We start from the raw sequence: 55,631 nt of genomic DNA, 5'->3' as shown, positions 1-55,631 counted from the left end.
TGGAAGTACAGCTACGCCGTCCGACCCGCCTGGCTGCGCCCGGTCGCCGAGCCCATCGGCCAGTGGCTGCTGGGCCGCGAGATCCGGGCGCGGATCGCCGCCTTCGCGCGCGCCTGCGCCGATCCCGCGGTCCTGGCCGAGGTGCCGGACGCCGGCTAGCGAGGGTCGCCCTCGCGCGGCACCGGCCGCACGGGCAGCTGCTGCTTGACGGGCCCGAGCAGCCGCTCGAGGCCGCGCTCGAGCTCCTGGCGCAGGCTGATGGTGGTGCGCAGGTCCATCCGCATCCGTGGGTGCAGCGGGTGGGCGCGGTGGGTGGAGAAGCCGACGGCGAGCAGGAAGTCGGTCGGCACCAGGCAGCAGCGGCCCGCGACGTCGTCGTCCCGCCACGGCGCGGTGCGCCCGAACGCCTCCACCGCGCGCACGCCGGTCCCGCTGGCACTGCGCCGCACCAGGTCCTTGGCCATCCCCTGGACCAGCAGCCGGCCCAGCCCGCCCCCGCGGTGGGCCTCGTCCACGTGGAGCTCGGTCAGCACGACCGCGTCGCCGCTCACCGGCGCCGTGGCGAACCCGTCGGCCCCGGGCACGTGGGCCGGCGGGGCCCACAGCGCGTGGCCGACCACGACGCCGTCGACGGTGACCACCCGTCCGCACGAGCCCCACTCGCGGAGCACCTCGGAGACCCAGGCGGCCTTCTCCTCCGCCTCGTGGCCGCGGGCCCGGGCGCGGCGCACGGGGTCGAGCTCCCAGAACACGCACTCCTGGCACCCGCCCGGCAGCTGCGGCAGGTGGTCGAGGGTGAGGCGCTCGGTCTTGCGGCCCATGGCCCCGATCGTAGGCCGACGGTGCGACCCCTGTCAGGGCGCGACCGTCGTGCGCCTCAGCGCCGCTGCGTGGCCAGGAACTCCGCGATGCGACCGATCGCCTCGGTGAGGGTGTCCAGGTCGGGCAGCGTCACCAGCCGGAAGTGGTCGGGGGCGAACCAGTTGAATCCCGTGCCGTGGGTGACCAGGATCTTCTTGGCGCGCAGCAGGTCGATGACGAACTGCTCGTCGTCCTCGATCGGGTAGACCTCCGGGTCGAGCCGCGGGAAGCAGTAGAGCGCCCCTCGGGGCTCCACGCAGCTGACGCCCTCGATCTCGTTGAGCAGCCGCGAGGCGGTCTTGGACTGCTCGTAGAAGCGGCCGCCGGGGTGGATGTACTCGTTGATCGACTGGTAGCCGCCCAGGGCGGTCTGGATGGCGTGCTGGGCCGGCACGTTGGCGCACATCCGCATGTTGGCCAGCAGCGTCAGGCCCTCGAGGAAGCTCTCGGCCACGTGCTTGGGCCCGGAGATCATCACCCAGCCCGCGCGGTAGCCGCAGACCCGGTAGGCCTTGGAGAGACCGGAGAACGTCAGGCACAGCACGTCGTCGCCAGCGTACGCCGCGGTGTGGTGGTGGACCGCGTCGTCGAACAGGATCTTCTCGTAGATCTCGTCGCTGAACACGACCAGCTCGTGGCGCCGCGCGATGTCGACCAGGCCCTTGACGGTCTCCTCGCTGTAGACCGCGCCGGTCGGGTTGTTGGGGTTGATGATGACCAGCGCCTGGGTCTGCGGCGTGATCTTGGCCTCGATGTCGGCCAGGTCGGGGTCCCAGCCGTTGTCCTCGTCGCAGCGGTAGTGCACCGGCACTCCCCCGCACAGCGCGACCGCACCCGTCCACAGCGGGTAGTCCGGCGCCGGCACCAGCACCTCGTTGCCGTCGTCGAGGAACGCCTGGAGGACCAGCGAGATCAGCTCGGAGACGCCGTTGCCGATGAAGACGTCGTCGACGCCGGTCTCGCGCAGGCCACGCGACTGGTAGTACTGCGAGACGGCCGTCCGAGCGGAGTAGATGCCGCGGGAGTCGGAGTAGCCCTGGGCCTCCGGCAGGTTGTGCACCATGTCGGCCACGATCGCCTCGGGCGCCTCGAAGCCGAACGGCGCCGGGTTGCCGATGTTGAGCTTGAGGATCTTGTGGCCCTCGGCCTCGAGGCGCTGGGCCTCGACGAGGATCGGACCCCGGACGTCGTACCGGACGTGCTGCAGCTTGCGGCTCTGGACGATCGGGCGCATGGGAGGAGTCTCGCAGGTCGGGCGGGCGCGCAGGCGCGTGGCACGATGCCCGGCATGCGCGACCTCACCTACCCGCCGATCATCCTCACCGCCAAGACCCTCTTCCGGGTGCTGGGCCTGTCGTTCCAGATGGACGGCACCCACCACGTCCCCCGCCAGGGCGGCGCGCTGCTGGCCTTCAACCACGTGAGCTACATCGACTTCGTGCTCGGCGGGCTCGCGGCGCAGGACTCCGGCCGGCTGGTGCGCTTCATGGCGAAGAAGGAGGTCTTCGACCACCCCGTCGGCGGCCCGGTGATGCGCTCGATGCACCACATCGCGGTCGACCGCGGCGACGGCGCCGGCTCCCTGGCCGAGGCGCTGCGCTACCTCGAGGAGGGCGAGGTCGTCGGCATCTTCCCCGAGGCCACGATCTCGCGGTCGTTCGAGGTCAAGGAGCTCAAGACCGGCGCAGCCCGGATCGCCGCCGAGGCCGGTGTCCCCCTCGTCCCGGTTGCGCTCTGGGGCACCCAGCGGCTGATGACCAAGGACCACGCGCGCGACTTCTCCCGCGGCAAGACCATCGGCATCCGCGTCGGCGAGCCGATGCACCCCACCGGCGCCGACCCGGCGGCCGAGACCCTCGAGCTCCACTCCCGCCTGGCCACCCTGGTCGGCGAGGCGGTCGAGGCCTACCCGGCCGCGGAGCAGCCCCCGGGCTCGTGGTGGCTCCCGGCCTCCCGCGGCGGCTCCGCCCCGACCCCCGACGAAGCGGCCCGGCTCGACGACGAGGAGAAGGCCGCCCGCGCGGCGCGACGGGCGGCCCGGGAGGACTGACGGGCCGGCTCCCGTCTCGGCGCTCGTCGTCACGGGGTGGAGTAGGGGTCCTGGTCCGCGCGCGGCGGGGTTGTTTCACGCGAAACATCCGCGCCTTGTCGTCTGGTCAACTGATCGACGTATCGTCAGGTTGCTTTATCGACATAGGCATAGGTCGGCTTGACCTCTTGCCGAGCGGCAGTCGCCGCCGTCGGGGGCTCGACCGGCCCGACGGGGGGTCAGCGTGACGCTCGCAGGCGTCGTGCGAGGTCGTCGCGCCGGGCGCGAGGTCGGCGTCGTGGGGCGCTGTGCGAGGTGGTCGGCGTCGTGGGACGTCGTGCGAGGCGGTCGGCGTCGTGGGACGTCATGCGAGGTGGTCGTCCTCGCAGCCAGCACGCATGACGCCCCGATCGACGTCGTACGACGTGGTCGTCATGGCGGCTGGAGCGCATGACGGCGGGGCGCCTGAGCGGCCTCGTCGTCCGGGACGTCATCAGGATCGTGGTCTCGAGGCCACGATCCGCATGACGTCCCGACCATGACGGCGCTCATCGCGAGCGGACGTCATGCGAGGTGGTCGCCTCTGCAACCAGCACGCATGACGTCCCGCTCGACGTCGTACGACGTGGCCGTCACGGCGACCGGACCGCATGACGTCCCACCGGCGCCCCGGAGGCACGGCGCGCCGGAAGAACGGCGCCCCGGAAGCGGGGCGGCCCCGGAGAACGGCGCCGCGACCCCTAGATGGGTCGGTCCTCGCGGTTCCGGGGGTCGATGACCGACACGATCCGCTCCAGGTCCGCCAGCGAGGCGAACTCGATGGAGATCCGGCCCTTCGAGCGCCCGAGGGCGACCTTGACGCGGGTGTCGAGGCGGTCGCTGAGCCGGTCGCCGAGCTCGCTGAGGCCGGGGGCGGAGGGGCGGGACGTGCGGACACGGGGGCCGTCGTCGTCCGAGCCGCCGTGGTCGCCGACCGCCACGATCTCCTCGAGACCGCGGACGGAGATGCCCTCGGAGACCACGCGGCCGGCCAGCTTGTCCTGGACGCCGGGATCGCTGACGCCGAGCAGGGCGCGGGCGTGACCGGCGCTGAGCACGCCGGCACCCACGCGCCGCTGCACGGCGGGAGACAGGTTGAGCAGCCGCAGCGTGTTGCTGATCTGCGGCCGGCTGCGGCCGATGCGGGTCGCGAGCTCGTCGTGGGTGCACCCGAAGTCGTCCAGCAGCTGGCGGTACGCCGCGGCCTCCTCCAGCGGGTTGAGCTGCGAGCGGTGCAAATTCTCCAGCAGCGCGTCGCGGAGCAGGTCGTCGTCGCCGGTCTGGCGCACGATGGCGGGGATGGTGTCGTGGCCCGCCTGCTGGGTGGCGCGCCAGCGGCGCTCACCCATGATCAGCTCGTACGACGCGTCCCCGGTGCGGCGCACCACGATCGGCTGCAGCAGGCCCACCTCGGAGACCGAGTGGACCAGCTCGGCCATGGCCTCCTCCTCGAAGACCTGGCGCGGCTGCCGCGGGTTGGGCACGATCGCGCCCACCGGGAGCTCGGCGAAGTAGGCACCGGCGGGCACCGGCTCCACCGCCGCCCCGGCCACTGGCTGCGTCGACGGATCGGCCGGCGCAGCGTCCTGACCTGCGGACACGTCGTCGGCGCGCACCTCCGGCTCCGGGGGAGCGGTCGGGATGAGCGAGCCGAGACCACGGCCCAGGCCACGGCGTACGGGCTGGTGGGTCATCGGTCTCCTCCGTCGGCGGCGGGCGTCGACGAGGCGGCCGACGGGGCGGGGCTGGGGGTGCTCGCACCGGGGGCGCCGCGCAGCGCCACCTCCCGGGCGGCCTCGAGGTAGGACAGCGCCCCGGGCGATCCGGGGTCGTAGGCGATGACGCTCTGGCCGTAGCTCGGCGCCTCGGACACGCGCACCGAGCGCGGGATCGCCGTGCGCAGCACCTGGTCGCCGAAGTGGGTGCGCACCTCGGAGGAGACGCCGGCCGCCAGGTTGGTGCGGGCGTCGAACATCGTCAGCAGGATGGTGCTGACCACGAGCCGGTCGTTGAGGTGGGCCCGGACCATCTCGACCGTCTCGAGCAGCTGCCCGAGGCCCTCGAGGGCGTAGTACTCCGCCTGGATCGGGATCAGCATCTCGGCCCCGGCCACCAGCGCGTTCAGCGTGAGCAGGCCCAGCGACGGCGGGCAGTCGACCAGCACGTAGTCGTAGCGGTCGTCGGCGTCGCCCACCAGCGGGTGCTCGGCCAGCGCCGTGCGCAGCCGGGTCTCGCGCGCGTCCATCGCGACCAGCTCGATCTCCGCGCCCGCCAGGTCGATGGTGGCCGGCACGACGAACAGGCCAGGGATGTCGGGGTGGTCCTGCACGGCCTCGGCCAGGGGGACTCCGTCGACCAGCACGTCGTACGACGAGAGCACGCCGCGGTGGTGCGGGATCGCCAGCGCCGTGGAGGCGTTGCCCTGCGGGTCGAGGTCGATGACGAGGACGCGCAACCCGTGCTGGGCCAGGGCGGCGGCCATGTTGACCGCCGTCGTCGTCTTGCCGACGCCGCCCTTCTGGTTGGCCACCACCATCACGCGGGTGCTGGCCGGCCGCGGCGCCGGGTCGCCGTACCGCCGACCCTGGCGCACCATCATCTGGCGCTCGATGGCACGGGCCATCGGGGTCGACTCGTCGAAGCGGGGCCGCTCCCGAGCGAGGTCGGCTGCCGTGCGGACGGACTGGCTCATCGGATCGCTCCGAGTTTCACGTGAAACACCCTCACTCTGTGGATAACTACGGTGGATCTGTGGACGCTCAGGCTCACAGCGCCTGGTCGCACCGGTGGATAACTCTGTGCGCGTGCACCGGGCTCAGGCCTTCCGCACGCCGACGACGGTGACCGGGACGTCCAGGAGATCCTCGCCCACCCGTACGACGCGCGGGTCGCGGCCCCCCAGCCGGCGCAGCACGCCCGCGTGGGTCTCCAGCTCCTCGGGCGCCGAGGACCCCTTCATCGCCAGCATCTCGCCGCCCGGACGGACCAGGGGGAGGGACCAGCGCGCGAGGCGGTCGAGGGGGGCGACGGCCCGCGAGGTCACCACGTCGAACTCCATCTCGCCGTGCACCTCCTCGGCCCGTCCCCGTCGGACGGTCACATTGTCGAGGTCCATTGTGGACACCGCGAGGTCCAAAAACGTGGTGCGACGCAGCAGCGGCTCGATCAAAGTCACGTGCAGGTCCGGCCGACGGATCGCGATCACCAGTCCCGGCAGCCCGGCGCCCGAGCCGATGTCGGCCACCGACCGGCCCTCGGGCACCAGGTCGGTCACCAGGGCGCAGTTGAGCAGGTGGCGCTCCCACAGGCGTGGCACCTCGCGCGGCCCGATCAGGCCGCGGACGATCGCCTCGGTCGCGAGCAGGTCGGCGTACGCCGCGGCCAGCGCCAGCCGGGAACCGAACACCCCCCGCGCCGTGTCCGGCGCGGGGGGTGCGGTTTCACGTGAAACGCCGTCGTCGGGACCGGTCACCGAGGCAGCACCACGACGTAGCGACGGGGCTCGGCGCCCTCGGACTCGGAGGTGAGGCCGGCGTCGGCGACGACGTCGTGGACCACCTTGCGCTCGAACGGCGACATCGGCTCGAGCTCGGCCTTCTCGCCGCTCTCGCGGACCTGGGCCACGATCTCGGTGGCGCGCTTCTCCAGCTCGGCCCGGCGGTCGGCGCGGTGGCCGCTGACGTCGAGCATGAGCCGCGAGCGCTCACCGGTCTCGCGGTAGACGGCCAGCCGGGTGAGCTCCTGGAGGGCCTCGAGGACCTCGCCGTCCTCGCCGATCAGCTGGGGCAGGTCCGCACCCACGACCGACACGGTCGCGCGGTCGCCCTCGACGTCCATGTCGAGGTCCCCGTCGAGGTCGGCGATCTCGAGCAGCTCCTCGAGGTAGTCGGCCGCGATCTCGCCCTCCTGCTCCAGGCGTGCCTTGCGGCCACCCGTCGTGGCCGGCGCGGTCGTGTCCTCGGGAGCGCCCTGCTGGTCGCCCGCCTGTCCGTCCACCTGGCCGGCCTGGTCCTGCACGCCGGTGTCCTGCGTCTGCTCGTCCTGCGTCGTCTCACTCACGAGGTCTCTCCCTGCTCGTTCGGGGTGGTGGGGTTCGTGCGCGGCGCGCCGGGCCTGGCCGGGCCCTTCTTGCGCTGCGAGCGCGTCTGCTTCTTCGGCTGCTGGCGGGAGACGGGCTTGGTCTCCTCGGTGGCCAGCGCCGTGGGGGAGGACCCGGCGTCGGGGGCGGGCTCGGGCAGTCCCTTGCGCGCCCGCTTGGCCTTGTCGCGCTCGACCTTGGCGCGGAACGCCTCGGTGTTCGGCGCCGGGTTGTTGCGGATCACGTAGAACTGCTGGCCCATCGTCCACAGGTTGGAGGTGGTCCAGTAGAAGAGGACGCCGATGGGGAAGGCGATGCCGCCGACCGCGAACACGAGGGGCAGCACGTAGAGCAGCAGCTTCTGCTGCTGGGCGTAGGGCCCGGTCAGCGCGTCCGCCGGCATGTTCTTGCTCATCAGCTGGCGCTGGGTCAGGAACGTGGTGGCGGTCATGCAGACCACGAGCACCGCAGCCAGGATGCGCACGCCGACCAGGTCGGTGCTGGTGAAGGAGTCGGAGATCTTGGCGCCGAGGAAGACCGCGTCTCCGAACTGCTCGTTGAGCTTCACTGTCATCAGGCCGCGCTCGACGCTGGGGTCCTTCGCCGCCTGGTCGATGAGGCGGAACAGCGCGAGGAACACCGGCATCTGGATGATGAGCGGCAGGCACGAGGAGAACGGGTTGGTCTTCGTCTCCTTGAAGAGCTTCATCTGCTCCTGGGCGAAGCGCTCCCGGTCGTGGCCGTACTTGTCGCGCAGCTCCTTCACCTTGGGCTGGAGCAGCTGCATGTTGCGGCTGGACTTGATCTGCTTGACGAACAGCGGGATCAGCAGCGCCCGGATCACCACGGTGAGCCCGATGATGGACAGCACCCACGCGATGCCCGTGGTCTCCCCGAAGATCCCTCCCCACAGCTTGTGCCAGCCCAGCAGGACCGCGCTGATGGCGAGGTAGAGCGGCGTCATGATGAAGCCGCCGATGGATTTGAAGAATTCCACTCAGACTCCTCGAGTCATCGAGTTCGGGGGAGGAACCGGGTCGTAGCCGCCCAGCGCCCACGGGTGGCAGCGCAGCACCCGGCGCACGGCGAGCCAGGACCCACGCAGGCTGCCGTGGGTGGTCACCGCCTCCAGGGCGTACGCCGAGCAGGTGGGGTGGTAGCGGCAGACCTGACCGTAGAGAGGGCTCACCGCGAACCGGTAGGCCTTCAGCAGGGCGATCAGGACGTGCTTCACGCGGGGGCCACCACCGGCACCGACGCGGCAGGGCCGGTGGAGGCACCCTGGGCGGGCGCCACCTTGGCCAGGCAGCGATCGAGGTCGTGGGCGAGGTCGGCGTACGCCGCCGTCGCCGAGGCCGGCAGGGCCCGCACGACGAGCAGCGCCTGTGGCGGCAGCTGCTCGAGGCGGTCGGCCACCAGGTGGCGCAGCCGTCGCTTGACGAGGTTGCGCGTGACGGCGTTGCCCACGGCCTTGGACACGACGAATCCTGCGCGGGGACGGTGGGGCAGTCCCCCGCCGGCGGGCACCAGCAGGTGCACGACGACGGTGGGGCCGCCGCTGCGACGACCCCGACGCACGGCCTCGCGGAAGTGCTCCGGTGAGGTCAGGCGGTGGACGGTGGGTAGCACGCCTGGAAGCTCAAGGCCTCAGGCGGCGAGGCGGTCGCGGCCCTTGCGACGGCGAGCCGACAGGATCGCGCGGCCGGCGCGGGTGCGCATGCGCAGGCGGAAGCCGTGGGTCTTGTGCCGGCGGCGGTTGTTGGGCTGGAACGTGCGCTTGCTCAACGTTGGTCACTCCACTCGAGGGTGCTACTGGACAGCAGGTCAGGTGTCACGGGGGTCGTACGACGCGACGGTCGCCAGTTGGATCTGGTGCTGGTCAACTGGCACCGCACGTCCACGTCCCCCGTGCTGGGCTGCCATGGACATGCGGCACCGGTCGACACCCGTTCGACCGCACTACGGTACGCGGGTGGTGTCGGCAGGGTCAATTCAGTCCCCGACGGGGCCCCACCAGGTGGTCCACAGGCCTGTGGACAAGTGTTGCTGGTGCTGCGAGACGGTTGTTAGCGTCCACCCTTCACGACGTCGCGCGGCGGGCCTCATGACCTGCACGAGCGCGATCCGGATCGACATCGCACAACCTGTGGACAACTCTGTGGACACAGGTACCGACGGGAGCAGCACCAGGCGTGGACGGCTACGACTCCAACTCCAGCAACCACACCGGCCAGCTGCAGGTCCTGTGGCCGGGCATCGTGGAGAACCTCCCTCCCAACCAGCGGATGTGGCTCACCACGAGCCAGCCGCTGATGCTGGCGGAGAACACCGCCGTGGTGGCGGTGCCCAACGAGTTCACCCGCACCCAGCTCGAGGGCCGGCTGCGCACCCGCATCGAGGACGCCCTGAGCGAGCGGCTGGGCAAGCCGGTGCGGCTCGTGGTGAGCGTCGACACCTCGCTCGAGCGCTCGGTGCCCGACGGCGACGAGTCCGTGGCCGGGGGCGGTGCCACGACGCCCTCGCTGGGGGCCTCGCCCGAGACCCCGCAGCGCGAGCGGCCCGACGCGACCGTCACCCCGCTCTCGCAGCGGCGTGACCTCGACGACCAGGAACACATCGACAGGCCGACACATCGTCAAAGAGATTTGTCGACACGGCCCAGCACCTCGCTGACCACCGGCATCCCGGACAGCCCGCTCAACCCGCGCTACTCCTTCGAGACCTTCGTCATCGGCTCGTCCAACCGGTTCGCCCACGCGGCGGCGGTCGCCGTGGCGGAGGCGCCGGGCAAGGCGTACAACCCGCTGATGGTCTACGGCGACTCCGGGCTGGGGAAGACCCACCTGCTGCACGCCATCGGGCACTACGTGCGCAACCTGTGGACCGGCGCGAAGATCCGCTACGTCTCGTCGGAGGCCTTCACCAACGACGTCATCAACGCCATCAAGGACGCCAACACCGCCGCGCTGCAGCGCCGCTACCGCGACGTCGACGTGCTCCTGGTGGACGACATCCAGTTCCTCGAGGGCAAGCAGCAGACCCAGGAGGAGTTCTTCCACACCTTCAACACGCTCCACAACGCCAACAAGCAGATCGTCATCTCCTCGGACCGCTCGCCCAAGCGGCTCACCCAGCTCGAGGACCGGCTGCGCAACCGCTTCGAGTGGGGCCTGCTCACCGACGTGCAGCCCCCCGACCTGGAGACCCGCATCGCGATCCTGCGCAAGAAGGCCGCCGCAGACCGCCTCTCCGCTCCGGCCGACGTACTGGAGTTCATCGCCTCGCGGATCCAGTCCAACATCCGCGAGCTGGAGGGCGCCCTGATCCGGGTGACCGCCTTCGCCAGCATCAACCAGCAGGACGTCGACATGACGCTGGCCGAGATCGTGCTGCGCGACCTGATCCCCGAGGGCGGCGAGCCGGAGGTGACGGCCGGGCTCATCATCGCCCAGACGGCGTCCTACTTCGGGTTCTCGATTGAGGACCTGACCGGTCCCAGCCGCACCCGGGCGCTGGTGACGGCCCGCCAGATCGCGATGTACCTGTGCCGCGAGCTGACCGAGCTCTCGCTGCCCAAGATCGGCCAGCAGTTCGGCGGCCGCGACCACACCACGGTGATGAACGCCGACCGCCGCATCCGCAAGGACCTCGCCGAGCGACGCAACGTCTTCCACCAGGTGACCGAGCTGACCACCCGCATCAAGCAGCAGGCCAAGTCGTCCTGAACTACAACGCTGGAAGATGTGGTTCGTCCTCGGCGAGTCCGTGGACGACCTGGGGACGCAGCTGTGGACAACCGCTCGCCGCCGCTCACACGGCCCTGCGCGAACCACACGAACCTGTGGTTCGTCCCCACGCCGTCCACAGCCCGTGCACCGCTGCACCACCCGCCTGACCAGCACCAAGGGCAGTTGTCCACAGAATCCACCGCACCTACTACGACGACTGAATTCGTAATTCATCCTTCGCCGCCCGAACTTTGAACGACACCGAGACTGTGGACCGAGCCCGGCGTGGCAGGATGCTCACCCCGCCCTGACGGACCTGATGGAGAGGCACCGCCGTGAAGTTCCGCGTCGAACGAGACGTCCTGGCCGACGCTGTCGCCTGGACAGCTCGAGCGCTGCCCGTGCGCCCCAGCGCACCGGTGCTCGCCGGCCTGCTGATCGAGGCCGGCTCCTTCGAGGACGGGGGTGAGGGCGGCTCGGCCGACGGGCTGCGCCTGTCGACCTTCGACTACGAGACCTCGGCCCGCGCCACGCTCAACGCCGACGTGAGCGAGGAGGGCCGGGCGCTGGTCTCGGGCCGGCTGCTCGCCGACATCTGCCGCAGCCTGCCCAACAAGCCCGTCGACATGAGCATCGAGGGCGCCAAGGTCACCCTGGTGTGCGGCTCGGCGCGCTTCAGCCTGCAGACCATGCCCGTCGAGGACTACCCGACGCTGCCGACCATGCCCGAGGCCCGCGGCACCGTGCCGAGCGGCGTCTTCGCCGCCGCGGTCTCGCAGGCGGTCACCGCCGCCGGTCGCGACGACATGCTGCCCGTGCTCACCGGCGTGCGCATCGAGCTCGACGGCGACGCGATCGCCATGCTCGCCACGGACCGCTTCCGGCTCTCCCAGCGCGAGCTCGGCTGGTCGCCCTCGGCCCCCGACATCGACGCGGCCGCCCTGGTCCCGGCCAAGGTGCTCGCCGACACGGCCAAGGCGCTCACCGGCGGCAGCGACATCTCGATCGCGCTGTCCTCGGGCGGTGCAGGCGGCGCGGGCGAGGGCATCATCGGCTTCGAGGGCTCCGCCGGGGGCGGCGTACGACGCACCACCACGCGCCTGCTCGACGGCGAGTTCCCCAAGGTCAGGTCGCTCTTCCCCTCCGAGCACCTCACCGTGGCGCGGGTCGACCGGGCGTCGCTGGTCGACTCGGTCAAGCGGGTCTCGCTGGTGGCCGAGCGCAACACCGCCGTCCAGCTGGCCTTCACCGAGGGCATGCTCACCCTCGACGCCGGCTCGGGCGAGGAGGCGATGGCCTCGGAGTCCATCGAGGCCGCCGTCACCGGCGAGGACATCACCACCGGCTTCAACCCGGCCTACCTGCTCGACGGGCTCACCGCCCTCGAGGCCCCGGTCGTCGAGCTGGCGTTCACGCAGGCCAGCAAGCCCGTCGTACTCTCGGGTGTCGACTCGCTCGACGGCGAGGCGGAGGCCGCGTTCCGCTACCTGCTGATGCCGCGCCGACTGCTCTCCTGAGCCCGGCCGGCGCCCCCACCACCCCCGTCTGGACAGGAGCAACGCATGGACATCGGACTCATCGGCCTGGGCAAGATGGGTGGCAACATGCGCACCCGGCTGCGCAACGGCGGCCACACCGTCGTGGGCTACGACCGCAACCCCGACGTCAGCGACGTCGCCAGCCTGGCCGAGCTCGTCGAGGCGCTGCCCTCGCCCAAGGTGGTGTGGGTGATGGTGCCCGCCGGCGACCCGACCCGGGAGACCGTCAAGGAGCTCGGCGAGCTGCTGTCCGAGGGCGACCTGGTCGTCGACGGCGGCAACTCGCGCTGGACCGACGACCAGGCCAACGCCGCGATGCTCGGCGAGCTCGGCATCGGCTTCGTCGACTGCGGCGTCTCGGGCGGTGTCTGGGGCCTGGAGAACGGCTACGCGCTGATGTACGGCGGCTCCGACGACGACGTCGCCAAGGTGCTGCCCGCCTTCGAGACCCTCAAGCCCGAGGGCGAGTCCGGCATGGTCCACGCGGGGCGCAAGCCCGGCGCCGGCCACTTCGCCAAGATGGTCCACAACGGCATCGAGTACGCCATGATGCAGGCCTACGCCGAGGGCTGGGAGCTGCTCGAGAAGGTCGACGTCGTCGACAACGTCACCGAGGTCTTCGACTCGTGGCGCGAGGGCACCGTGATCCGCTCCTGGCTGCTCGACCTGCTGGTCGTCGCGCTCAAGGACGACGCCCACCTCGACGAGATCCGCGGCTACGCCGAGGACTCCGGCGAGGGCCGCTGGACCGTCGAGGCCGGCATCGACAACGCCGTCCCGATGCACGTCATCGCGGCCTCGCTGTTCGCGCGCTTTACCTCGCGCCAGGAGGACAGCCCGGCGATGAAGGCCGTCGCGGCGATGCGCAACCAGTTCGGTGGCCACGCCACCCAGGCCGGGAGCCCGCCCAAGAAGGGCGACCTGCCGGACGCCCCGCAGCAGTAGCCGGTCCGGCCCACCTCGCGTGTACGTCGCCCACCTCTCGCTGCACGACTTCCGGTCCTACGCCGCTCTCGAGCTGGACCTGGAGCCCGGTGCGACGTCGTTCGTGGGTCGCAACGGGCAGGGCAAGACCAACGTCGTCGAGGCGATCGACTACCTCTCGCGGCTGAGCTCGCACCGCGTGGCCTCCGACCTGCCGCTCGTGCGTCGCGGCGCCGACCAGGCGGTGGTCCGCGCGGCGGTGGTGCGCGACGAGCGCCGGGCGGTGCTCGAGGTGGAGATCAACCCGGGTCGCTCCAACCGGGCGCGGGTCAACCGCGGGCCGCTGCCCAAGGCCCGCGACCTGCTCGGGCTGGTGCGCACCGTGGTGTTCGCCCCCGACGACCTCGCGCTCGTCAAGGGCGACCCCACCGAGCGGCGGCGCTTCGCCGACGACCTGCTGGTCCTCCAGCAGCCGCGGTACGCCGGCACCCGGGCCGACTACGACCGGGTGCTCAAGCAGCGCAACTCGCTGCTCAAGACGGCGCGGGCCCGCGGCGGCAGCGCCGCGGAGTCGATGCTCTCGACGCTCGAGGTCTGGGACGAGCGGCTGGCCCGGCTCGGGGCCGAGATCATGCGGTCCCGTGCCCGGCTGGTCGACGAGCTGGTGCCCGAGCTCGGGAAGGCCTACGAGGCGGTGGCCCGCGGTGCGCACCGCGACGACGCCGCGCTGTCCTACCGCCCCAGCTTCGGCGGCGAGGAGGACGCGCCGCCCCTCACCGACGCGGACCTCGACCTCGAGGCGATGTTCCACGTGGAACTGTCGCGTCGCCGCCGTGACGAGCTCGACCGCGGCGTCACGCTGGTCGGACCGCACCGCGACGACCTGCTGTGCGAGCTCGGCGAGCTGCCGGTCAAGGGGTACGCCAGCCACGGCGAGGGCTGGTCCTACGCGCTCGCGATGCGGTTGGCGTCGTACGACCTGCTGCGGAGCACGGGCGACGACCCGATCCTGGTGCTCGACGACGTCTTCGCCGAGCTCGACACCGGACGTCGGGCCCAGCTGGCCGAGCTGGTCGCCGGCGCCGAGCAGGTGCTGGTGACCGCGGCGGTGCCCGACGACGTGCCGGCCGGGCTGCGGGGCCGGCGCTTCGACGTCGCCGACGGCCAGGTGGTGGCCCGTGGCTGAGACCCCGGAGGAGCCGGTCGGGCCCGCCGACCCGGCCGTCCCCGTCGACCCGGTCGAGGACCACGACGACAGCGGCCTCGAGCTGGCACGGGCGATCGCGCGCGGGCTCGCGGGACGCACGCCGGCCCAGGGAGCCCGCGGCCTCGGGCGGTCGCCCGGTCGCGGTCGGCGGCGACCCGTGGTCGAGCCGCGGGTCAGCGGGGCCCGCCCCGACGACCGCGACCCCCAGACCGTCGACGCCTCCCTCGGCCGCTTCGTCGCCGAGCAGGGCTGGGCCTCCGAGCTGCGGGTGCACGGGGTCTTCGCCCGCTGGGAGGCGATCGTGGGCCGCGAGGTCGGCCAGCACGTGCGGCCCGAGACGCTCAGCGACGGACGCCTCTCGGTGCGCACCGACTCCACGGCGTGGGCCACGCAGATGCGGCTGCTCGCGCCGGACGTGGTGCGCCGCCTCAACGAGGTGCTCGGCGACGGCACCGTGACCGTCATCGACGTCGCCGGGCCACGCGGTCCGAGCTGGACCCGGGGCCGGTTGCGGGTCAAGGGCCGGGGGCCGCGCGACACCTACGGCTGAGGCCCTCAGCAGCCCGGGGGACGTACGGGTGCTCAGCCGCACCCCTGGCGGAGGGTCTCGGAGGCCCCCAGAGGCCTCTACGGGCACGTTTCGGTGACGGATGCCCCCAGCTGGGGAGACGGATCCGCCGTTCGGGCCCCTGGGCGGGTAGGCTGGGGGCTGGTCGCCCGACCCTGTCGCGCGGCCGTTTGGCTGTCCTGTGCTGTCCCCCCGTTTCCCCAAGGACGTGTTCGTGGCTGACGAGAGCTCCTCCTCGATCCCCCCGTCGATCCCCGACTCCCACCCCGACGTCCCCGACGTCGTCTCCAGCAGCATCGTGGAGGGCCACGCCGTCGAGGCCGGCAACTACGACGCCAGCGCGATCCAGGTGCTCGAGGGCCTCGAGGCCGTGCGCAAGCGCCCGGGCATGTACATCGGCTCGACCGGTGAGCGTGGCCTGCACCACCTGATCTGGGAGATCGTGGACAACGCGGTCGACGAGTCGCTGGCCGGCCACTGCGACCGGATCGTGCTGACCCTGCTCGCCGACGGCGGCGTCCGCGTCGAGGACAACGGTCGCGGCATCCCGACCGACACCGCCGCGGGCCAGGAGCTGCCGGCGCTGACGCTGGCGCTGACGGTCCTCCACGCCGGCGGCAAGTTCGGTGGCGGCGGCTACAAGGTGTCCGGCGGCCTGCACGGCGTCGGCGTCTCGGTCGTCAACGCGCTCTCCAGCCGGGTGGTCGCCGAGGTCAAGAACCGCGGCCACCTGTGGCGCCAGTCCTTCGCGGTCGGCGTGCCCGAGGGCCCGCTGGAGGAGGTGCGCGCGATGGAGCCCGGTGAGCGCACCGGCACCACCATCACCTACTACCCCTCGCCCGACATCTTCGAGACGGTCGTCCACTCGCTGGAGACCATCACCGCGCGGGTCCGCGAGTACGCCTTCCTCAACAAGGGCCTCGAGATCGTGGTGCGCGACGAGCGGCCCACGGCCGACGACGTCGTCGAGGCGGTCGAGGACGACACGGTCGACAACGCCGAGGACCAGGACCGCCCCGACGCGATCAAGCGCGCCGACGGCGGCGGGCTCGAGCAGGTGTTCCGCTACGACCGCGGCCTGGTCGACTACGTCGAGTACCTCAACCGCCGCAAGACGGTGGCCAACCCCTCGGTCATCTCCTTCGAGGCCCAGACCCCCGGCGGCTCGGGCACCGACATGAGCCTCGAGCTCGCGATGCAGTGGAACACCTCCTACACCGAGTCGGTCCACACCTTCGCCAACACCATCAACACCCACGAGGGCGGCACCCACGAGGAGGGCTTCCGCGCGTCGCTCACCTCCCTGGTCAACAACTGGGGCGAGGAGTGGGGCCTGATGAAGAAGCCCGAGGACCGCGTCAAGGGTGACGACATCCGCGAGGGCCTCACCGCGATCATCTCGATCAAGCTGGCCGAGCCGCAGTTCGAGGGCCAGACCAAGACCAAGCTGGGCAACACCGAGGCCAAGGGCTTCGTGCAGCGCATCGTCAACGACCAGCTCGGCGACTGGATGCAGAAGAACCCCGCCGAGGGCCGCGACATCGTGCGCAAGGCCCAGGCCGCGGCACAGGCCCGCGTGGCCGCGCGCAAGGCGCGCGACCTCGCCCGCAACCGCAAGGACCTCTTCGGCGGCGGAGGCCTGCCCGGCAAGCTGTCGGACTGCCAGTCGAGCGTGCCCGAGGAGTGCGAGGTCTTCATCGTCGAGGGCGACTCGGCCGGCGGCTCCGCCCGCCAGGGCCGCGACCCGCGGATCCAGGCGATCCTCCCGATCCGCGGCAAGATCCTCAACGTCGAGAAGGCCCGCCTCGACAAGGTGCTGGCCAACACCGAGGTGCAGGCGATCATCTCCGCGCTCGGCACGGGCGTGCACGAGGAGTTCGACATCGCCAAGCTGCGCTACCACAAGGTGGTGCTGATGGCCGACGCCGACGTCGACGGGCACCACATCAACACCCTGCTGCTGACGCTGCTGTTCCGCTTCATGCGCCCGCTCATCGAGGGCGGCTACGTCTACATGGCGCAGCCGCCGCTCTACCGGCTGCGGTGGAACAAGCCCGCCGAGCACGAGTTCGTCTACTCCGACACCGAGCGCGACCTGCTGATGCGCGACGGCCTGGCCCAGGGCAAGAAGCTGCCCCGCGAGAACCCCGTGCAGCGCTACAAGGGCCTGGGCGAGATGAACGCCGAGGAGCTGTGGGACACCACGATGGACCCGGAGGCGCGCCTGATGCTCCAGGTGACCCTCGACGACGCCGCCCAGGCCGACGAGGTGTTCTCGGTCCTCATGGGCGAGGACGTCGAGCAGCGCCGCAGCTTCATCCAGCGCAACGCCAAGGACGTCCGGTTCCTGGACATCTAGGTCCCGACCGACGGCTGGCTGTGCTTCGACCACGAACGAGAGTGACGACTGATGACTGAGACCCAGAGCAACCTCGGGGGCGGCGACGGGGGCAACGGCGGCGGCGGCCGGATCGAGCCGATCGAGCTGCAGACCTCGATGCAGCGCGCCTACATCGACTACGCGATGGCGGTCATCGTCGGGCGCGCGCTGCCCGACGTCCGCGACGGCCTCAAGCCCGTCCACCGCCGCGTCCTGTACGCCATGTTCGACGGCGGCTACCGACCCGACCGCGGCTTCTCCAAGTGCTCGCGCGTGGTCGGCGACGTCATGGGCCAGTACCACCCCCACGGCGACACCGCGATCTACGACACCCTGGTGCGCCTCGCGCAGCCCTGGGTGATGCGCGCGCCGCTGATCCACGGCCAGGGCAACTTCGGCTCGCCGGGCAACGACGCCGCCGCCGCGATGCGCTACACCGAGTGCCGCATGGCGCCGCTCGCGCTCGAGATGGTGCGCGACATCGAGCAGGACACGGTCGACTTCCAGCCCAACTACGACGGCCGCTCGCAGGAGCCCGTCGTGCTGCCCTCGCGCTACCCCAACCTGCTGGTCAACGGCTCGGCCGGCATCGCGGTCGGCATGGCCACCAGCATCCCGCCACACAACCTGCGCGAGGTCGCCGAGGGGGCGCAGTGGGCGCTGGAGCACCCCGACGCCACCCGCGAGGAGCTCCAGGACGCCCTGGTCGAGCGGATCAAGGGCCCCGACTTCCCCAACGGCGCGCTCATCGTGGGCCGCGAGGGGATCGAGCAGGCCTACCGCACCGGGCGGGGCTCGATCACCCAGCGCGCGGTCATCGAGGTCGACGAGGACAGCCGCGGCCGCACTTGCCTGGCCATCACCGAGCTGCCCTACATGGTCAACCCGGACAACCTCGCCGAGAAGATCGCCGACCTGGTCCGCAGCGGCAAGATCCAGGGCATCGCCGACGTCCGCGACGACTCCTCGGGCCGGACCGGCCAGCGCCTGGTCGTGGTGCTGCGACGCGACGCCGTGGCCCGCGTCGTGCTCAACAACCTGCTCAAGCACACCGAGCTGCAGACCAACTTCAGCGCCAACATGCTGGCCCTGGTCGACGGCGTGCCGCGCACCCTCACCATCGACCAGTTCGTGAGCAACTGGGTCGCCCACCAGATCGAGGTCATCCAGCGCCGGACCCGCTTCCGCCTCGCCGAGGCCGAGAAGCGCGCCCACATCCTGCGCGGCCTGGTCAAGGCGCTCGACATGCTCGACGAGGTGATCGCGCTGATCCGGCGCTCGCCCGAGGTCGACGACGCCCGCGACGGCCTGATCGAGCTGCTCGACATCGACGAGGTCCAGGCGACCGCGATCCTCGACCTGCAGCTGCGCCGCCTCGCCGCGCTGCAGCGCCAGAAGATCATCGACGACCTGGCCGAGATCGAGCTGGTCATCACCGACCTCGAGGACATCCTGGCCAACGAGTCGCGCCAGCGGAGCATCGTCGGCGAGGAGCTGGGCGCGATCGTCGAGCGCTACGGCGACGACCGCCGCACCCAGATCATCGCGGCCGACGGCGACCTGTCCATGGAGGACCTGATCCCCGACGAGGACCTCGTCGTGACGATCACCCGGGGCGGCTACGCCAAGCGCACCCTGGCCAGCAACTACCGGACCCAGCGCCGCGGCGGCAAGGGTGTCCGCGGGGCCGCCCTGCGTGGCGACGACGTGGTCGAGCACTTCATGGCCACCTCCAACCACCACTGGCTGCTGTTCTTCACCACCGCGGGCCGGGTCTACCGCACCAAGGCCTACAACCTGCCGGAGGCGTCGCGCGACGCCAAGGGCGGTCACGTCGCCGGGCTGCTGTCGTTCCAGCCCGACGAGCAGATCGCGCAGGTGCTGGCGATCCGCGACTACGAGCAGGCGCCGTACCTCGTGCTGGCGACCAGGGCGGGCCTGGTCAAGAAGACCCGCCTGGGCGACTACAACAGCCCGCGGCAGGCGGGCGTCATCGCCATCAACTTCCGCGAGGAGGACGACGAGCTGATCGGGGCCGAGCTGGTCGACGCCGGCGACGACATCCTGCTCGTCTCCCGCAAGGGCCAGGCGATCCGCTTCCCCGCCGACGACAGCCAGCTGCGCCCGATGGGCCGCGCCACCTCGGGCGTGCAGGGCATGAAGTTCCGCGGCAGCGACTCGATGCTGTCGATGTCGGTCATCCGGGCCGAGCAGGTCCAGCTCGAGGAGGCCGGCGAGGCGAGCAAGCCGCAGTACGTCTTCACCATCACCGACGGCGGGTTCGCCAAGCGCACCCCGATCGGCGACTACCGCACCCAGTCGCGCGGCGGCCTGGGCATCAAGGCGATGTCCCTGGCCAACGAGGACCGCGGCGGCCTCGTCGGAGCCTTCATCGTGGTCGAGGGCGACGAGATCCTCTCGATCACCGCCGGCGGCCAGGTGGTGCGCAGCCCCATCGACGACCAGTTCCGGCCCACCGGACGCTCGACCATGGGTGTGCGGTTCGTGACGCCCAAGTCCGGCGACGAGGTCGCGGTCGTGGCCCGCAGCGTCGAGCGCGATGCGGAGGTCGAGGAAGCCGTCGAGGAGGCGGAGCACGACGCCGAGGTCCAGGCCGGCGAGCAGGCCGAGCGGATGGGCGTCGACGACGAGGTCGAGGACGTTCGCGAGGACGGTCCCGAGGCCGAGGGTGCAACAATCACCGACGACGGTGACGTCGATCCTGGGGAGAACTGATGTCCGAGCGTCCTGACGACGGCAAGCTCGCGCCCCGGCGTACGCTCGACGGCCCGGTGCTGCCACCGCCCCCCGCCGACCTCGAGGCCGACAAGCGTCGCGCCGAGGAGGCCCGGGCGGCCAAGCAGGCCGAGCGCGAGCAGGCCCGCCGCGAGCGGGAGGTGCGCGCCGGCGAGCGCAAGGCCGCCAAGCAGGAGCGGTCGGTGCAGAAGGCGCGCGAGGCCGAGGAGAAGGCCCGCGCGACCGAGCGCGCGGCTCGCGAGAAGTCGGGCGCGGCTGCGGGCGCCGGCCCGAGCCACGCGGCGGCGCAGGCCTCGGGCGGCCGCTCCGGCGCCAAGGCCCGTCCCCGCAACCGGCGGGCGCAGCTGCGGCTGGTGCAGGTGGACGCCTGGTCGGTCATGAAGACGGCGTTCCTGCTCTCGATCGCGATCGGCATCGTGCTGGTGGTGGCCGTGGCCATCATCTGGTCGGTGCTCGGCGCCGCGGGCGTGTGGGACTCCATCAACTCGGTGGTGCAGCAGTCGGTGGGCAGCCAGAGCGGCCCGCAGTTCGACGTGACGGACTACGTCGGCACCTCGCGCGTCATGGGGATCACGCTCGTGATCGCGGCCGTCGACGTGGTGCTGATCACGGCGATCGCCACCCTCGGGGCGTTCCTCTACAACCTGTCCGCGGCCCTGCTCGGGGGCATCGAGGTCACTCTCGCCGAGGACAGCTGACCCGTTTTGTGGGCGCCCCGGGTGGTGGGGTAGCCTTCCTCGCGGTTCACGGGCCTATAGCTCAGACGGTTAGAGCGCTTCCCTGATAAGGAAGAGGTCAGAGGTTCAAGTCCTCTTAGGCCCACCGTGCAGCCCCCAGACCCGCGGTCTGGGGGCTTTCGCGTGCCGCGGCACACGACTCCGGCTAGCGACGGGAGTCGAGGTCCTGGTAGTCCGGGTGGCGGTCGAGGAAGGCCTGGACGAACGGGCAGATGGGCAGCGCCCGGAGGCCCTCGGCCCGGACGTCGTCGAGGGCGGCCCGCACGAGCCGGCCACCGAGGCCCTCGCCCTCGTGGCCCTCGTCGATCTCGGTGTGGGTGAAGACGATCTCGTCCGGCGTGCGCTGGTACGCCGCGAAGCCCACCAGCTGGTCGTCGACCCGGATCTCCCAGCGGGAGGCCGCCTCGTCGCGGGTCACGGTGGTCGTGGCGGCCATCAGAGGACCTGCTCGCCGTACATCTCGCCCAGCGGGTCCGCGATCAGCTCGATGCGGGCCCCGTCGGGGTCGGTGAAGTAGACCGAGACACCGCTGTGGACCTCGTGGGGCACGCCGGCGGCGGTCAGCCGCTCGACCAGGGAGTCCCAGGTGTCGGGGTCGACCGAGATGGCGCAGTGGTGCAGCCCGCCCAGCACCTCGGCGTACGGCCCGAGGTCGAGGCCGGGGAAGTCGAAGAACGCCAGCAGGTTGTCGTGGCCGATGTCGAAGAAGAAGTGGGACGAACCGGGGTAGTCGCGGTTCTCGATCAGCTCGGTCAGCGGGAACCCCAGCACGTCCTGGTAGAAGGCGATGGTGCGCTCGACGTCGGAGCTGACCAGGGCGGTGTGGTGCAGGCCCCGCGCGGTGGAGGCGGGTCGTGAGCCGGCCGGTCGCAGGTGCGCGGCCCGGAGCTCGGCCCGCCGCTGCTCGTGGCGCTCCTGCTCGGCGGACTGCTGCTCGTCGGTCTGACCTGCGGCCACGGTGCTCATGGAGCGGCTCCCCCAGTAGTTGATGTGTCATCTAGGCTAGCACGCAGCTAGGTGATGCGTCACCCATCCGGGTACGATCGCCCCGTGACGACCACCGACGAGACCCCCTGGCTGGGGGAGGACCAGCAGCGGGTGTGGCGCCAGTGGCTCGCCGTCACCGCCGCCCTGCCGGCGGCCCTCAACCGCCAGCTGCAGGCCGACTCGGGCCTCTCGCTGCCCGACTTCGACGTGCTGGTGCAGCTGAGCGACCACCCGCAGGGCCGGGTGCGGGTCTCCGCGCTGGCCGACGCCCTGCAGTGGGAGCGCTCCCGGCTGTCGCACCACGTGAAGCGGATGCAGGCCCGCGGGCTGGTCGAGCGGGAGGAGTGCGACGACGACGGCCGGGGCTGGTTCGTGGTGCTGACGCCGCGCGGCCGCGCGGTCATCGCCGCCGCAGCGCCGGACCACGCGCGGGAGGTGCGCGAGCTGGTCTTCGACGACCTCACCCCCGACGAGCTGGCCACCCTGGCGGGCGTCACGACCAAGGTGATGCGCCGGCTCACGGGTCGTCTAGGCTGACCCGGTCGTCGATCCGGAGGTCCACCCATGAAGAAGTTCGTGCTCCTCGCCCTCACCGCCGGGGGTGCCCTGCTCGCCAAGCGCAAGATCGACGAGGGCAAGCAGGAGCAGGCGCTGTGGCGCGAGGCCACCGACCCGGTCCGCAAGGCCTGAGGGTCCGCACGACGCACCACGGGGCCTTGGCGCAATTGGTAGCGCACCTGCTTTGCAAGCAGGGGGTTAGGGGTTCGAGTCCCCTAGGCTCCACCAGATGAACGCCCCGCCGCCGCTGACCCCACCCACCTGGCGCGAGGTCCCGGCCGGGGAGCTGGACGTCCGCACGCTGCACGACGTGCTGAAGCTGCGCTCGGCCGTGTTCGTGGTCGAGCAGGACTGCGCCTACCAGGACGTCGACGGGCAGGACCTGCTCGAGGGCACGGTCCACCTGCTGGCCGAGACCGAGATCGGGTCGGGGGCCGGGCTGGCGGCGTACGCCCGCGTGCTGGGGCCCGACGCCGAGCACGACGCCCCGCGCATCGGGCGGGTTATCGTGACCGGTGCCGCGCGGGGCCAGCAGCTCGGCCGGCGCCTCGTGGAGCGGGCGCTGGAGGTGTGCGCCCGCGAGCACCCCGGTCGTGCGGTCGAGCTGGGCGGTCAGGCCCACCTGGTGCCCTTCTACGCCAGCCTGGGCTTCGAGCCCGTCGGCGAGGTGTACGACGAGGACGGCATCGCCCACCAGTGGATGCGCCGCCCCGTCGGCTGAGCATCAGCGGGGGCGGTCGACACCGGTCGTCCACAGCACCGCGACGCACGCCAGCCACAGGCCGAGCAGGACCACGGGCGCGACTGCCGCTCCGCCGACCCCCAGGGCCGAGACGAGCAGCAGCGCCAGGCCCGGGCCGACCCACCAGCCGACCTCGCGCCGCACGGTCGTCACCGGCCACAGGTGCGGCAGCGCCCGCCAGGCCCACGCGCCCAGCCCGAGGGCGAGCAGCACGAGGGTGAGTGGTCGGCCCAGCAGGTCGACCACCTCCTCGCCCACCAGCGGCGCCGCGGCCGCACCGGCCAGCAGCACGCCCCAGAAGGCCAGGGTCACGTAGTGGTCGAGGCCCAGCTCCAGGGCGAGGGCGGCGAGCACCACCACCCCCAGCAGGTACGCCGCGGCGCCGCGGCCGTAGCCCAGGTCACCGGCCACCCAGTGCGCCACGACCGAGCCCAGCAGCCAGGTGAGCAGCAGCGTCGGGGCCGCCCACGGCGTCGGTCGGGCGACCTTCGGCGCACTCACCCTCGGAGGCAGCCACCGGGACACGGTCGTGGGCACGGGCCCACCCTGTGACGACCGACCTGCCGCCGACCTGACCGGCGCCCTCAGCGGGGCAGCCGCACCTCGAACGCCGTCGGGGCGTGCAGCGAGGCGACCCGGACCGAGCCGCCCAGGGAGGCCGCGACACGGCGCGCCAGGGGGAGGCCGAGCCCGGCGCCGGGAGAGCCGGGGTCGCGGTGGCCGGCCTCGAAGACCCGCTCCTCGCTGCCGGGGGTGACGCCGGGACCGTCGTCCTCGACCCGCAGCACGACCTCGCGGCCGTCCTGCCGTCCGGACACGCCCACCAGGTGGGTGGCGTGGCGTCGCGCGTTGTCGACGAGCGGGGCCAGCACGCGGGCCAGCAGCTCGGGCGGGGCGCTGACCAGCAGCGCGTCGTCGAGCGAGACGACCACGTCGGCGTCGCCGTCGGACCCCGGCGCGCCGGCGACCAGGGAGTCGACCACCGGGGCGACCCGGGTGCCACCGGCGCCACCGCCGTCGTCGGTGGTCCCGCGGGCCAGGTCGAGCAGGGCCGTGATGGTGGCGCTGAGCCGGTCGACCTGCGCCACGACCCGCTGCAGCCGCTCGCGCGAGGCGTCGTCGCGGGCGCCCACGAGTCCCAGCTCGGCCTCGGCGCGGATGCTGGTCAGCGGCGTGCGCAGCTCGTGCGCGAGCTCGGAGGTCAGCCGCTGCTCGGCGCGGATCGCCTGCGCCACGCGGCCGAGCAGCTCGTCGAGGGTGTCGCCCAGCCGGGTCAGCTCGTCGGAGCCGGGGGCGAGGTCGAAGCGTGCCTCGAGGTCGTGCTCGCTCCACTCCCGCGCGAGGTCGGTCATCTGCTGCACGGGTCGCAGGGTGCGGCCCACGGTCCAGGCGGTGACCGCCGCGGTGCCGGCGCCGACCACGACCACCAGCGCCGCGAGCCCGCCCGCGAGCACGGCGTTGGCCTGCTCGTAGGCCTGCTCGCTCACCGAGGCCACCACCACGCCGTCGCGCTCGCTCCCGCCGGCCAGGTCGACGGGCTCGGCGAGGTAGTGCCGTTCCCCGCGCTGGTACGTCGTCTCGACCGCCACCCGCGAGAGGCCCTCGACGACCCGCACCACCGCGTCGCCGCTCGGCGGGCCGGAGAGCAGGGCGCCGTCGGCGTCGTAGACCCACACCCCTGTGGTGACGTCGTCGCTGTCGCCGCGCGTCAGCCGCAGCCGGCCGTCGTCGGCCAGGGTGAGCCGGGACTGGGTGGTGGCCAGCCGGTTCTCGAGGGTGGCCTGGATCCGGCCCTGGTTGAGCCGCAGCGCGATCACCAGGACCACGCCCCCCATGAGCGCGAGCGCGACCATGCTCAGCAGCGCGCTGGACCACACCAGGCGCCGCCGCAGGCCCCACTGGGAGGGCCGGAAGGTGGCGTTCACCGCAGGGAGTACCCCACCCCGCGCACGGTCACCAGCTCCGCCGGCGAAGCGACCGCCTCGAGCTTGACGCGGATCCGCCGGATGTAGGAGTCGATGGTGTTCTCGCTGACCATGGCGCCGTCGGGCCAGGCGGCGGCGACCACGGCGCGACGGCGCACGACGGCACCCGGGCTCGCGGCCAGGGCCGCCAGCAGTCGGAACTCCGTCGGGGTCAGCGACGCCTCGCCGGTCGGGGAGCGCACCGAGAACCGCTCCGGGTCGAGCACCAGGCCGGTGATCTCCTGCGGGGCCGGGCGGGTGCGCTTGAGCAGGGCGTCGATGCGCACCAGGATCTCGGTGACGCTGAACGGCTTGCCGACGTAGTCGTCACCGCCCGCGTGGAAGCCCGAGATCCGGTCGTGGACGGCGTCGAGGGCGGTGAGGAACAGCACGGGGGCGTGCTGGCCCCCGGCCCGCAGCGCCTGGCAGACGTCGCGGCCGTCGGCGTCGGGCAGGCCGATGTCGATCACCATGGCGTCGACGCTCCCGGACGCCCCGAAGCGCGCGAGCGCCTCGTGACCGTTGCGCACCGCGACGACGTCGTGGTCGGCGAGGCGCAGCGCCTCGGCGAGCACGCGGCGCACGGCGGCGTCGTCCTCGCAGATCCCGATGGTGGCCATGACCCGATCTTCTCGTGCCCGTGGTCCAGATGTCGCCCGATGGCCATCGTCGGTCAGGTGCCCGGCAGGTTCTCGCGGGCACAGTCGAGGTCATGGCGACCCTGGTCCGTGATCCCGCGGTCCCCACCCGCGCCGGCACGACGGGAGGCACGGACCGGTCCACCCCTGATCGGGACACCGCCCGGACGTGGCCGGCACGGGCCGGGGTCGCCTCCGCCGCGCTCGCGGTGGTGCTGCTCCGCCTGCCCTTCCTCGACCGCCCGCTGACGCCCGACGAGTCGGGCTTCATGACCGTCGGCGGCCAGTGGCTGGGGCACGGACCCGCCGCGGACTCCTCGCTCTACGGCCGCTACTGGGTCGACCGGCCCCCGCTGCTGGTGACGGTCTTCGGCCTGGCCGACCGCCTGGGCGGGGCGGTCCCGCTCCGCCTGGTCGGCGTGCTCGCCGCGGTGGTCGTGGTGCTGGCGGTGGCGCGCACCTCCCGCGTCGTCACCGGCCGACCCGCGGCCGGGGTCTGGTCGGCGGTCGTCGCGGCGCTGCTGCTCGGCAACCCGCTGGCCGGCAGCCTGCCCACCAACGGCGAGCTGGTGGCCGCGCCCTTCGTCGCGGTCGGCGTCGCCGCCGTCGTGGAGTCGGTGCGCGGGGGCGGCCGCACCCACCGGCTGGTGGCCGGCCTGGTCGCGGGCGCCGCGGCCGTCTGCGCCGTGATGGTCAAGCAGAACATGGCCGACGTCGGCGTCCTGGCGCTCGTGGTCCTGGTGCTGACGGTGCGGCACCGGGGACCGGCGTTCGTGACCCGCACGCTCGCCGCGATGGCGGCCGGTGCCCTCGCGACGGGCCTGCTGCTGGCCGGGTGGACCGTGGCCCACGGCACCAGCCTGGGCGGCGTGTGGTTCGCGATGTACCCCTTCCGGGTCGAGGCCGGCGCCGTCCTGGCCGGCAACGCGAGCCTGCACGCCCTGGCCCGCTCGGAGCTGCTCCTCCAGGCGGCGACGGCGACCGGCATGGTGGCGCTGGCCCTGCTCGCGGCCTGGGGCGGCGCCCGCCACGTCCACCGTCGCGGGCGCCGCGGCCCCGGTCGCGTCGTCCCGTCGTCGCAGCCGGCGTCGGTCGGCACGGTGCTGGTGGGCCTGGCCCTGGTCGGGGCGTACGACGTCGCGTCGATCGCGCTGGGCGGCAGCTACTGGCTGCACTACCTGGTGCAGCTGGTCGTCCCGCTGAGCGTGGCCACCGGCCTGGTCGCCGTCCGCCACCGGGCGCTGGCCGGCGTGGCCGTGGCCTGGGTCGCGGTCTCCGCTCTGGTGGTGACGGCGAGCGTCGCCTCGGGCGCCTCGATGCCGACCACCGACAGCGGCGTGCCGCTCGGGCGGGCCGTGGGAGCGGCCGCCCGCCCCGGTGACACCGTGGTGACCCTGTGGGGGCACGCCGACGTGACCCGCGCGACCGGCCTGGTCTCGCCGTACCCCTACCTGTGGGCGCTGCCCACGCGCACCCTCGACCCGCAGCTGCACCGGCTGGTGCGCACCCTGCGCGGCCCGGACGGGCCGACGTGGGTGGTGGCCTGGAGCCGCCGCTCGCTCCCCGGCGTCGACCCCGGCCCGCTGCGGGAGGCGCTGCGCGACGACTACCACCCGGTGCTCACCACCCGGGCCGGCCACACCGTCTTCCTGCACGACGGCGTCGTGCGCCCGGACCCGCGGCTCGCGGCCCGGTTCGACCCCCCACCCGCCCAGGAGGCCCGATGAGCACCCTCGTGGTGGTCCCGACGTACGACGAGCGCGACACGATCGGGACGCTCCTGCACCGCCTCGCCGAGGTGGTGCCCGACGCCGACGTGCTGGTCGTCGACGACTCCAGTCCCGACGGCACCGCCGGCGTGGTGCGCGACGACGCGCGCTTCGCCCGGCAGGTGTTCCTGCTCGAGCGCCGGGTCAAGGACGGCCTGGGCGGGGCCTACCGCGCGGGCTTCGCCTGGGCGCTGGACCACGGCTACGACCACGTCGTCCAGATGGACGCCGACGGCTCCCACCCCGTGGAGCGGGTCCCGGCGCTGCTCGAGATGCTGCTCGAGGCCGACGTCGCGGTGGGCTCTCGCTACGTGCCGCGCGGCGGCGTGCGCGACTGGTCGTGGCACCGCCGGCTGCTGTCGTGGGCGGGCAACCTCTACGTCCGGATCGTGCTCGGCCTGCACACCCACGACACCACGGCCGGCTTCAAGGCCTTCCGGGCGGCCGCGCTGCAGGCGATCGGGGTGCTGGGGTCGAGGTCCAACGGCTACTGCTTCCAGGTGGAGAACACCTGGAGGGCCGAGCGGCGCGGCCTGCGGGTGCGCGAGGTCCCCATCACCTTCACCGACCGCACGGCCGGCACCTCGAAGATGTCGGGTGCCGTCGTGGTGGAGGCGCTCGCGCGGGTGCTGGTCTGGCGCTGGCGCGAGGTGACCGCCCCGGGCGCGCGGCACCGGGAGGTCGCGACCTTCCTGGCCGTCGGAGGGGCGGGGTACGTCGTGGACGTCGCCGTCTTCAACCTGCTGTGGGGCCTGGCGCCGTTCGACACCTGGGGCCCGACGGCGGTCAAGGCGATCGCCGTGGCCGCGGCGATGGTGGTGACCTACCTGGGCAACGCCCTGGTGACGTGGCGGGGACAGACCCGGGCCACGCTCGGCCAGGTGGCGACCTTCGTGGTGCTCAACGCGATCGGGCTCGGGTTCTCCGTGGCCTGCCTGTGGGTCAGCCACGACGTGCTCGGCCTGACCAGCCGGGTGGCCGACAACGTCTCGGCCAACGTCGTGGGCCTCGCCCTCGGCACGGCGTTCCGCTACTGGACCTACCGGTGGCTGGTCTTCCGCGGCCCCGGCTCCCGGGAGGCCGGGAGCCGGGACGTGCACGGGTCGGCTAGAACCAGCCGAGTCCCTGCGCGATGAGCACGAGGCCGAAGACGAGGAAGGCGACGGCCGCGGCCCACTTGACGAACTTCTCCGGCAGGTGCTTGCCCAGGACCGCGCCGACGCCGATGGCGAGCGCGTCGGCGGCGACCATCCCGACGGTGCTGCCGATCCAGGTGCCGAACCAGCCCTCGCGGGTGGCCAGCGTGATGGTGGCGAGCATGGTCTTGTCGCCCAGCTCGGCGAGGAAGAACGCCACGCCGACGGCGAGGATGGCCGCGCCCGTGGCGGTCGTGGCCTTGTTGGCCTCGTCCTCGCTGAGCTCGTCGCCGCGCAGGGTCCAGGCCGCGAAGACGAGGAAGGCGATGCCGGCGATGATCGCGATGGTGTCCTGGCTCTCGGCGAAGGCGTCGCCGATCCAGTAGCCGATCCCCACCGAGGCCAGGTGGACGATCGCCGTGGCCGCGGCGATGCCGATGAGGACGTCGCGGGCGCGGTAGCGGGTGGCGAACGTCATCGCCATGAGCTGGGACTTGTCCCCGAGCTCGGCCACGAAGATGACCGCGGTGGACAGCAGGAAGGCGTACATGGAGGGGCTCCTTCTCGCGCACCAGGGCGAGAAGAGCGACGCTGTGCGGACGCACCCCCGACCAGGTGCGCACGTGTGGTCGACAGGTGCGAACTGGTCGAAAGTCTCGTCCGCCACCTTCCGGTGGCCTGCCGTGCCGGGGCCCGGGGCCCAGTGTGTCGACACGGCCGTTGGGGACTACTCCCTCTCGGCGACGCCCACCCTAGCCGGACCGGCCAACACCACCCGACCCAGCCCGACCGGTCGGGTCGGGCGAGTCGGGTGGGCGCGCAGCGGGTCCGTAGCCTGGGACCGTGTCCGCCCTGCTGCACCCCCGCTACTGGGGTGCCCACCTGCTGATGCTGGTGGCGCTGGCGGCGACGATCCTGCTGGGCCTGTGGCAGCTCTCGGCCTGGGAGTCCGCCCGCGCCGCCGAGGCGCGCGACCTGACCCAGCGGCCCGCGATCGCGCTCACCTCCGCCCTGGGCGGCGACGACCCCTTCCCCGGGCAGTACGTCGGCCAGCCGGTCAGCCTGAGCGGTCGCTGGGTCCCCGGCAGCACCCTGTTCGTCTCCGACCGGCCCCACGACGGCCGGGACGGCTACTGGGTGATGACCCCCGTGGCGGTCGACGGCGGCGGGGGCAGCGTCGTGCCGGTGGTCCGCGGCTGGTCGCCGCGCCCCGAGGCGGCTCCGGTGTCGGGGTCCGTCGAGCTGACCGGCTGGCTGCAGCCCTCCGAGGGCTCCAACCAGCCCGATCCCGACCCGGGTGACGACGTCATCCCCGAGATGCGCATCGCCAGCGTCACGCAGTTCGTCGACGCGGACCTCTACAGCGCGTTCGTGGTCGCCCGCGACGCCTCGTCGGGCACGACCGGCCTGGACGGCGTGCGCCCCGAGCAGATCCCGGAGGTCTCCTCGCTGACCTCGCTGCGCAACCTGCTCTACGCCTTCCAGTGGTGGATCTTCGGCGTCTTCGTGGTCTACGTCTGGCAGCGCTGGTGCCGTGACAGCCTCGAGCGGCGCACGACCGAGCAGCAGGTAGCGTCGGCGGCGTGAAGGACCTCTCGAAGGCGCTGGCGCGCTACCAGGTGATGGCCACGATCGTCGGCGTGCTGCTGATCGTGCTGATCCTCGTCGGGGTGCCGCTGGCCAACTTCGACGGCACCGGCATGTGGGGCGTGTTCCCCAGCACGCCCGTGTGGTTCACCGTGGGCAGCACCCCCCACGCGGTGGGTGAGTTCATCACCTCGGTGCTGGGCGTGGCGCACGGCTGGCTCTACATGATCTTCCTGGTGATGGCCTTCCTGCTCTCGCGGCAGGCACGCTGGCCCATCGGCTTCACCCTGGTCACGCTCCTGTGCGGCACCGTGCCGATCCTCAGCTTCTGGGCCGAGCGCCGCGCGACCGCGCGGGTGCGGGCCCAGCTCGACCGTGGCGACGCCGGGGCGCAGACGGCGACGGCCGGCCCGTCCCACCGCTAGCAGCGGGGAGCGGACCGGCCGGGGCTGGTCGTCGGGGGACGCTCAGACCTTGGGGTCCTCGCGGTCCGACACGTCCACGGTCTCGGCCGGGTCGGTGGGCGTGGTGACCGGGTGCGTGGCGGTGCCGGCAGCCGGGGTCGACGCGGGCGCCGAGGAGGGCGTCGGCGCGGACGTCGGGGCCGGGGTCGGGGTGTAGGACGACTGCCAGTTGTTCTCGGTGCCACCGCCGGCCAGCTTCTTCGCCACGAGGGCACCGGCGCCGGCGAGCACCACGACGAGCAGCAGCTTGCGGCCCTTGCTGCTCTTCTTGACGTCCTCGCCGCGCAGGGCGGCGGCGGCGAGCTCGCGACGGCGGTCGGCCTCGCCGGCAGCGGAGGCCGCCTGCTCGCGGGCGTCGCTGACGACCTGGTGGACGTTGGAGACGACCCGGTCGCGCAGGTCCTCCACGCGGGGGCTCACGGTGTCGCGAGCGTCGGCGAGACGGCTGATGCCGGCGTCGCGGGCGTCGGCGACCTTGGGGGCGAGGGCGTCGCGCGCGTCGGCCAGGCGGCTGGCGCCGGCCGCACCCGCACCGGCGAGCAGCGGGGCGATCTCGTCCCGGGCCTTCTCGACTCGGGGGGCGATGGCGTCGGTGAGGTCGTGAGCCAGGTCCTGTGCCTGCTCGACGAACTTCTCCTTGCGGCTCTTCGTGGTGAACATGGGTCGGACAGCTCCCTCTCTCGTCACTGCTCGTCGCCTGCTGTGCACAGGCGTGGTGGTGCGTCGATCATGCCTGGTGTACCCCGAGCCCGCTCGTCCACGCCTGCTCGGCGCCGCTGCCGGGGCCACTGCGGGGCCCCGGCTGGGGCCACGTGGGAGGATCGGTGGCGACGTACGCCCGGCGTACGGTCCCTGTCCGACCCGTGAAAGGCACCCATGTCCGACCTCAAGGCCACGCTCAAGACCAACCGTGGCGACATCGTCATCAACCTGTTCCCTGACCACGCGCCCGCGACCGTGGAGAACTTCACCGGCCTCGCCGAGGGGACCAAGGACTACAAGGACGACGCCGGCCGCTCGGGTGTCCCGTTCTACGACGGCCTCGGCTTCCACCGCGTCATCGACGGCTTCATGATCCAGGGCGGTTGCCCGCTGGGCACCGGCACCGGTGGCCCGGGCTACAAGTTCAAGGACGAGTTCCACCCCGAGCTGCAGTTCGACCGCCCCTACCTGCTCGCGATGGCCAACGCCGGCCCGGGCACCAACGGCTCGCAGTTCTTCGTCACCGTCACCCCGACGCCGCACCTCAACCGTCGCCACACGATCTTCGGCGAGGTGGCCGACCAGGCCAGCCGCGACGTCGTGGACGCCATCGCCACCACCCGCACGGGTGCCGGCGACCGTCCCGTCGACGCCGTGGTCATCGAGTCGGTGGAGATCGAGCGGCCGTGACCTCGGGCGTCCCGGAGGCGCCGCCGACCTGCTTCCGGCACCAGGGCCGGGAGACCTACATCCGCTGCCAGCGCTGCGACCGGCCGATCTGCCCGGACTGCATGCGCTCGGCGTCGGTGGGCTTCCAGTGTCCCGAGTGCGTGGCCGAGGGGGCGCGGACCACGCGCCAGCTCGTCACGCCGTACGGCGGGCAGCGGTCCGGCGACCCGCGCCTGACCAGCTTCGTGCTGATCGGGATCAACGCGCTGGTCTGGCTGGCCATCGCCGCGACCGGCGGTGGGTCCAGCCGGCTGCTCGACGTGCTGGCGCTGCTGCCGCGCTCGGCCACCCGGATGGGCACCGACGGGTCGCTGACGCTGATCCGCGGCGTCTCCGACGGCGCCTACTGGCAGCTGCTGACCTCGGCGTTCACCCACGTGAGCCTGCTCCACATCGGGTTCAACATGCTGGCGCTGTACTTCCTCGGCCCCACCCTGGAGAACGTCCTGGGGCGGGTCCGCTTCCTGGCGCTCTACCTGGTCTCGGCGCTCGCCGGGTCGGCCGCGGTGATGCTGTTCTCCTCGCCCAACGGCCAGACCCTCGGCGCCTCCGGGGCGATCTTCGGGCTCATGGGTGCGCTGGCGGTGATCGCGCTCAAGGTGCAGGGCCAGGCGCAGCAGGTGTTCGTGTGGATCGGCCTCAACCTGGTCATCACGTTCACGCTGCCCGGCATCTCCTGGCAGGGCCACCTCGGCGGCCTCGTCGGGGGCGCCGTGATCGGGGCGGCGATGGTCTACGCCCCGCGCTCGCACCGCTCGCTGGTCCAGTGGAGCGTCACCGGCCTGGTCCTGGCGGCCGCGCTGGTGCTGATCGTGGCCCGCTCGCTCGCCCTCGGGGGCTGAGCGCAGCTGCTCGTCCGGGCGGGCGTCCTGCGGGGCGCCCGCCCGTCGCGCTGACCCGACGTACGAAATCGGGCGGACCGGACGGGTGAAACTGCCCGGCGATGACCGTTGTGCCCCTTTCCGCGGGCAGTTTCCCCGGTCGACCGGGGAAACTGCCCCGATCGGGAGCCCCCGCCACCCCAGAAAGTTGTCCACACCTGGGGACAACCCTGTGGAGAACTACAGCGGTGTAAGTCGGGGCGGGGGAACTACTCCCACTTGGTGGCGTAGGTGAACCCCACGGCCATGAAGCCGATGCCGACGAGCAGGTTGTACTGGTCGAGGTCCTTCATCACAGGGACCGGGCCGCCCTGGCCGATGAAGTAGAAGACGACGATCCAGACCAGGCCAACGAGGAAGCAGCCGAGCATGCCGACCACGACGCCGCGGCCGCGGCCGAGGGGGGTCAGGCGGTGGGCCGCGACGACCAGGCCGAGGAAGATCGCACCGAAGCCGATGGCGAAGTTCCAGCGGCCCAGGTCCGACATCCACGGCAGCGGGTCGGAGGGCTTCTTGGCGCCGGGGAACGACACGAAGTCGGCCGCGTCCTTGGCGACGTTGACGTAGACGGCCATCCAGACGATGCCCGCGACGACCAGCAGCACCGCGAGCGCGGTCCGCACGACAGAGGTCTGGTAGCCACTGACCGTGAGCTTCGTCTGGCGGGCGGTGGGCTTGGACACGGGTGAGCTCCTCGTCAGCGGCGTACGACCTGGTCGGCTAGCGTAGTCACGACGTCCCCGTCCCGGAGAGCCGACCTGTGCCCGATGCCCCCTCGCGTCCTCGAGGCCGCGCACCGCTCGGGCTGCCGCCCGCCTGGCGGATCGCCGCGGTCGGGGTGTTCGTGGTGGCCGGCACCCTGTTCGTGACCAGCTCGCTGGACGCCGACGGCCTCGACCTGCGGGCCTCCAGCGTCAGCGACCTCGACACCGTCGTGCGGCAGGAGAGCGACCGCACCGACGACCTGCGGGCGCGGGTCGCCGACCTCACCGCCGAGGTCGACTCCCTCGGACGCGACGTCGGCGACGCGCAGGTCCGCAGGCTGCAGCGCCAGGTGGCCCAGCTGCGCGAGCCCGCCGGGTTCGCCGCGGTCCGCGGGCCCGCCGTCACCGTCACGCTCGAGGACGCGCCCAAGGACGTCATCGCCCGCGCGGTCGAGAAGGGCGAGGTCGACACCGAGGAGCTGCTCGTCCACCAGCAGGACATCCAGGCCGTCGTCAACGCCCTGTGGGGCGGGGGAGCCGAGGCGATGACGCTGCAGGACCAGCGGGTCATCAGCACGACCGGCATCAAGTGCGTCGGCAACACCGTCGTGCTGCACGGCGTGCCCTACGCCCCGCCGTACGTCATCACCGCCGTCGGCGACACCTCCGACCTGCTCGAGGCGCTCGACCGCAGCGACTACATCGACGGCTACCGGACCTACACCGAGGCCTACGACCTCGGCTACGACGTGAGGACCGAGGCGTCGGCCACGCTCCCGGCGTACGACGGCGGCACCGAGCTGCGCTACGCCCGCGCCGTCGCTCCGGAGCAGGACGCCCCCCGCTCCTAGGGCGTCCCGCCGGCTGGTCCGCTAGGGCGAGGGGCTCGCGCTCGGGCTGGCGCTGGGCTCCTCGGTGGGCGACGCGCTGGGCTCCTCGGTGGGCGAGGGCTCCTCGCTCGGGGGCTCGTACGTCGAGACCACGATCGTCACGGTGCTGCCGGCGTCGTTGGTCTGGCCGGCCTCGGGGCTCTGCTGCAGCACGGTGCCCGGCTCCTGGTCGGTCGGGTTGGAGTCGGTGACGCGACTGACCCGGAAGCCGGCGGCCTCGATGAGCCGACGCGCCTCGGCCTCGGTGCGGCCCACCACGTCGGGCACCTGCTCGGGCCCGTCGGACCAGAACAGCGTCACCCGCGAGCCCGGCGCGACGTCGGTGCCGGCCGGCGGCTGCATCTCGACCACCTGGTCGGTGGGGTCGTCGGCGTTGCGCTCGCTGAGCACGACGCGGACCCCCTCCTGGCGCAGGGTGGCGGCCGCGGAGTCCTTGTCGTCGCCGACCACGTCGGGCAGCGTCAGGTCGGGCGGGCCGAGGGAGACCTCGTAGTCGACGGCGGACCCGGCGTCGGCGGGGTCGCCGGCCTGCGGGCTCTGGGAGATGACCCGGTTGCGCGCCACCTGGTCGTTCTCCGACTCGGTGACCTCGCCGACCTCCAGGCCCTGGGCCTGGATGGTCCGCTCGGCCTGCGCCCGGGTCATGCCGGTCACGCTCGGCACCTGCACCTGCTGGGCCCCGGTGTCGAGCAGCCGGGGCAGGAAGACCAGGGCGGCCGCGACCAGGGCGAGCACGAGCAGCGCGAGGAGGACCAGCAGGCCACGGCGCTTGCGGGGCGGGTCGTCGTCCTCGGCGGCGTGCTGGGCCACCGGGGTGACGCGGGTGGGGTCGCTGGGCGGCAGGAACGTGGTCGCGGGGGCCGGCACCACGGCGGGCGCCTGGACCGGGCGGCCGGCGAGGTAGTTGTCGATGTCCTGCTTCATCGCCGCCGCGCTGGCGTAGCGCTCGTCGACGTCCTTGGCCAGCGCCTTCATCACGATGGCGTCGATCTCGGGGGTGAGGTCCTCGTCGAGGCTCGACGGCGGCTGGGCCGGCTCGCGGACGTGCTGGTAGGCCACCGACACCGGGCTGTCGCCGACGAAGGGGGGACGGCCGGTGAGGAGCTCGTAGAGCAGGCAGCCGGTCGAGTAGACGTCGGAGCGCGAGTCCACCGTCTCGCCCCGGGCCTGCTCGGGGGAGAGGTACTGCGCCGTGCCGACCACGGCGGCGGTCTGGGTCATCGTGCTGGACGCGTCGGAGACCGCCCGGGCGATGCCGAAGTCCATGACCTTGACGTTGCCGGCGGGCGTCAGCATCACGTTGCCGGGCTTGATGTCGCGGTGGATGATCCCGGCCCGGTGGCTGTAGTCCAGCGCCCGCAGCACGCCCGAGGTGATCTCGAGGGCCCGCTCGGGCAGGATCTTGCGGCCGTCGCGGATGACGTCGCGCAGGGTGCGGCCGGCGACGTACTCCATGACGATGTAGGGCTGGGCGACGTTGCTGCCGTCGGTGGCCATCTCCTCGCCGGTGTCGTAGACCGACACGATCGAGGGGTCGTTGAGCGAGGCGGCCGACTGCGCCTCGCGGCGGAACCGCGCCTGGAAGGTGGAGTCGCTGGCCAGGTCGGTGCGCAGCCGCTTGACCGCCACGGTGCGCCCGAGCCGGATGTCGGTGCCCTTGCGGACCTCGGCCATGCCGCCGCGGCCGAGGAGCTCCCCGATCTCGTAGCGGCCGCCGATGCGGTGCGGTTGCGTCATCGCTTCAGTCTCCCTTCGGTCCCGAGTCGCGGGCGCCGGGGTCATCGGTCTTGTCGGCCTTCTTCTGCTGGCCGGGCGGGAGCGCGTCGGTCGGCACCGCGTCGCTGGGCACGACGTCGGAGGGCGCGGCCTCGCTGGGGGTGTCGGTGGGGGTGCTCTCCGGGGAGCTGTCGGGGCTGGGCTCCGGGGTCTGCGAGGGGGTGTCGGCCGGGCTGGCCGCCTCGGTCGGGGTCGGGTCGGAGGTCGCGCTGGTCCGGGAGGTCGGGCCCGGCGACCGCTCGGCGGGGGTCCCAGCAGTGTCGGCGTCCTCCCAGGGGCGCGCGACGAGCAGGCCGACCACGACCGCGGCGCCGAGCAGGAGGCCGACGAGCAGGGCGGCCGACGGGCGCGCGCCGCGGGCGCCGGAGCCGGACAGTCCGGCTGCCGCGGCGGGGGCGACGCGGGTGGCCGCCGGCACGGCGGGGGCGACCCGGGTGGCCGCGGGCAGCACCCGGGTGGCGTCGGCGGGCGGGACGGGAGCGGCCACGGTCGCGTCGTCGCGGCCGTCGAGGGCCTCGGCCAGCGCGTCGCCGTCGGGGTAGCGCTCGGCGGGGTCCTTGGCCAGGGCGCGCCGGGTGATCCGCACCAGGTCCTCGGGCAGGCCGTCGGGCAGCGGGGGCACCTCGTCGCGCAGGTGGGCCAGGGCCGTGGCGACGGCGGTCTCCGCACCGAAGGGGCGCCGGCCGCTGAGGCACTCGAAGAGCACCACGCCCAGGGCGTAGACGTCGCTGGCCGGGGTCGAGGCCTCGCCCCGGGCCTGCTCGGGGGAGAGGTAGTGGGGCGAGCCGACGATCTGCCCGGTCTGCGTCAGCGAGGCGTCCCCGGCGGCGCGGGCGATGCCGAAGTCGGTGATCTTGACCTGGCCGGTGGGCATCACGAGCAGGTTGGCCGGCTTGACGTCGCGGTGCACCACGCCCGCCCGGTGGGCGACGCCGAGGGCCCGGGCGACCTGGAGCGCCAGGCGCCGGGTCTGCTCCGGGTCGAGGGCGCGGTCGCCGGCGAGCAGGTCCGACAGCGGTCGGCCGTCGACCAGCTCCATCACGAGGTACGGCGGCTGCCCGTCGGTCGGCACGCCGACGTCGTACACCGCCGCGATGCCGGGGTGCTGCAGCCCGGCCGCGTGCCGGGCCTCGGCGCTGAAGCGCGCCCGGAAGCCGGCGTCGTCGGCCAGCTCGCGGCGCAGCACCTTGACCGCCACGTCGCGGCCCAGGAGGGTGTCGCGGGCCTCCCAGACCTCGCCCATCCCGCCGGAGGCGATCAGGCGCCGGCGGGTGTACCGCTCGGGGGCGGCAGCGGTCACCGCCCGATCACCGCCTCCATGACCGACTTGGCGATGGGGGCGGCCAGCCCGCTCCCGGAGATCTGGTCGCGCTCGACGCCGGCGTCCTGCACCAGCACCGCCACGGCCACCGAGGGGGTCTCGGCGGGGGCGAACGACACGAACCAGGCGTACGGCGGCCGCTCGGGCGAGCTCTGGGCCGTGCCGGTCTTGCCGCCGACCTGGACGCCGGGGATCTGGGCGGTGGTGCCGGTGCCCTGGTCGACGACCGAGACCATCATCTGGCGCAGGTCGCGGGCGGCCGAGGAGCTCATCGCCGGCTGGTCGGGCATCGACTCGGGCTCGGTCTTCTCCAGCGTCTCCAGCTTGGGCGAGAGCGTCTCGTCGACCAGGTAGGGCTTCATCACGGTGCCGTCGTTGGCGATGCCGGCGGTGACCATCGCCATCTGCAGCGGGGTCGCGGCGACGTCGAACTGGCCGATGGCCGAGAGCGCCGTCTGCGGCTTGTCGGGGTCCTCGGGGAACCGGCTGACCGCCTGGCGGGTGAGCGCGTCGTCGAGGTCCTCGAAGGTGCGGGTGCCGAAGCCGAACTTCTCGGCCTGGGTGCGCAGCGCGTCGGCGCCGAGGTCGAGCCCCACCGCGCCGAAGGAGACGTTGCAGGACACCTCGAGGGCCCGGGTCAGGGTGATGGTGTCGCCACCGCAGGAGCCGCCGCTCTCGTTGACGAGGTCGGTGCTGGTCTGCGGCAGGTCGAGGCGGGCCCCGCCGGGCACCTGGGTGTCGGGGTCGTAGTCGCCGGACTCCAGCGCCGCGGCCGCGGTGACGAGCTTGAAGGTGGAGCCCGGGGGCAGCACCTCCTCGATCGCCTTGTTGTTCAGCGGCGAGGCGCCCCCCGAGGAGAGCAGCTGGTCCTTGTAGCGCCCGGCTGCCTGGAAGTCGTGGCTGGCCAGGCGGTTGGGGTTGAAGGTCGGGTTGGAGACCATCGCGAGGATCTTGCCGGTCCGCGGCTCGATGGCCACGACCGCGCCCTGGACGGAGTCGCCGAGCGCCCGGAGCCCGTCGTACGCCGCCTGCTGCGCCTGCGGGTCGATCGTCAGGGTGACGCTGCCGCCCTTGGGGGTCTCGTTGTCGGCGAGGTCGACGACCCGGTTGACGAAGAGCTTCGAGTCGCTGCCCGAGAGGATGGAGTTCTGGGTCGCCTCGACGCCGCCGAGGCCGAAGTCGCGCGTGAAGTAGCCGGTCAGGTGGGCGTAGCGCGCGGCCTGGGGGTACTCCCGCTGGAACTGGTAGCTGTCGTCGGAGGGGTTGCTCTGCGCGACCGCCCGGCCCCGGACCAGGATCGAGCCGCGCTCGCGGGAGAACTCCGCGTCGCGGACCCGGATGTTGTCGGGGTGCTGGGACAGCGAGGTGAGGTCGTCGGCCTGCCAGTACTGCACGTAGGTGGCGTTGGCGAGCAGCGCCAGGAAGAGCAGCAGGCAGCCGACCGCGCAGTTGCGGATGGGGCGGTTCATCGCAGGTTCACCACCTGGGTCGCGTCGCTGTCGCTGTCGTCGGAGACGAGCAGCTCGGGCGGGGGGCGGCGGGCCTGGTCGGAGATCCGGAGCAGCAGCGCCACGATCGCCCAGTTGGCGACCAGGCTGGAGCCGCCCTGGGACAGGAACGGCGTGGTGAGGCCGGTCAGCGGGATCAGCTTGGTGACGCCGCCGATGACGACGAACACCTGGAGCGAGAAGACCACGGCCAGGCCGGTCGCCATCAGCTTGCCGAAGTTGTCGCGGCAGATCAGCGCGGTGCGCAGCGCGCGCTCGACGAGGATGCCGTAGAGCAGGATGATCGCCATCACGCCGGTCAGCCCGAGCTCCTCGCCCATCGAGGCGATGATGAAGTCGGAGAAGCCCAGCGGCGTGATCTGCGGCTGGCCCTGGCCCAGCCCGCGGCCGACCAAGCCGCCCCAGCCCATGCCGTAGAGGCCCTGGACCAGCTGGTAGGCGTTGACGTCGGGGTCGAAGGGGTGCAGCCAGGCCTCGACGCGGGTCTGCACGTGGCCCAGCGCGAGGTAGCCGAGGTAGGCGCCGACGACGAACATCGCACCGCCCACGACCAGCCAGCCCGGCCGCTCGGTCGCGACGTAGAGCATCACCAGGAACAGGCCGAAGAACAGCAGCGAGGACCCGAGGTCGCGCTGGAAGACCAGGATGCCCAGGGAGAGCAGCCACATCGCCAGCACCGGGCCCAGGTCGCGGCCGCGCGGCAGGTCGACGAACAGCAGCCGGCGACCGGCCAGCGCCAGGGCGTCGCGGTGCAGCACGAGGTAGCCGGCGAAGGCGACCACGAGCAGCAGCTTGGCGACCTCGCCCGGCTGGAAGCTGAGCGGGCCGATGCCGATCCAGATCCGGGAGCCGTTGATGGTGCGGCCCAGGCCCGGCACGAGCGGCAGGAGCAGCAGCACGATCGCGCCCAGGCCCGAGGTGTAGGTGAAGGCCTGCAGCCGGCGGTGGTCGCGCAGCACGACCAGCACGGTGGCGAACAGCAGCACACCGAGCGTCATCCAGATCAGCTGGGTGCCGGCGAAGGCCTGCGCCTCGGGGTTGCGGACCTGTCGGCCGAGGTCGATGCGGTGGATCATCGCCAGGCCGAGCCCGTTGAGCGCCCCGACGATGGGCAGCAGCACCGGGTCGGCGTACGCCGCGAACCGGCGCAGCACGACGTGGCAGCCGAGCAGCAGCGCCGTGAGCCACAGCCCGTGGGTCAGCAGGTCGACCGGGACCTCGCCGTCGACGCCGAGGCCGACCGCGGCGTACGCCCCGACGCCGACCACGAGGCTGAGCAGCAGCAGCACCAGCTCGGCCCCGCGCCGCCGCCGGTGGACGAAGCCGCCCTGGGTCCGGGGGCCGGGGAGCGGGCTGCTCACGGGGCCTCCGTGCAGGGGGCGCCCGTGGTGCCGGTGCTCGCGCTGGACGACGGGCTGGCCGACGGGCTGGCGGTGCGGCTGCCGGTGGAGCCGGGGGTCCGGGTCGAGGTGCTGCCGGGGGTGCGCGACGGGCTGGCGGACGGGCTGGCCGTCCCACTGGCCGTCCCACTGGGCGACGCGCTGGGCGAGGCCGAGGAGGTCGGGTCCGGGCACAGGGCGCGGCGCTCGAGGCGGGCCACGATGGTGCGGGCGTCGGCCAGGCTGCTGGCGCTGATGCCGTTGGTGACCTCGCGGGCGTAGGCGTCGGGCAGGTCGTCGAGCCGCAGCGAGCTCGGCTCCTCGACCCGGTGGGTCGTCAGGCCGGGGATGTCGGCCTCGATGCCGCGGAAGACCGCGACCGTCTCGCCGTCGTCGCCGACGTAGTACTGGTCCTGGCTCCAGCGGTACGCCGCGACCGCGATCACCGCGACCGCCACCAGGAGCACGAGCAGCACCAGGCTGCGGCGCAGCAGCCCGAAGCGGCGCGGCGGCTGCGGGGCGTAGCGGGCCTCCTCGGGGTCGAGGTCGGCGCCGTCCCCGGCGCCGCGCCCGCCGCCCGCGGAGGCCGACCCGTCGTGGCCGTCCCCGACCGGGGCGAGCTCACCGGTGTCGCGGACGCGTCCGCCGGCGGCCGACCCGCGGGGCGACCGGGCGCGGGCGCCCTCGGCGGCGGCCCCCACGAGCATCGGTCCGGTGAGCGCGGCCGCGCTCGTCTCCTCGTCGTCGACCTCGTCGTCGCCGACGAGGTCGGCCACCACGACGGTGACGTTGTCGCTGCTGCCGGCCTCCAGGGCCGAGGTCACCAGCGTGACGGCGGCGTGGTCGGGGCTGCCCTCGGCCAGGATCCGGGCGAGCTGGGCGTCGGTGAGCGAGCCGGAGGCGCCGTCGGAGCACAGCAGGATGCGGTCGCCCAGCGCCACCTCGAGGGTGAAGACGTCGGGCTCCGGCTCGTGGACGCCGTCGACGGCGCGCAGGATCAGGTTGCGGTGGGGGTGGACGCGCGCCTCGTCCTCGGTGATCCGGCCCTCGTCGACCAGGCTCTGCACGAAGGTGTGGTCGGTCGTCAGCTGCGACAGGGTGCCGTCGCGCAGCAGGTAGCCGCGGCTGTCGCCCACGTGGCCCACGCCGATGCGCTGGCCGTCGAAGACCAGGGCGGTCACCGTCGTGCTGGTGCCCTCGAGCTCGGAGTCCTCGGCCACGAGCTGGGCGATCCGGTCGTGGCTGAGGTGGATGGCGCCGGCGAGGGCGCCGAGGACGTCGTTGCCGGGCGGCTCGTCGAGGCGGCGCAGCACCTCGACGGTCTCGGCGCTGGCGACGTCGCCGCGCGCGGACCCGCCCACCCCGTCGGCGATGACGAGCAGGTGGGGTCCGGCGTACCCGGAGTCCTGGTTGTCGCGCCGGACCCGGCCGACGTCGGACAGCGCTGCGTAGCGCAGTCTCATGCGCCGCTCGTCTCGCCGCTCACTTGCGCAGCTCCAGGGTCGTCTTGCCGATGCGCACCTGGGTGCCGAGCTGGATCGCGGTCGGCTGGGTGATGCGGCTGCTGCCGAGGTAGGTGCCGTTGGTCGAGCCGAGGTCCTCGACGTACCACTGGTCGCCGGAGCTGGCGATGCGTGCGTGGCGGGTCGAGACGTAGTCGTCGTCGAGGCGGATCGCGGCGTCGGTGCCGCGGCCGATGAGCAGCGGCGCCTGGGACAGCGGGATCACGTCGCCCTGGTTGCTGCCGTCGAGGATGACCACCTGGGTGGGCTCGCCACGGCGCGGCTTGGCGGGCTTGGCCGGCTTGGACCGGCGCTCCTGGCGGGGGCGGGACCCGCCGCCGCGCACCGACTCCTTGGCGGCGCGGGCGCCGAACATGTCGGAGCGGATCACCGAGATGCACGAGAGCACCAGGATCCACAGGATCGCGAGGTAGGCGAACCTGATCAGGACGAGGGTCAGCTCGGACACGCGGCGCTCATCCTTGTCGCAGACGCAGGGTCAGGGTGGTGGTGCCGATCTTGATGGTGGCACCGTCGACGAGCCTGGCCTGCTCGACGCGCTTGCCGTCGACCGACACACCGTTGGTGGAGCCGAGGTCGATGAGCGTGACCCGGGGCTCGTCGCCGGGCACCTGGGGGTGCTCGACCCGGATCTCGGCGTGGCGGCGCGAGACGCCGGGGTCGTCGATGCGCAGGTCGGCGTCGTTGCCGCGGCCGATGAGGATGCCGGGCGGGGCCAGCGGGAGCACCTCGCCGTGGTGGAGCAGGGCGGCGGTGGCGCGGCGGACGGCCGTGTCGGTGGGATCGCCGCCGCTGACCCGGGTCCGCGCGACGGCCGCGCTGCGGACGCGGAAGCGGCCGGTGGTGAGGTCGTCGCTGGACTCCAGCGCGATCGTGACGGGGCCGGTGAAGACGTAGGACTGCTCGGAGGCGTGGTCGCGCAGCATCTCGGTCAGCTCGGTGGTCAGCTGGGGGCCGAGCCCGGTGAGCCGCTCGTGGTCCGGCTGGGAGAGCTCGACGTGGAAGTCGTTGGGCACCAGGCGGCGGTCGCGGCTGAGGATCTGGGCGGAGTTGTCGACCTCGCGGGCGAGCGCCGAGGCGATCTCGACCGGCTGCACGGCGCTGCGGAAGGTGCGGGCGAAGACCCCGGAGACCATCTGCTCGAGGCGGTTCTCGAACTGGGCGAAGCGGCCCACGGCGGTCTCCTCTCGGGGTGCGGTGTCGTGCGCGGTCGTCCGGGCGTGCCGGTCCGGCGAGGCTGAGTGGCGATGGTAGCGGGCGGCAGGTGCGCCCGCGGGCGGTCCTGGGGCCCGGGCGCGGGGTGCCCGGTTTGGGGCGCCGGACCGGGGTGGGATAACCTCCTCTTGCTCAACACGCGCGAGTGGCGGAATAGGCAGACGCGCACGGTTCAGGTCCGTGTGCCCGAAAGGGCGTGGGGGTTCAACTCCCCCCTCGCGCACTTGAAACTGGGGTTCTCCCCAGTGGCTACATCAGGTAGGTATGAGGCGGCATGACTCCCACTGTGGGGGCCATGCCGTTTCGTGCAAGTAGGTGCCCGTCGGCACGGAGGACTGACTTCTCGGGGGTGCGTGTGGCCGCACCGGAACCGCGTGCGTCGGCGACCCGAGTGGGCGCAGCGTCCGACCCAGCCGACCTTGGCGGGCACGAGACGACCACCGTGACTGGTCGCGATCGACCTCCGCGGCTTACACGAGCGGCCGGTTGGGTGAAGGGTCGGGTCGCCGCAGTCGACAAGCCATGGGTGTGGCCCGTCGGCACGGCCGGCGGTGGTGCGGTCGTCGGCTTCACTGCCTTGCCGTACGGGTGGGCATGGGGCAACGTCGCGTTACCCGTCCTGGGTGTCGGCATCATCGCATTCACAGCTTGGGCCGGCAGCCGGCGAGACGCTCGCGTGAAGACGCTCCGCCTCGAACGGGACGCCGCTCGAGCCGACGTCTTCGGCAAGCGCGCAGAGATAGAGGTCCTGCGCGCCGGCCAATTGCAGTCTCGTGAGTCGTTTCAGCGACTTGTGGAACGATTTATTCAGCGCCAGTACGACCAGTGCGAGCTCACCGAGGACGAACGCGTCACGTGGTTGCTGTGCGGCGAGCGTCTACGCGTTGTCGGTCGGCACTGCCATGATCGAACGCGCAAAGAGGTGAACACGCGCTACTACGCCGCCGACTTCGGACTGATGGGTCGAGCTGTCGCCAGCCGCAAGGTCGTCAGCCAGTCCTACGACGCGGATGTTGAGCCCAGCTACGACAAGTGGCAGAAGAAGGAGGGGCGCATCAACATCGGCCAGGCTTCCGACCTCAGCATGCGCAGCACTGAGTATCGGGTCATCCCGCTCCTGGATTCCTCCGACGTCGACGTGCTCGGTGTCATCGTGTTGGAGAGCGTGGAGGCCGGCACCACCCGACTCGACGCCTTGGCTGATCTATTGCATCGCGATGACGAGCGACGCACCGTCCGAGACATCCTTGAAGTACTCGCCCAAGCGCCCGAGGCTGAGCAGGAGGAGGGCCCATGAACGCAACTGCAGATGCACTGAGTGCGGCCATGGCCTATCTGTGCGTCAATTACCCACACCCAGAAGAGTTGTCGAACGCACGCCTCACCAAGCTGGTCTACCTGGCCGACTGGGAGGCTGCCCGCGTGCTCGACCGCCAGCTCACCCCCGTGCGTTGGATCTTCAACCACTACGGACCCTGGGTCCCCGACATCGTCGAGACAGCTCAACGAGACCCCCACTTCAAGGTGGTCTCGGAAACCAACGCGTTCGGATCTCCGAAGACCAGGATCACGACCACACAACCGGAGCCACTGCTCGCGTCACTGGCTGCAGACGAGCGGGCAGTACTCGACCGAGTCATGGACCAGACGAGACGGCTCTACTTCGGGCAGTTCATCGACTATGTCTACGCGACATACCCGATTAAGTCGCAACAGCGGTACGCAACCCTCGACCTAGTGGCGCTCGCTCGAGAGGCGAACGCCACCAGCCCCGCTCAGCCGCTCCACAAGGTCGGCGTACGCACCGCGGTGGACCTGACCGACGCTCGCCTTGCCGCCCTGCGCGGGAGTGTCGAGGCCGCGATCGTTGCGCTGCTCGGGTATGAACCACCCGGGCAGGCGGGGGAGGCCGTGCAGTCAAGGATCGAAGACCCGAGCATCGAATCGGTCGACTCCGACTACGACCTCGACGTCTCCATCGGCCCCGATGGGACGCTCCTGGTGCGGACCCAAGTCAGCGTTTCGGTGGAGGGGTTCGTCTCTCACGCGGACGTCGACACGATCGCAGATGAGCTGGTCGGCCTCGTCTCACGTGATCCCGAATGGAACGACCAGGTTCAGTGGGTGAGCGTGCCGTTCGAGATGCTGTTCGAGCTCACCGCTCGATCTGAGGGTGACCGCTTCGTTGTCGAGGTGAGAGACGCAACCGTGGGTTAGTTCACGACCGGCCTGGGCATCATGGGGCGCACACCTCACCTCCGAGGACACGACCAGCGCGCCATGCAACCCGGCTCGGCGGCGGAGCGGCCAGCCGCACCCGACACTCCGTAGCCGCGGCCCCGCAACTTCACCGCGTCTCGGTGCACCGCGCGCCGCTGGGTCACTGCCGACCTCACGTGTGCCGCTGGTTCAGGGGAGACGGACTGCGGCCCCGGCACGGCAGTCTGGCAAGGTCGGCCGCCACTAAGCCTGCCGACGCTAGGTCACGTCAACGATGGCACCGACCAGTGCGCCTACGGCTGCGTCGCGAGCCAGCGTCTCCGGAGTCAGGACGCCGCTGTCGTCGATGGCATCCTCGACGATGAACACGAGGACTTCCCGCCGCACGTAGATGAGCGCGGAACAGCGGGCGCATGTCAGGTGGGGCTCGGGTACGGCTGCTGGAGCTGCGGAGGTCGTCTGCCCCGCCTGCAACCCGTGTAGGGGGAGTGGGACGGGCGGCTACCGGACTCGTGCCGCAGCGGTCTTGGCGACCGGCGTCGCCGAGTTGCTGCCGCTGTAAGTGACCTTGAAGTTCGCTTGCCCGCGCGGGACTCGGTAGGTCACGGTCCGGGCCAGCGGGGTGGCGGCGACGGTGACATGACCCAGAACCTTGGTACCTCTGTAGACGCTCACGGTGCCGCCCGGGCGTGCGGCACCGGGCGTCTGCAGCTTGAACGTCACCCGAATCTGTCGGGTCAGCGGCTTCAGGGTCGTACTCAAGGACGAGGCGGCTCGGATAGTGGCGGTGGCGGCGGTCAGCGCGGTGGCCTCTGTCCACGACTCTTCGTCGTTCGCGGTCACGCGGGTGCTGATGCGGCGGCCGACGTCGGCGGTGGTCAGACGGTACGCGGCGCCGGTGGCCGAGGCGATGGGGGTGCCGTTGCGCAACCACTGGTATGAGATCGATTGCGGGGTCGCGTTCCACGTGCCGGCGGTGGAGGTGAGAACGGAGCCTGCGACCGCACTGCCCGTGATGGCCGGCTTCACCGTGCTGCGGAATCGGTCAACGCGGACGGCCGCGGAGGTAACTGCCGCCGACTCCCAGCCGCTCTTGGAGGCCTCCTCACGCACTGTCAGGTCGCAACCGTCGAGGCGCTCGTCGAGGGCCATCGCCTCGCCGAACCCGATGAGCTCGGTGCCGCAGAACCAGCGGTAGTCGCGAGAGTCAGGAACGCTGTTCCAGGACGCTGCGACGACGCTCACGTACTGCCCCACCCGTGGGATGCCGGCGAAGGCAACCGGGCTTGTGCTCTTTAGCTGGTGGGCTTCGTCGAAGCCGACGATCGGAGAGATGCCGCCGATGTCGCGGCCGTCGTAGGACTGGGTGAACGGGACGAGGCGGGTTGCTTCGGCCTGGTTCGCGGCGTCCTTCCACCACTCGGTGGTGAGGTGGGTGCCTTCAACGCGCACCGTCATGTTGGTCGAGTTCCGGTCCAGTCCACTGAGGCGGTACCACCCGGTCTCATCGGTGGTGGCTTGGGACCACTGAACGGTGTTGTTCCAGGCGGTGACGGTCGCTCCCGGCACGGCCCGTCCGACGGAGTCGCGCACGAACCCGACGATCCCAACGCCGCCGGGCAGGGCGACGTTCTGGTTCAGCCGGGTCTCGCCGCTGCTGACGGTGAGCGTGTTCGTGGGCCCGGCCGTCAGCGGCACGGGCGCGGTCGCGGTGCCGACGTTTGGTGCAGCGGGGGTGCCATCGAGCCAGGTGGGCTCGAAGCCGCCGCGTGCCGGGGCCGCGCCAACTCCTGCTCGGACGCTGACGTCGTACCCGGCCGGCACCATGACCTTGTAGCCATTGGTGGAGCTTGAGGTGGTGTAGCGGCTCAGGGGCACCCAGTGGTCGTGGGAGCGGACGTGGGCAAGGACCTGCTGGGAGGGCAGGGCCGTCCCGTGGCTGTTGGTCACCTTGCCTGCGACGTAGCCGATCTTGGGGACCGTGATGTTGACGTCGGACACGATGCTGCCGGCGTCGACCTGCACGGTGTCGGCGTCGGTCGACGTGAAGGCATCGCCGTACCAGTAGCCCTCCGTAAGGCTGTCGCCCCAGGCGACGCGAAGCTTCACCGGTTGCGCGGTGGGGACCTGGACGTTGAACGCACCCGTGCTGGAGGAGGCGTACGCCGCCGAGCCCGTGTCCTCGGTCCAACTGCCGTCGAGGTAACGGAAGACAGAGACCCTGCGGGTAGAGCTCGAGCTGTCGAATGCGACGGTTCCTCGGATGAAGCCGCCGGGGGTCAGGGTCTCCGAGACAGTCACGATGGCGGCGCCGTCGATGTGCACGGGGACCGCGGTCGACTTGTCCTCACCGCCGCCGAACCACTTCGGCACGTGCCGTGGTGCGGTGAACCGGACTAGGTAGGTGCCGTCGGCGAGCCCCGAAAGCGTGTAGCTGCCGTCGCTTCCAGTGCTGCCCAGGGCCTGGAGGGTTCCGTCAGCAGCTCCGAACACCTCGACGTTGGCGCCGGCTAGCGCCCCGCCCGCAGCTCGGGTCACAACGCCGGCCACAGTGCCGGCACTTGTGTCTGCGGCTGCGGCTGCCGGGAACCCCGTGCTGAGCCCGGCCGCCATGACGGCCAGCGCGGCGAGGACTGCACACACGGTGCGGGCCAAGCCTTGACCGCGTGATGGCCACGCAGGCAGCGCTGGTCGTGCGGTGAGCAACGTTCGTACTACCCGAGAATGCGATGCCACGTGCCTGTCCCCCGTTGCGATCTGTGGTGGCGAATGGGGACAACTGGAGCACAAAGTGCGCTCCAGGAGGGGACCGGTGGGCGTCAGGGCCGTAGGTGGTCTGGTCCAGACAAGACGCCGTCTTTCGGGATAGCCACCTCACGCTGCGCCAGTTCCTCACAGATGGAGGCCAACTGCTCAGCCGTCGGGTCAGACAATGACCGAAAACGTTCTGAGAGAGTCGACCAAACGCAGTTCTCGACTGAGACACCATCACGGGATCTCGCTCCATCATCATCGCCTCGTCACGCGCTCCCACCGGAACCGCCCGTCGGGTCGGATCCCGCCCACTGGGACTCCTTGACCAAGCACCGGAGGCCGTACGAACCGCTCGGCAAGCAGGGCCCTCAGTTGCTCCGGTCGCAAGAACGTTCATGTCGCCACGGTCTTGATCCGACGGGCCGCTGCAACCGTTCGCCCTGGGGCCGCGCGGACGCCCCACCGACGTCAACGCACCAATCCGTTGCTCGGTCCTCTCGGTAGCGTCACGGCACCAGGCGTCATCTTGTGGCGCAGCGGCGCATCGGACCCGAGCAGTTCCGCTGGCCGCCGTCCCGTGGGACGCCGCGCGGTTGCGAGCCTGCAACGTTCGCGCCTGGCTAGTGTGACCCGTTCCCGGGTGAGCGCCAACGTGCGCAACAAGAGAATGGAAAGCCCATGCAGAAATCACTGATCTCGCTTGTCTGCGCCTCGAGCGTGCTCACATTCGCGCTGACCGCGTGTGGCACTGCCAGCAACGACGCGGAGAACGACAGTTCCTCGCAGACGTTCTCGCCGCAGGAAGGCGACGGCGCCGACGATTCAGCCGGCAAGGACGCCCCGACCTTCAAGGATGGTGTGCTCACGACCCCGGACTTGAAGATCCAGGTCACGCGCCACAAGGTGATCAAGGCGGGGCAGAGGGGCAACGAGTACGGCACCAAGCCGGTGATCGCGTTCTACTACAAGACCACGAACGTCTCTGGTCAGAAAACTGACCCGTTGAGTTTCATCGCGAACTTCATCGCCTATCAGGACAACAACCCGGATGCGGAGAACCAGCTGGAGGTGGGCTCGCTTCCGGATGACCGGTTCCTGGAAAGCCAGATGGAGACCATCAAGAAGGGCGGAACCGTTGAGAGCGCGATCGCTTATGAGCTTGACGACCTGAAGACTCCGGTGGACCTGGTTGCGACAGATGGCCTGACTGACCCCATCGGCAAGGCCTCCTACGAGCTCGAGTAGTGACGTGGCAGGTTGCCGGGTTCAGCTGCTCAGGCAGGTTCCCCAATGGCCTGGCCCAGGATGGCCCCGTCCCCCTGCAACAGACCTCGGGGACCGAACCGGAGAGTCGGCCGTCAGGTGGGCCCCGCAAGACGGGCAGCGGGCGCGGCGGCGGACCGGTACGACTGGCGGCGGCCTTCGGCAGAATCCACGGACGTCGGCGGACCCGCCGGGTGCGCGCAACGTCAGCGTGCCCACGCCGCAGGGCAACGCAGTGACAGAAGGGCTAGATAACCCACCATCCACCCTCATTCGCTGCCGGATAGGCCGCTGCCGAGAGGCGGAGTGCGTTGGTAGACATCGCCGTCGGCAAACACGGCGGTGTTGATCCAGGCCCCGGTGGGCAGCCCGTTCGTTCTCGTGCGCCGGCCGGGCTGCAGGCGAGGGGCGTAGCCGCTGCCGCTCACCAACCGCCGCAGGCGAGTGGGTGGACCCATCCGGTCATGATGGACATCGCCTGACACACCTCCTCGCCGGAGGCCTTCGAGTACTTCAACGTCACGCCGCTCGCCGAGTGGCGCGCGAACCGGGCTGCGACGGCGTCGCCGGCGATGCGCTGTACCTGGGTGACCGCGTGGTGACGGAACCAGTGGAGGGTGACACCGAGGTCGTCTGCCCACGGAACGTGCTTCTGCAGCCGACTGTTCACGCTGTCGATGCACCGACTGGTGACGCGCACTGGCTGCGTCTGACCGGCCTTCGGCTTCTGGCAGAACACGGGGTCGCTGAAGCGGCTGGCTCCGCGTGAGTGCGCGAAGTCGGTCAACCGTTGCAGTAGCTCGCCGGTGATGGGCTGCTCGCAGCCCTTGTCGCCCTTCTCGTGCAGGAACACCGTGCACCGAGCCGGGTTTAGCCGCCCCAGGTTGAGGTTGAGGAGGCCCTCGCGGCGGGCGCCGGTCACGAGCACGGTGTCTACGAGCAGCCTGGCGAGCTCCGGGTCGTTGCCGCTGGTCGCCGCGACGCGGTGCAGTTCGACGAGCTCGGGTTCGGTGAACGCGCGGCGTGAGCCGTCGCTGCGGGCAGGGCGCGTCAGATGGTCGGTGGGGTCCGCGGACGCGGGCAACAGGTTGTTCTTCACGGCCTGGGCGAAGAAGAACCGCACGGCGTTGTGGAACGAGGTCCGCGCACCGCTCTGGCCGTGCTCGCGGGGCCGACGCCCCTGGTCCTCTCGTCGCCAGTTCTTCCATTCGTGGTCCAGCCGGGCTCGCCGGAACGCCCACTTCGCCGCCTCGTCTACGTCGCTGAAACGCACGTCAGCGAGTTGCATGTGGCCGCAGCCGGCGAACAACTTCTCCTCCACCGGCACCTGTGCCGGGGTCGAGGTCTGGCCGGTCGGTTGGCCGCTACTTCGGGTCTGCCTGCGGTTGGCGTAGGGGTAGCCCTCGACGAACAGGCGGAAGTACGGCTCGTAGGTACGGAATGTGCCACCGCCGCGTTCTTCGTCTGCGTTCGCATGTAGCGCTGCTCGCCTGACGGTGTCGTAGAACTGCGCGACGGTGAGCCCATCACCTTGGTTGCCAGGTGCGTCCTCCAGGCCGGCCCGCTCGGCGGCCTGACGCAGGTCATCCATCGTGAACTCGCCCACGCGCAGCATCCCGGCGAGCGCGGACGCCTTGTCGCTGCTCACTCCGGGCCCTCCATAAGCAGCTTCAGCGCACGGGCTAGCGAGACAAACATGACATTGCCACGCAGAGGGTCGGCGATGACTTGAACCTGCGCCCCAGGCGCGACACCGAGCGCGAACTTCGCCCCGGGCGTCAGCGTTAGGCGTCGCTGCGAGTCCAGGCGGGCACAGATGCTGGTTGCAGGCCGGCCGCCACCCGATGCGTCGCCCGGTTCGTCGCTGCGGCTCAGCAGCACCCGAGACCCCTCTATGCGCACGGACAGCGCGGCGCCTGCGTCCCACCCCATCGCAGCTGCGGCCTTTCCGAGGCTGATGCGCGAGGTGGCGTCGAGCACAGGCTGAGTTCCCACCAGGTCGGACGTGCGTCCTTCAGCTGCTTGAGCGAAGAGGTCGACCAGCGGTGGGACTGTCGGCTGGCGCATGCCGGTAGAGGCAGAAAAGACCTTCGTGGGCAGAACGAGGTCGGGAACAGGGCGTCCGGACAGTTCCGCGAACCGCTCCGCCAACGCGTGGTTTGTACTCATGTCCAGGACCGGTCCGGAACGCCCTAGATCCGACAACCAATCACCAACCGAACCGACGGCTCCTCGCCGGACGCGGAGCTGCGCCCCCAGCCTCAGCGTCACGAGAGGTGTGACGGGATGCTGCTTCGCGTGTGTCGGACTGCCACAGCTTGGGCAAACCTGCAATTCAGGCCCTTGCGCACGAACCTCCAGGTCGGCCGGACTCACGCAATCAACTCAGCTGAACTCTGACGATGTGGTCGCGTCGCGGACGGCACGTGCCGTGTCCAGCATGTCGGCGCCGCCTTCAGTCAGCGCTCGCCAGGCGTCGAACGCAAGAGGGCTAAGCCCCTCGAGGGCTTCCAGCAGGGTGAGCTGACCGATGGTTGAGACCCACAGCTCCGGCCGGGTGGTCCCGTCACGCAACAGCCTCTCGCGCTCGCGCTGCACTTGGTCGATCAGATCGGCAACGGGCACGTCGCGGCCGACGAGGTCGAACTTGGCGCGGGCTTCGTCCTCTGTTCGCCCGCCGATGCCCAGCCGTCTGTCCAGCCACTGGTCGACCCTCGACCCCAGATCGGCCCAGTCGTCGCGCGGACGCAGGGTACGGAAGGTCGTCATGCCGAAGGACGCCAACCACTGGACCTACCCCAATGCTGGCGATGACCAGAAGGTGCGAGCTGCAAGGAGCAACCCTGCCGTCAGCGCGGCCCCTGGTGTCGAGAGCCCCGGATGGGGACTGCGACCGTCGCGAACGGGCGACAGCCCTGGATGGACCGCCGCCCGCCAGACACGTCACGACCCGTGGAGGGGCAGCACCTAGGCGCACTTCGCGGAAGCTGCGCTCGCGGCGCCGGGCCCGGTATTTGCCGAGAACTCGGTACCCGACCGTCGGGCACCATGCGGCCGTGTAGGAGGTCGGCGAGAACCCGCCGACCGCGCAGGAGAACGCGCCAACCCGGGGCGGGCACCGCACCCCCCAATCGCCCGCTTCCCGTTCCGCTGCGGCACCAGGTTGCGACGGCCGGATGACACGGGCACGCGCGCATCCGGAGCCCCAACCCAACCTGGGCCCGGGGGCAGCCTTGGCCCGAGTCAAGTCCCGACCTACCGCCACCTAACAGTTCCAGCACACCAGCTGCCCCATGGCTCCGCTCAACCTGAGCCCTTCGGTCACGGTTCGCCCTCCGCCTGCTGATCGAGGAGCTCGAGCCAGAGTCGCGCCAGGGCGACGGCAGCGTCGGCAACGGCTCGAGGATGCGCGGTCCCAAAGGGCCCCGTAGTCAGCCGCCCGTGACCGGTTCCAGCGGCGTTCCGGAGTTCATTGACTGAGTTGGCCATGGTCCAGAGTCCGTTGATGAAGCGTTCCATCGCCTTGCCCGCTCGTGACGCCGGTTCGAGGTCAGTAGGCATGAGGGGGAGGACTTCTCGTGCCTTCCGGAGCAGTTGCGGGTAGTCGAGTCGGTCATCGACGGCGCCGCCCGTCTCGTGGATGACGGTCTTGGCAACAGTCTCAAGGAGGTCCTTAGTGTGACCCAGTAGCGCTGCGGGGTCTTCGTGACTGCGCTGCAGACGCGAGATCTCGGCGCGTACGTGGCTTCTGCTTGCCGGCAGCGAGCCGGCGGCCAACGGCGTTATCTCGCGCAGTTCCCCGTCGTCGCCAACCTGCAGGCCCTGCTTGGCGAGCTGGGCGGTGAGGTTCCTTGCCATCGAGTTGCCGACGTAGACCTCGTCCTGACCTGGATCAAGGTGTCCACCGCGGTGGAGGTCGTAGACCATCCAGTTCACAGTTTCACTGATCCGGTCCGGGCAGTTGTTGCCGACCCAGGCCAGCAGGGCCTCGACGCGCTCCTCCTTGTTCGACGCACCTTCCGCGACATCCCACGGGGCCTGCAGACGCTTGAAGTAGCGATCAATGGCGGCACCGGTCGGGCGGCCGTAACCGTAGAAACACTGCGCGAGGCTAGAGGCGAGTGGGTGAGTGAGCTTCACCGTAGCCATGGTTCAACTCTCACGGTGCCGTCCAGCCGGCCGGGATCAGCGGTCGAGGTCTCAACGCCTTATGCCCAGGAGTCGCCGAACAACCGAGCTAACCAGCACATGAACGAGACCCTCAGGTTCGCTGCGGCCGCGAGCCCGGGCCCTGTTCGTCGACGCTCGTCCCCTCGCGAACCGGTCCGCTTGTTCACGCTCGCGTTCGCGGTACTCATGGTTTCCGTCGTGCAAGGACCGCCCGCAGCACATGTGGTCGTCGAAGAGAAGGTCAGGTGAGCGGCCCCAGTTGTCGACGTTGCGGGCCTTGCGACCGCACCCCTGGTGCGAACAGCCGTAGTACCCCGCCTGGCCGCCGCCGCTGACCCAGATGACCCTGTCATTGTCCACTCGTCGCCTCCGTCCGCAGAAGGAAAGTGTGCATGCTGCACCCAGACCTGCGCCCCTGTCTGGGACGCGTGTTCGGAGCTGATGACCCCCCGGCCCACCCCACCTCTGTCGCCCAGCCGTCGTGGCAGTCCACCTCACGCCGCCGACCGAGGCCGCGCCTCCTAGGACTCCTCGGCCGGGCGCACCAATGCCGTCGGCACCCATGACTGCGACACGAGCACCTCGGATCCCGTCCCCGTGGGGTACGACTCGACGCGGACGACCCACGCCTCCCAACCGCGCCGACCCTTGTGACGCCACGCCAGCAGCATCCCCGGCGCAGGAAGCGACCACTTCCCTGTCGTGTCCACCAAGACGTGGAACGAGGGCTGGCGTGACACCTGTCGCAGGTTAGAACATGTGTTCGACTGACACCCAGTTGACCTTGCCCACGCCTGCCGCGACGGCGGGCAGGACGGCTTGTCCCGCGACGTGCGCTCATGAGTCGTCGCACACCCCCACGTGACCAGGCCGGCCGCGAACAACTCCTGCAGTGCATGGGCGGCGGCCCCGTAGCACGCGGGTAACCCCCCGGCCCCACCCTGAGACAGGAATGCCCGAGGGACGGAAACCCGGTCTAGCGGTCGGCGCCGCGCCCTGGGCGACCCCCGACGTGCGTTCGCGTGCTGCGACTACTTCCCGGGGGGTTGCCGTCATCCCCCAACGCCCTCGTCGGGGCGTCGGGACCTCACCACAGGAGCCCGCATGAGCGCACGACCCCTGACCCGCATCGGTACCGCCCTCGGCGCCGCCGCGACCGCCGCCCTCGCCCTGGCCGGACCCGCGCAGGCCGCCTCAAGCACCATCTCGGTACCGGGCGACTTCAACCCCGCCTACTCCGATACCCGCCTCAGCGGGCACTACGAGGTCCAGGGCACCGGGCTGCGGGTCTGGACCCGGAGCAACACCCGCGAGGACAAGGTCGCCGAGTACGTCAACACCATTACCCCGCTCGCCTCCACTCTTGGAGGCTCGTTGTCTCCCGCGAGAGTTCACAACGTGACCCCGGCCTCAGTGACTACTGGCCGCTTGGCGAGACCGAGTGGGAGGAGCGAAGGAGCGACTGGCCAGTGAAGTCCGGCAAGCGAGGGAGGCACGCGGGTGGGCGGCGGAGATGAAGAACCCCAACGACGTCAAGCTGTCGAAGGACCCGTTCGTCATGGGCGCGACCCCGTCGACAGACGGCACCCGCGGCATCGTCAACGGCTCCGGCGGCTGCGTGAAGTAGCCAGGGCAACAGGTAGTGCGGTGGCGAACGGGCCCAGGCGAAGTCGGGCACATCGCGTGCTCAGTGATCCCTAGATCGACGACCGTCACCATCTCCGTAGTGCCGGGCCGATCAGCCGTCAGCCGCAAAACGGGCGGCCTGTGCTCTTCCCTCATCCGTGTAGGTCCAGATAGCCGGCCGGGTGTCGCTCCGTCGCAGCCAACCAAACTGCTCCAACTTGCCCAGGAGCGTGCTCTGGCTGGTCCCCTTCCCTCCCAGGGCCGTGGCAATACGGAGGT

54 protein-coding genes, 3 tRNA genes and 1 pseudogene (2 of these 58 only partly in view) are annotated in these 55,631 nt (G+C 71.5%); 27 read left to right on the top strand and 31 right to left on the bottom strand.

All coding sequences use genetic code 11. The annotated features are described in order from the left end of the window. Window positions 1-159: the end of an SRPBCC family protein gene (locus tag BLU55_RS14550; protein ID WP_091731080.1), read on the top strand. It extends 327 nt beyond the left edge of the window; the window shows 159 of its 486 coding nt (coding positions 328-486); the start codon falls outside the window, past its left edge; it ends in the stop codon at window positions 157-159. Here BLU55_RS14550 and BLU55_RS14545 read toward each other — a convergent pair. Together BLU55_RS14545 and BLU55_RS14540 are read right to left on the bottom strand one after the other, a co-directional pair. Continuing rightward, window positions 156-821 (bottom strand): GNAT family N-acetyltransferase, encoded by a 666-nt coding sequence (locus tag BLU55_RS14545; protein WP_091731077.1) that lies wholly within the window; start codon window positions 819-821, stop codon window positions 156-158. The genes BLU55_RS14550 and BLU55_RS14545 overlap by 4 nt on opposite strands. A gap of 56 nt (window positions 822-877) precedes the next feature. After that, window positions 878-2,095 (bottom strand): pyridoxal phosphate-dependent aminotransferase, encoded by a 1,218-nt coding sequence (locus BLU55_RS14540; protein ID WP_091731075.1) that lies wholly within the window; start codon window positions 2,093-2,095, stop codon window positions 878-880. A 54-nt stretch (window positions 2,096-2,149) separates the two neighbouring features. Between BLU55_RS14540 and BLU55_RS14535 the strand changes: the two genes are divergently transcribed. After that, window positions 2,150-2,911 (top strand): lysophospholipid acyltransferase family protein, encoded by a 762-nt coding sequence (locus tag BLU55_RS14535; protein ID WP_091731072.1) that lies wholly within the window; start codon window positions 2,150-2,152, stop codon window positions 2,909-2,911. A 719-nt stretch (window positions 2,912-3,630) separates the two neighbouring features. On the opposite strand, the gene BLU55_RS14530 is transcribed toward BLU55_RS14535, so the two are convergent. The 8 genes from BLU55_RS14530 to rpmH form a co-directional block, all read right to left on the bottom strand. Next, a complete protein-coding gene (locus BLU55_RS14530; RefSeq protein ID WP_091731070.1) occupies window positions 3,631-4,623 on the bottom strand; it encodes a ParB/RepB/Spo0J family partition protein in 993 nt (330 codons plus the stop codon). Next, on the bottom strand, window positions 4,620-5,621 hold the full coding sequence (locus BLU55_RS14525) for a ParA family protein (RefSeq protein WP_091731067.1): 1,002 nt from the start codon (window positions 5,619-5,621) through the stop codon (window positions 4,620-4,622). The genes BLU55_RS14530 and BLU55_RS14525 overlap by 4 nt, the downstream gene beginning before the upstream one ends. A 123-nt stretch (window positions 5,622-5,744) precedes the next feature. Continuing rightward, entirely contained in the window at window positions 5,745-6,335 is a 591-nt protein-coding gene (rsmG, locus tag BLU55_RS14520; protein WP_197681002.1) for a 16S rRNA (guanine(527)-N(7))-methyltransferase RsmG, read from the bottom strand. Between the two features lie 62 nt (window positions 6,336-6,397). Beyond that, entirely contained in the window at window positions 6,398-6,844 is a 447-nt protein-coding gene (locus tag BLU55_RS14515; protein ID WP_231917186.1) for a Jag family protein, read from the bottom strand. Between the two features lie 140 nt (window positions 6,845-6,984). After that, window positions 6,985-8,004, bottom strand: coding sequence for a membrane protein insertase YidC (gene yidC / locus BLU55_RS14510; protein ID WP_269457920.1), 1,020 nt, complete (start codon window positions 8,002-8,004; stop codon window positions 6,985-6,987). Next, complete coding sequence (gene yidD, locus BLU55_RS14505; protein WP_091731061.1) at window positions 8,005-8,241, bottom strand: membrane protein insertion efficiency factor YidD; 237 nt, start codon at window positions 8,239-8,241, stop codon at window positions 8,005-8,007. It lies immediately after the preceding gene. Continuing rightward, window positions 8,238-8,636 (bottom strand): ribonuclease P protein component, encoded by a 399-nt coding sequence (gene rnpA / locus BLU55_RS14500; RefSeq protein WP_091731058.1) that lies wholly within the window; start codon window positions 8,634-8,636, stop codon window positions 8,238-8,240. The genes yidD and rnpA overlap by 4 nt, the downstream gene beginning before the upstream one ends. A gap of 18 nt (window positions 8,637-8,654) precedes the next feature. Further along, complete coding sequence (gene rpmH, locus BLU55_RS14495; RefSeq protein ID WP_091731055.1) at window positions 8,655-8,792, bottom strand: 50S ribosomal protein L34; 138 nt, start codon at window positions 8,790-8,792, stop codon at window positions 8,655-8,657. A gap of 407 nt (window positions 8,793-9,199) precedes the next feature. Here rpmH and dnaA point away from each other — a divergent pair, with 407 nt between their 5' ends. From dnaA to BLU55_RS14450, 9 genes are all read left to right on the top strand, one after another. Then, on the top strand, window positions 9,200-10,732 hold the full coding sequence (dnaA, locus tag BLU55_RS14490; protein ID WP_091731052.1) for a chromosomal replication initiator protein DnaA: 1,533 nt from the start codon (window positions 9,200-9,202) through the stop codon (window positions 10,730-10,732). A gap of 338 nt (window positions 10,733-11,070) precedes the next feature. Beyond that, window positions 11,071-12,252 carry a DNA polymerase III subunit beta gene (gene dnaN / locus BLU55_RS14485; protein WP_091731050.1) on the top strand — a complete coding sequence of 394 codons (1,182 nt, stop codon included), beginning with the start codon at window positions 11,071-11,073 and terminating at the stop codon, window positions 12,250-12,252. A 45-nt stretch (window positions 12,253-12,297) separates the two neighbouring features. Further along, entirely contained in the window at window positions 12,298-13,218 is a 921-nt protein-coding gene (gene gnd / locus BLU55_RS14480) for a phosphogluconate dehydrogenase (NAD(+)-dependent, decarboxylating) (protein WP_091731047.1), read from the top strand. Window positions 13,219-13,237: 19 nt separating this feature from the next. Continuing rightward, the gene (recF, locus tag BLU55_RS14475; protein ID WP_091731045.1) at window positions 13,238-14,383 is read left to right on the top strand and encodes a DNA replication/repair protein RecF; all 1,146 of its coding nucleotides are present in this window, start codon (window positions 13,238-13,240) and stop codon (window positions 14,381-14,383) included. Further along, on the top strand, window positions 14,376-14,954 hold the full coding sequence (locus BLU55_RS14470; RefSeq protein WP_091731042.1) for a DUF721 domain-containing protein: 579 nt from the start codon (window positions 14,376-14,378) through the stop codon (window positions 14,952-14,954). Before recF ends, BLU55_RS14470 begins: the two co-directional genes overlap by 8 nt. A 232-nt stretch (window positions 14,955-15,186) precedes the next feature. Beyond that, a complete protein-coding gene (locus tag BLU55_RS14465) occupies window positions 15,187-17,331 on the top strand; it encodes a DNA topoisomerase subunit B (protein ID WP_091731038.1) in 2,145 nt (714 codons plus the stop codon). Between the two features lie 51 nt (window positions 17,332-17,382). After that, entirely contained in the window at window positions 17,383-20,088 is a 2,706-nt protein-coding gene (gene gyrA / locus BLU55_RS14460; RefSeq protein WP_091731035.1) for a DNA gyrase subunit A, read from the top strand. Beyond that, a complete protein-coding gene (locus BLU55_RS14455; RefSeq protein WP_172833919.1) occupies window positions 20,088-20,807 on the top strand; it encodes a DUF3566 domain-containing protein in 720 nt (239 codons plus the stop codon). The genes gyrA and BLU55_RS14455 overlap by 1 nt, the downstream gene beginning before the upstream one ends. 50 nt (window positions 20,808-20,857) lie before the next feature. Next, window positions 20,858-20,931 (top strand) — tRNA-Ile (locus BLU55_RS14450). Window positions 20,932-20,991: 60 nt separating this feature from the next. On the opposite strand, the gene BLU55_RS14445 is transcribed toward BLU55_RS14450, so the two are convergent. Beyond that, window positions 20,992-21,282: a GNAT family N-acetyltransferase gene (locus BLU55_RS14445; protein ID WP_091731031.1), complete on the bottom strand. Its 291-nt coding sequence runs from the start codon at window positions 21,280-21,282 to the stop codon at window positions 20,992-20,994. Then, window positions 21,282-21,812 (bottom strand): VOC family protein, encoded by a 531-nt coding sequence (locus tag BLU55_RS14440; protein WP_091731028.1) that lies wholly within the window; start codon window positions 21,810-21,812, stop codon window positions 21,282-21,284. Before BLU55_RS14440 ends, BLU55_RS14445 begins: the two co-directional genes overlap by 1 nt. Before the next feature lie 84 nt (window positions 21,813-21,896). Between BLU55_RS14440 and BLU55_RS14435 the strand changes: the two genes are divergently transcribed. The 4 genes from BLU55_RS14435 (at window position 21,897) to BLU55_RS14425 (ending at window position 23,112) form a co-directional block, all read left to right on the top strand. Further along, the gene (locus tag BLU55_RS14435) at window positions 21,897-22,370 is read left to right on the top strand and encodes a MarR family winged helix-turn-helix transcriptional regulator (RefSeq protein WP_231916888.1); all 474 of its coding nucleotides are present in this window, start codon (window positions 21,897-21,899) and stop codon (window positions 22,368-22,370) included. Between the two features lie 27 nt (window positions 22,371-22,397). After that, window positions 22,398-22,523, top strand: a complete 126-nt coding sequence (locus BLU55_RS19950) for a DLW-39 family protein (RefSeq protein ID WP_231916887.1) — start codon at window positions 22,398-22,400, stop codon at window positions 22,521-22,523. A gap of 20 nt (window positions 22,524-22,543) precedes the next feature. Continuing rightward, window positions 22,544-22,619 (top strand) — tRNA-Ala (locus BLU55_RS14430). Between the two features lies 1 nt (window position 22,620). Next, window positions 22,621-23,112, top strand: coding sequence for a GNAT family N-acetyltransferase (locus tag BLU55_RS14425; RefSeq protein ID WP_091731023.1), 492 nt, complete (start codon window positions 22,621-22,623; stop codon window positions 23,110-23,112). A 3-nt stretch (window positions 23,113-23,115) separates the two neighbouring features. Here the strand turns inward: BLU55_RS14425 and BLU55_RS14420 are convergent, their stop codons facing one another. The 3 genes from BLU55_RS14420 to BLU55_RS14410 form a co-directional block, all read right to left on the bottom strand. After that, window positions 23,116-23,634, bottom strand: a complete 519-nt coding sequence (locus tag BLU55_RS14420) for a hypothetical protein (RefSeq protein ID WP_091731021.1) — start codon at window positions 23,632-23,634, stop codon at window positions 23,116-23,118. Between the two features lie 83 nt (window positions 23,635-23,717). Next, complete coding sequence (locus BLU55_RS14415) at window positions 23,718-25,058, bottom strand: sensor histidine kinase (RefSeq protein WP_091731018.1); 1,341 nt, start codon at window positions 25,056-25,058, stop codon at window positions 23,718-23,720. After that, window positions 25,055-25,717: a response regulator transcription factor gene (locus BLU55_RS14410; RefSeq protein ID WP_091731016.1), complete on the bottom strand. Its 663-nt coding sequence runs from the start codon at window positions 25,715-25,717 to the stop codon at window positions 25,055-25,057. The genes BLU55_RS14415 and BLU55_RS14410 overlap by 4 nt, the downstream gene beginning before the upstream one ends. 92 nt (window positions 25,718-25,809) lie before the next feature. On the opposite strand from BLU55_RS14410, the gene BLU55_RS14405 reads away from it, so the two are divergent. Next, on the top strand, window positions 25,810-27,462 hold the full coding sequence (locus BLU55_RS14405) for a hypothetical protein (RefSeq protein WP_091731013.1): 1,653 nt from the start codon (window positions 25,810-25,812) through the stop codon (window positions 27,460-27,462). Further along, the gene (locus tag BLU55_RS14400; RefSeq protein WP_091731011.1) at window positions 27,459-28,640 is read left to right on the top strand and encodes a glycosyltransferase; all 1,182 of its coding nucleotides are present in this window, start codon (window positions 27,459-27,461) and stop codon (window positions 28,638-28,640) included. Before BLU55_RS14405 ends, BLU55_RS14400 begins: the two co-directional genes overlap by 4 nt. Here the strand turns inward: BLU55_RS14400 and BLU55_RS14395 are convergent. After that, window positions 28,612-29,190: a TMEM165/GDT1 family protein gene (locus BLU55_RS14395; protein ID WP_091731008.1), complete on the bottom strand. Its 579-nt coding sequence runs from the start codon at window positions 29,188-29,190 to the stop codon at window positions 28,612-28,614. The genes BLU55_RS14400 and BLU55_RS14395 overlap by 29 nt on opposite strands. 293 nt (window positions 29,191-29,483) lie before the next feature. Between BLU55_RS14395 and BLU55_RS14390 the strand changes: the two genes are divergently transcribed. Further along, on the top strand, window positions 29,484-30,227 hold the full coding sequence (locus tag BLU55_RS14390) for an SURF1 family protein (RefSeq protein WP_091731005.1): 744 nt from the start codon (window positions 29,484-29,486) through the stop codon (window positions 30,225-30,227). Continuing rightward, on the top strand, window positions 30,224-30,652 hold the full coding sequence (locus tag BLU55_RS14385) for a DUF3817 domain-containing protein (RefSeq protein ID WP_197681001.1): 429 nt from the start codon (window positions 30,224-30,226) through the stop codon (window positions 30,650-30,652). The genes BLU55_RS14390 and BLU55_RS14385 overlap by 4 nt, the downstream gene beginning before the upstream one ends. A 42-nt stretch (window positions 30,653-30,694) precedes the next feature. Here BLU55_RS14385 and BLU55_RS14380 read toward each other — a convergent pair whose 3' ends face one another. Then, window positions 30,695-31,351 carry a hypothetical protein gene (locus BLU55_RS14380; protein WP_091731003.1) on the bottom strand — a complete coding sequence of 219 codons (657 nt, stop codon included), beginning with the start codon at window positions 31,349-31,351 and terminating at the stop codon, window positions 30,695-30,697. Window positions 31,352-31,567: 216 nt separating this feature from the next. Between BLU55_RS14380 and BLU55_RS14375 the strand changes: the two genes are divergently transcribed. Together BLU55_RS14375 and BLU55_RS14370 are read left to right on the top strand one after the other, a co-directional pair. Next, entirely contained in the window at window positions 31,568-32,083 is a 516-nt protein-coding gene (locus tag BLU55_RS14375) for a peptidylprolyl isomerase (protein WP_091731000.1), read from the top strand. Beyond that, window positions 32,080-32,964 (top strand): rhomboid family intramembrane serine protease, encoded by an 885-nt coding sequence (locus tag BLU55_RS14370; protein ID WP_157682891.1) that lies wholly within the window; start codon window positions 32,080-32,082, stop codon window positions 32,962-32,964. The genes BLU55_RS14375 and BLU55_RS14370 overlap by 4 nt, the downstream gene beginning before the upstream one ends. 248 nt (window positions 32,965-33,212) lie before the next feature. Here BLU55_RS14370 and BLU55_RS14365 read toward each other — a convergent pair whose 3' ends face one another. Continuing rightward, on the bottom strand, window positions 33,213-33,686 hold the full coding sequence (locus BLU55_RS14365; RefSeq protein ID WP_231916886.1) for a cell division protein CrgA: 474 nt from the start codon (window positions 33,684-33,686) through the stop codon (window positions 33,213-33,215). A 383-nt stretch (window positions 33,687-34,069) separates the two neighbouring features. Here BLU55_RS14365 and BLU55_RS20195 point away from each other — a divergent pair. Then, window positions 34,070-34,558 (top strand): annotated as a pseudogene (locus tag BLU55_RS20195) (DUF881 domain-containing protein); the annotation flags it as partial. Between the two features lie 21 nt (window positions 34,559-34,579). Here BLU55_RS20195 and pknB read toward each other — a convergent pair. Genes pknB through BLU55_RS14325 form a run of 7 tightly spaced genes read right to left on the bottom strand, consistent with a single transcriptional unit; the run spans window position 34,580 to window position 43,279 of the window. Further along, window positions 34,580-36,334, bottom strand: a complete 1,755-nt coding sequence (gene pknB / locus BLU55_RS14355) for a Stk1 family PASTA domain-containing Ser/Thr kinase (protein WP_091730995.1) — start codon at window positions 36,332-36,334, stop codon at window positions 34,580-34,582. A gap of 4 nt (window positions 36,335-36,338) precedes the next feature. Then, window positions 36,339-37,673 carry a protein kinase domain-containing protein gene (locus tag BLU55_RS19795; RefSeq protein ID WP_231916885.1) on the bottom strand — a complete coding sequence of 445 codons (1,335 nt, stop codon included), beginning with the start codon at window positions 37,671-37,673 and terminating at the stop codon, window positions 36,339-36,341. Further along, window positions 37,670-39,163: a peptidoglycan D,D-transpeptidase FtsI family protein gene (locus BLU55_RS14345; RefSeq protein ID WP_091730993.1), complete on the bottom strand. Its 1,494-nt coding sequence runs from the start codon at window positions 39,161-39,163 to the stop codon at window positions 37,670-37,672. The genes BLU55_RS19795 and BLU55_RS14345 overlap by 4 nt, the downstream gene beginning before the upstream one ends. Next, window positions 39,160-40,563, bottom strand: a complete 1,404-nt coding sequence (locus BLU55_RS14340) for an FtsW/RodA/SpoVE family cell cycle protein (protein WP_091733955.1) — start codon at window positions 40,561-40,563, stop codon at window positions 39,160-39,162. Before BLU55_RS14340 ends, BLU55_RS14345 begins: the two co-directional genes overlap by 4 nt. Then, entirely contained in the window at window positions 40,560-42,044 is a 1,485-nt protein-coding gene (locus BLU55_RS14335; protein WP_091730990.1) for a PP2C family protein-serine/threonine phosphatase, read from the bottom strand. Before BLU55_RS14335 ends, BLU55_RS14340 begins: the two co-directional genes overlap by 4 nt. A gap of 19 nt (window positions 42,045-42,063) precedes the next feature. After that, window positions 42,064-42,552 carry an FHA domain-containing protein FhaB/FipA gene (locus tag BLU55_RS14330; RefSeq protein ID WP_091730988.1) on the bottom strand — a complete coding sequence of 163 codons (489 nt, stop codon included), beginning with the start codon at window positions 42,550-42,552 and terminating at the stop codon, window positions 42,064-42,066. Window positions 42,553-42,559: 7 nt separating this feature from the next. Then, the gene (locus BLU55_RS14325) at window positions 42,560-43,279 is read right to left on the bottom strand and encodes an FhaA domain-containing protein (protein WP_091730985.1); all 720 of its coding nucleotides are present in this window, start codon (window positions 43,277-43,279) and stop codon (window positions 42,560-42,562) included. A 179-nt stretch (window positions 43,280-43,458) separates the two neighbouring features. Here BLU55_RS14325 and BLU55_RS14320 point away from each other — a divergent pair. The 3 genes from BLU55_RS14320 (at window position 43,459) to BLU55_RS14310 (ending at window position 45,536) form a co-directional block, all read left to right on the top strand. After that, a tRNA-Leu gene (locus BLU55_RS14320) sits at window positions 43,459-43,542 on the top strand. A gap of 267 nt (window positions 43,543-43,809) precedes the next feature. After that, complete coding sequence (locus tag BLU55_RS14315) at window positions 43,810-44,616, top strand: hypothetical protein (protein WP_157682890.1); 807 nt, start codon at window positions 43,810-43,812, stop codon at window positions 44,614-44,616. After that, complete coding sequence (locus tag BLU55_RS14310; RefSeq protein ID WP_091730980.1) at window positions 44,613-45,536, top strand: Panacea domain-containing protein; 924 nt, start codon at window positions 44,613-44,615, stop codon at window positions 45,534-45,536. Before BLU55_RS14315 ends, BLU55_RS14310 begins: the two co-directional genes overlap by 4 nt. A 504-nt stretch (window positions 45,537-46,040) precedes the next feature. Here the strand turns inward: BLU55_RS14310 and BLU55_RS14305 are convergent. Then, window positions 46,041-48,194, bottom strand: coding sequence for a carboxypeptidase regulatory-like domain-containing protein (locus BLU55_RS14305; RefSeq protein WP_091730977.1), 2,154 nt, complete (start codon window positions 48,192-48,194; stop codon window positions 46,041-46,043). Between the two features lie 777 nt (window positions 48,195-48,971). Between BLU55_RS14305 and BLU55_RS14300 the strand changes: the two genes are divergently transcribed. Next, a complete protein-coding gene (locus tag BLU55_RS14300; RefSeq protein ID WP_091730974.1) occupies window positions 48,972-49,538 on the top strand; it encodes a DUF5067 domain-containing protein in 567 nt (188 codons plus the stop codon). 442 nt (window positions 49,539-49,980) lie between these two features. Here BLU55_RS14300 and BLU55_RS14295 read toward each other — a convergent pair whose 3' ends face one another. The 4 genes from BLU55_RS14295 to BLU55_RS14280 all read right to left on the bottom strand — a co-directional run bounded on the left by BLU55_RS14295 (window position 49,981) and on the right by BLU55_RS14280 (window position 53,705). Then, entirely contained in the window at window positions 49,981-51,204 is a 1,224-nt protein-coding gene (locus BLU55_RS14295; protein ID WP_091730972.1) for a site-specific integrase, read from the bottom strand. Continuing rightward, entirely contained in the window at window positions 51,201-51,707 is a 507-nt protein-coding gene (locus tag BLU55_RS14290; RefSeq protein WP_157682889.1) for a hypothetical protein, read from the bottom strand. Before BLU55_RS14290 ends, BLU55_RS14295 begins: the two co-directional genes overlap by 4 nt. A gap of 234 nt (window positions 51,708-51,941) precedes the next feature. Further along, window positions 51,942-52,325, bottom strand: a complete 384-nt coding sequence (locus BLU55_RS14285; RefSeq protein WP_091730966.1) for a hypothetical protein — start codon at window positions 52,323-52,325, stop codon at window positions 51,942-51,944. A gap of 552 nt (window positions 52,326-52,877) precedes the next feature. Next, on the bottom strand, window positions 52,878-53,705 hold the full coding sequence (locus tag BLU55_RS14280; protein WP_091730964.1) for an abortive infection family protein: 828 nt from the start codon (window positions 53,703-53,705) through the stop codon (window positions 52,878-52,880). A 1,125-nt stretch (window positions 53,706-54,830) separates the two neighbouring features. Between BLU55_RS14280 and BLU55_RS14275 the strand changes: the two genes are divergently transcribed. After that, window positions 54,831-55,199 (top strand): hypothetical protein, encoded by a 369-nt coding sequence (locus BLU55_RS14275; protein WP_091730961.1) that lies wholly within the window; start codon window positions 54,831-54,833, stop codon window positions 55,197-55,199. A gap of 265 nt (window positions 55,200-55,464) precedes the next feature. Here the strand turns inward: BLU55_RS14275 and BLU55_RS14270 are convergent, their stop codons facing one another. Then, window positions 55,465-55,631 carry the 3' portion of a hypothetical protein gene (locus tag BLU55_RS14270; RefSeq protein ID WP_157682888.1) on the bottom strand. The gene runs 1,384 nt beyond the window's last position, so only the last 167 of its 1,551 coding nucleotides appear in the window; its start codon lies beyond the right edge, outside the window; the stop codon is at window positions 55,465-55,467.

The sequence above is a fragment of the Nocardioides scoriae genome (assembly GCF_900104965.1).
Taxonomy (GTDB): Bacteria; Actinomycetota; Actinomycetes; order Propionibacteriales; family Nocardioidaceae; genus Marmoricola; species Marmoricola scoriae.
The sequence above is the reverse complement of the archived record's forward strand: the minus strand, read 5'-3'. Positions and strand labels throughout refer to the sequence as shown.

Bases quoted from the DNA above. Each gene is read 5' to 3' on its own strand.
- BLU55_RS14380 (WP_091731003.1), bottom strand. From the start codon at position 31,351: ATGTTCACCACGAAGAGCCGCAAGGAGAAGTTCGTCGAGCAGGCACAG.
- BLU55_RS14395 (WP_091731008.1), bottom strand. From the start codon at position 29,190: ATGTACGCCTTCCTGCTGTCCACCGCGGTCATCTTCGTGGCCGAGCTC.
- BLU55_RS14285 (WP_091730966.1), bottom strand. From the start codon at position 52,325: ATGACGACCTTCCGTACCCTGCGTCCGCGCGACGACTGGGCCGATCTG.
- BLU55_RS14345 (WP_091730993.1), bottom strand. From the start codon at position 39,163: ATGAACCGCCCCATCCGCAACTGCGCGGTCGGCTGCCTGCTGCTCTTC.
- BLU55_RS14310 (WP_091730980.1), top strand. From the start codon at position 44,613: ATGAACGCAACTGCAGATGCACTGAGTGCGGCCATGGCCTATCTGTGC.
- BLU55_RS14455 (WP_172833919.1), top strand. From the start codon at position 20,088: ATGTCCGAGCGTCCTGACGACGGCAAGCTCGCGCCCCGGCGTACGCTC.
- pknB (WP_091730995.1), bottom strand. From the start codon at position 36,334: ATGACGCAACCGCACCGCATCGGCGGCCGCTACGAGATCGGGGAGCTC.
- BLU55_RS14405 (WP_091731013.1), top strand. From the start codon at position 25,810: ATGGCGACCCTGGTCCGTGATCCCGCGGTCCCCACCCGCGCCGGCACG.
- BLU55_RS14375 (WP_091731000.1), top strand. From the start codon at position 31,568: ATGTCCGACCTCAAGGCCACGCTCAAGACCAACCGTGGCGACATCGTC.
- BLU55_RS14425 (WP_091731023.1), top strand. From the start codon at position 22,621: ATGAACGCCCCGCCGCCGCTGACCCCACCCACCTGGCGCGAGGTCCCG.
- BLU55_RS19950 (WP_231916887.1), top strand. From the start codon at position 22,398: ATGAAGAAGTTCGTGCTCCTCGCCCTCACCGCCGGGGGTGCCCTGCTC.
- BLU55_RS14300 (WP_091730974.1), top strand. From the start codon at position 48,972: ATGCAGAAATCACTGATCTCGCTTGTCTGCGCCTCGAGCGTGCTCACA.
- BLU55_RS14335 (WP_091730990.1), bottom strand. From the start codon at position 42,044: ATGAGACTGCGCTACGCAGCGCTGTCCGACGTCGGCCGGGTCCGGCGC.
- BLU55_RS14445 (WP_091731031.1), bottom strand. From the start codon at position 21,282: ATGGCCGCCACGACCACCGTGACCCGCGACGAGGCGGCCTCCCGCTGG.
- BLU55_RS14530 (WP_091731070.1), bottom strand. From the start codon at position 4,623: ATGACCCACCAGCCCGTACGCCGTGGCCTGGGCCGTGGTCTCGGCTCG.
- BLU55_RS14545 (WP_091731077.1), bottom strand. From the start codon at position 821: ATGGGCCGCAAGACCGAGCGCCTCACCCTCGACCACCTGCCGCAGCTG.
- BLU55_RS14280 (WP_091730964.1), bottom strand. From the start codon at position 53,705: ATGGCTACGGTGAAGCTCACTCACCCACTCGCCTCTAGCCTCGCGCAG.
- BLU55_RS14400 (WP_091731011.1), top strand. From the start codon at position 27,459: ATGAGCACCCTCGTGGTGGTCCCGACGTACGACGAGCGCGACACGATC.
- BLU55_RS14525 (WP_091731067.1), bottom strand. From the start codon at position 5,621: ATGAGCCAGTCCGTCCGCACGGCAGCCGACCTCGCTCGGGAGCGGCCC.
- BLU55_RS14540 (WP_091731075.1), bottom strand. From the start codon at position 2,095: ATGCGCCCGATCGTCCAGAGCCGCAAGCTGCAGCACGTCCGGTACGAC.
- gyrA (WP_091731035.1), top strand. From the start codon at position 17,383: ATGACTGAGACCCAGAGCAACCTCGGGGGCGGCGACGGGGGCAACGGC.
- BLU55_RS14440 (WP_091731028.1), bottom strand. From the start codon at position 21,812: ATGAGCACCGTGGCCGCAGGTCAGACCGACGAGCAGCAGTCCGCCGAG.
- gnd (WP_091731047.1), top strand. From the start codon at position 12,298: ATGGACATCGGACTCATCGGCCTGGGCAAGATGGGTGGCAACATGCGC.
- BLU55_RS14275 (WP_091730961.1), top strand. From the start codon at position 54,831: ATGAGCGCACGACCCCTGACCCGCATCGGTACCGCCCTCGGCGCCGCC.
- BLU55_RS14410 (WP_091731016.1), bottom strand. From the start codon at position 25,717: ATGGCCACCATCGGGATCTGCGAGGACGACGCCGCCGTGCGCCGCGTG.
- BLU55_RS14535 (WP_091731072.1), top strand. From the start codon at position 2,150: ATGCGCGACCTCACCTACCCGCCGATCATCCTCACCGCCAAGACCCTC.